Raw genomic sequence first — 57,671 nt, 5'->3', positions numbered from 1 at the left:
TAAGCTTTGTTCCCACATTCTTTTCACTTTTAATATCAAACTTATCTGTACATCGTGCCATATTAGGCAACCCCATACCGGCACCAAAACCCATTTCACGAATATGGTCGGGAGCCGTCGAAAACCCTTCTTGCATCGCAAGCCCAATATCAGCAATTCCCGGACCTTCATCTTCCACGACCAATTCGGTACGATCAGAATGAATCCCCGCTTTGATCACACCGCGAGATGCATGAATAATCACATTCATCTCAGCCTCATAGGCACTTATGGCGATTCTTCTTATAATATCAGGGCGTACTCCGAGTTGCTGCAAGGTACGCTTGATTTTGCTCGAAGCTTCCCCTGCGCCGTTAAAATCTGCAGATTCTAATACAAATTCTAATTCAATTCCGGATTCTGCCGACAAAAGTGTTCCTCCTTTAGCGAACAACCCGCCAGACCATCTCGGTATAACAAACCACAAGCTTCATACATTTGTTTCTTAGTTGACAGCAAAGGAATTTCCATGTTCTTTGCCATTTCAACAACCTCCGGCCCTGGCCGTTTACCGCGTACAAACAATATAGCAACTAAGTCACTCATTTCAGCGGTACGAATGACTTGAATGTTTGTCAGACCTGTTAACAACAGCCCTTGTTCTTTAGTAAAGGCCAAAACATCACTCATTAGGTCTGCGCCACAAGCGCTTTTAACTTCTCTGTCAAGCCATTCTCTTCCGCAAAGTACCTCAGCATCCAGCATAATTCTTACTTGTGCCAGTTTCAATACGGCACCTCCATGAGCCAAAATTAACGCTTGTTCGAAATTTCACTAAATTCCGCATAAAAAAGTAAGGGACTACTCCCCCCTACTAGTATAATTTACTGAATATCACTAATAATTGTGTATATTCGCGTTATGTCTTATAAATCCTGCTGCTAGTTGTAAAATAATTAGGTTTTTTCCCAAAAAAATACATGGCAATTCTATACAGCAGGAATGACACGCTTATGAACACAACTATCTTCTTGCTTACTGCAACAAGTGCTCAATGTTATTAGTGGTAGCGGCAGTTTCCTTGCCATACGGCAATAATTACCGCATTCAGAAGCCAAAACAACATCGACAGTTGCACATTAAACATAATATAGTCAGTAAATCCATTAACAGCCAGACCTAAAACGGCAGACATGATGCCAAGCATAAGCCCTGCTACCCAACGGTTATTAGTCTGTCGCAAAATATCTATAGCTTTCTTAGTATGTCCATAAATAACAGCTAAAAAAACAAGTAGCCCCGGTATCCCAATTTCTGCCGCAATGTGTAAATACATATTATGAGCGTGAACGATCCGGGCAGCTGGGTTATTTAGAAAAAAATCATATTCAGGATACACCAGCCAGTAGGCTCCCCAACCAATCCCAAACAGTGGATTATCCAAAATCATGGCAATCGTGCTTTCCCACAAGGCTATTCGCAGTGTTGAGGAAGTATCTGTAGGATTAAAAATAGACATTATACGTTCCATTACTGCATCATGACAAAAAAACGCGACCACCGGGATTATTACAAACAACCACAACACTTTGCGATTATAGAATCGCCCGCAAATAGCTGCAACTACCACTATGCTCAACCATGCACCACGCGAATAAGTAAGTACCAGACATATTCCTAGTACAGTAACCAGCATAAACATCAATATTTTATCGGCAATTCTTTCGTCATATAAGCCCTGACCAACAGCTAAAGACATAACCACCACTAAAAAACCGGCTAGCAAATTCGGATTTTGCAAAGTGGAAAAAATCCGGACTTTAAGGTCAGGAAACTGTTCACCATCCACCCACTGAAAATTCGATATATCCACACCATGTACATATTGATAAAACCCATAACAAGCTACCAATAGGGCCGAAACCATCACCGACCATACTAGTCGCTGCACTTGTGGCAGCGAATTTATATTATTAATAACAAGATAATAAAGTAATATATATCGGCCCATAAGATGATAATAATTATAAAAACTAAAGCCCCTGTCTGGGGAAACAGCAATAGAAGCAGCTGACAAAATAACCAAAAGAGCAATAAGCTCATCAAATGGTGTCCGTTTTAACAGCAGTTGCTTTGCTGCCGTCATCTTAACTGTCCATAAAACGGTTCCCACACCGAGAAATAAAGTAGAGACATCCAGCGACATTGGCAAAAAAAAGGCTACAGCCAAAATACAATGTTCTATGAGATAATCAAGACGATATTGGGTTTGACTGTTAAACGAATATGCAATATACACACTTTCACCTACGGTTCAAAAAATTCCCGGTTCTACTACAGTTTCTCTTAGTATGGCATTTTTAAGAATATGCTTTTTTAATATAGTAAAAACAATACTGGCGCTTGCATTATGCTCCAAGCGCCAGTATTTATTATATACAATTATAATTAATTTGTCTACTTATTAAAGATAATATAGCGTGCTTCACCGATTAAGTATAACGAACCTGCGACACAAACAATTCCATCAGAGCCTGCCAGTTGCTTGGCACGCTCAATACCACCTTCAATTGTGCTCGCGGCCTCTACATGACGCGCCTCTATTTCCCGGGCAATTTCTTCCGGAGTTGCTGCCCGGTAGGAAAGTGGCTGAACAGTAACAACTGTGTCGGTTGTGCGAATAAGCGCACGAATAATTCCTGCTACATCTTTGTCGCGGAGAATACCTAACGCAAAGGTTATTTCTCGTCCTGGAAACACCAGATCAAGGTTTTGCCGCAACACTCTGGCCCCATCCGGGTTATGCGCACCATCAATAATAATAACCGGACTGCCGGGAACAATCTCAAACCGTCCTGGCCAGCGTACCGTATTAAGGGCACTCTTAATTGTCTGCAAAGTAATTCGTGGTTCCTTGGTTCCTAGAAGCAGTGCAGTCGCAACAGCAACTGATCCATTCTCCACTTGGTGACAACCAATAATATTTAGGGCAATTTCAGCTTGACCTAAATCACCAGCATCAACAAACATTTGCTGCTTTCCATTGGCTAACCCTTGAAATTCACTGGAAAACTGCTCGTCTTTTACATAGACTTTAGCACCTTTATCCGCTGCCGTCTGCTTAATAATATCAAGTGGCTCACCTTTTGCAGCCGTTACCACTGGTACGCCATCTTTAATTATACCAGCCTTATGACGGGCAACATCAGCAATTGTAGAACCGCAACGATCCGTGTGTTCCAGTGTAACATTGGTAATTACCGAAATTTCCGGAATAATAACATTCGTAGAATCCAGAAGCCCGCCCAGTCCAACTTCAATAACAGCATACTCTACACCTACGGCAGCAAAATAGTAGAAGGCGGCCGCAGTAATTACTTCAAATTCTGTGGGTTGCTCAAAACCTTCTGCTAACATCTGTTCCACAAATTTATTGGTGTAAGTAATTGCCTGAGCAAATTCATCTCTGGTTATTTCCTGTCCATTGACAACCATCCGTTCTGGATAGTCATGAAGATGGGGCGAAGTATACATGCCGTTTTTGACACCGCTGGCAGTCAAGATAGCTGACAACATCGCTGTTGTTGAACCCTTGCCATTTGTGCCGGTAACATGAATGGATTTAAACCGCCGTTCCGGATGCTGCATAAGCTCTAACAGGCGTTCAATGCGAGCCATTCCAAGGTTAATACCAAATTTACTCAAATTTTCAAGGTATGCTAACGTTTGATCATAATTCATCTGTTGCACCTCCATTTTTTAGGCATCGACTAATTATAGCTGAGCCAAATAGGCCAAGCGTTCTTTAATAGCCGTTTGCTTTTCTACGAATTCGGTTTGTTTGGCTTTTTCCTTTTCAATGACATCAGCAGGAGCCTTGGCCGTAAAGCCAGGGTTACCCAGTTTGCCGCTAATACGTGATAGTTCTTTGTCCAGATTGCTGATTTCTTTGTTCAGCCGAGCTGTTTCTTTCTCGACATCGATAAGTCCTTTGAGTGGCAAATAAATTTCGACACCATTAACCACCGCTGTCATCGCATTTTCTGGATTGGCATCACTAGCAGCAAGGATAGTGATTGGCTCAGCAGCTGCTAATGTTTTAATATAGCTAGTATTGGCCTCCATCTTAGCTTTGAACTCACCAGAAGCCATTTTCAAAATTACTTGGCTCTTTTTACCAGGGTGTACGTTGACTTCAGCCCGCATATTACGAATTGACTTAATTGTCTCCATAAGAACGCCCATTAGTTGTTCGTCTTCATGGTTAGTAAGTTCCTGGTCTTCAGCCGGCCAGCCAGCTGTCATTATGCTAATTCCCTGGTGTGGCAGACTCTGCCAAATAGCTTCGGTAATAAACGGCATAAATGGATGCAATAGCTTTAACGTATTGCTCAGAACATAACTTAACAGGTATTGCGCCACTTTGCGGCTCTCGGCATCTTCTTTGTTATAAAGGCGGCCTTTAGCCAATTCAATATACCAATCACAGAACTCATCCCAGATAAATTCATAAACCATGCGGGCGGCTTCCCCTAGTTCAAAACGCTCAAGATTGCGCGTTACATCAGCCACAGTGGCATTATAGCGGCTCAAAATCCAGCGGTCCGCAAGTGTAAACGTCTTAGCATCAGGCACAAACTCCGGATCAAACCCTTCCAGATTCATCAATACAAAGCGTGAGGCATTCCAGATTTTGTTGGCAAAGTTACGGCTGGACTCGACACGTTCCCAATAAAAGCGCATGTCATTACCAGGAGTGTTACCAGTTATCAACATAAATCGTAGTGTATCTGCACCGTATTTATCAATTACCTCTAGCGGGTCAATGCCATTACCTAGTGACTTACTCATCTTCCGTCCCTGGTTATCGCGCACCAAGCCATGAATAAACACATGCTTAAAGGGAATATTCTCTTGAAACTTCAGCCCCATCATGATCATTCTGGCTACCCAGAAGAAAATAATGTCATAGCCGGTTACTAGTACACTTGTGGGGTAAAATTGTTTAAGTTCAGCCGTATCCTTAGGCCAACCCATGGTGGAAAACGGCCATAACCCGGAACTAAACCAAGTATCAAGCACATCAGGGTCTTGTTCAACCTTCCCGCCGCACTTAGGGCAAACTGTAATATCTTCCCGGGATACAGTAACCTCGCCACATTCACAATACCAAGCCGGGATGCGATGCCCCCACCAGATTTGACGGGAAATGCACCAATCCCGAATGTTTTCCAGCCAATTAGTATAGATTTTGGTAAACCGCTCAGGCACAAATTCAATTTGGCCTGAAGTTACAGCCTCAATAGCTGGTTTAGCTAGTGGCTCCATTTTAACAAACCACTGCTTAGAAACTAATGGTTCCACTACTGTGCTGCAACGCTGACAATGACCAACAGCATGACTGTGTTCATCAATTTTCACAAGATATCCTTGGTCTTTCAAGTCATTTACCAAAGCCTTGCGACATTCATAGCGATCCATACCCGCATACTTACCGGTATTGGCTGCCATTGTACCATCAGGATTTATAACAACTATTTCCTCTAACTTATGTCTAAGCCCCATATCAAAGTCATTCGGGTCGTGAGCGGGAGTAACTTTTACCGCTCCGGTTCCAAACGAAGGATCAACATATTCATCAGTAAAAAGTGGCAGACGGCGGCCAATAAGGGGCAGGATTAAATACTTGCCAACAAGGTGTTTGTAACGTCCATCTTCAGGATGAACCGCTACACCACTATCACCTAAGATTGTCTCAGGACGTGTGGTTGCTACCGTAACATACTCCCCATCAGTACCTTCCACTAAGTACCGGACATGGTAGAGATGACCTGGCGTTTCTTCATGCTCAACTTCAATATCACTTAAGGCAGTGTTGCAACGCGGACACCAGTTGGTAATACGATGTCCCTGATAGATAAGGCCCTGTTCATACAGGCTGACAAAGACCTCGCGTACAGCCTTAGAGCAACCCTCATCCATCGTAAAGCGCTCCCGTTCCCAGTCACAGGAAGCACCTAAGCGCTTGAGCTGATTAATTATCCGACTACCATACTGCCCTTTCCACTCCCATACCCGGTCAATAAAAGGTTCACGCCCTAGATCATAGCGGGTCTTTCCCTCTTGGGCCAGCACTTCCTCAACTTTGATCTGTGTAGCAATCCCGGCGTGGTCGGAACCTGGCATCCACAAAGTATTATAGCCCTGCTGGCGTTTAAAACGAATAAGAATATCCTGCAAGGTGTTATCCAGAGCATGCCCCATATGGAGTTGCCCTGTCACATTAGGCGGCGGTATTACAATGCTAAAAGCTTGCTTTTCAGGGTCTACCTCAGCATGAAATAAACTATTATCTTCCCAGAATTTGTACCACTTAGCTTCTACCGTCTGTGGGTCATACACAGTTGAGATATTGTTAGTCTGCTCTTGTTCCATAGTGCCTCCTTGAATAAATATAAAAAAGCTCTTTCGTCCTCCAAGGACGAAAGAGCTTTTGTTTCTTCCGTGGTACCACCTTTATTTCTGGCATAAATTACTACCAGACACTCCCTATGCCTTTACGTGGCACAAACCCGGCTGCATCTACTTAATGGTTCAATACAGCAGCTCCCGGATGACCTGCAGCTTGCGTACTGAGAAACCTTGCAGCCAAGGGTTTCCTCTCTGAACAGTCGCGTTAGCGTACTCTTCCATTCATCGCTATTCATCATATACAATTGACTTTATTATACCTATCCTGCTGGACAGTGTCAAGTTCGGGCATTTCATTTTGTGATTTTTCAGCCTTACTTAAATCATCTATAGTATTCTCATTTAAAAAATAACAATCTATCAATCAAATCAGCTCCATATCAGATAAATATTTTGCTTAATTATAATAAATGGTTATAATAATATCAATATTTTGTATACTCCGGCTTTTCATGACTCGCCTTCCAAAAATAATTCAGTGAAACTATTCACTAATTCCTTTTATTTACAGCTCGCAAGCTGTCCTGCTCGTTTGAGTATAATATTCTTGCCATTCAGAATAATGAATTAGCACTTACAGCGATCAGTTTCTACAATATATATAATGAGAGGTATTAGCCACTACTTAGTTACCCTTAACCCCTCTATTCTATTCTAAAAAAGGAGGAAAGCCAAAGGCAACGTCGAACTATTATTGTAAGGAGGAATGGATGTTAGCTTTAGGCTAATGTGAGTATCTTATGCGACGGAAAAACAGAAACAAACTAAGCCTAACTACCTGCCACAAAACCTATAATCGAAGTGTAAACAAACAAGTTTATTGTCCTTATACTGAAAAATCACTATATTTTAGCAGAACAAAATTCACCCCCTATTCAGTCTGCACATAAAATTTTTAATAATCCATAAGTCGTTTTAAGTTTCCTTTCGATATTATCTATACTACCACAAGGAGTGTGAACACAGTTAATGATCAAACTAACTATTGACGGGCAAGTCATCGAGACCGCCGCAGGAAGTACGCTCTTAGAAGCCGCCCAACAAGCAGGAGTAACAATCCCTACGTTATGCCATCTCGCTGATTTAACCCCCGAAGGAGCCTGCCGTGTCTGTGTCGTGGAAGTAGAAGGTGCCCGCGGACTCGTTACCGCCTGCACTTACCCAGCTTCTGAAGGGTTGGTTGTACGCACCAACTCTGCAGTTATCCGGGAAGCACGCAAAAGCGTCGTGGAACTCATTTTGGCTAACCACCCGCAGGATTGTTTATCTTGTCAGCGCAACCTGGATTGTGAGTTGCAGTCGCTGGCAAACCAACTCGGTATCCGCGAGATTCGCTTCAATGGCGATCGCCGCCAATTTGCCGTAGACGACAGCAACCCCTTTATTATTCGGGATAATAACAAATGTATTCTTTGCGGACGTTGTGTCCGAGTTTGCCGGGAAGTGCAATGCTGCGATACCCTTGAATGGACAAACAGAGGATTTGATACCAAAGTAGCACCTGCTTTTGACGAGCCCCTGATCGATTCGTCCAGTTGTTTATTTTGCGGAACCTGTGTATCGGCTTGCCCAGTAGGCGCTTTGACCGAAAAGCCTATGCACTATGCTGGTTTGCCTGATAAAAAAGTCAAAACAACCTGCCCCTTCTGCGGTGTAGGCTGCAACTTCGATCTAAATGTAAAAGACGATAAGGTCATTGGTGTTACCTCTAATCTAACCAGTCCAGTTAACGGCCGTTTAACCTGCGTTAAAGGACGTTTTGGTACTGACTATATTCACAGCCCTGAGCGTCTTACCACACCGTTGATTAAGAAAAACGGTGAATTTGTTGAGGCAAGCTGGGACGAGGCTTATGATCTAATTGCCAGCAAATTTGGCGAAATAAAAACCACCTATGGCGGCGACGCTATTGCGGCACTCAGTTCTGCCAGGTGCGTCAATGAAGATAATTACCTAATGCAAAAATTTATGCGCGCAGCGATCGGCACCAACAATGTTGATCATTGCGCACGTACTTGACACGCTCCCACTGTGGCCGGTCTGGCCACTTCATTCGGCTCTGGAGCAATGACCAACTCTATAAACGAAATTCCCCAAAGTAAAGTTCTGTTTGTAATTGGGGCTAACCCAACTGAAGCCCATCCTGTCATCGGTGCAAAAATGCGGCAAGCCCTCCGCAACGGTGCTACACTCGTAGTAGCTGATCCGCGAAAAACCGAATTGGCTGGCAAAGCCCATGTTTGGCTGCGCTTAAAACCGGGCACTGACATTGCGTTAATCAACGGCCTTATGCGCATCATTATTAAGTCCGGCTGGCATGATAAAACCTTTATTGAATCCTGCACCAGCGGGTATGAGCAGGTTGCTGAAACAGTAGAAAAATATACCCCGGAATATGTAGAAAACATCACCGGCGTACCAAAACATTTACTGTTTGAAGCAGCTAAAATCTATGGTACTGCTGAAGCAGCACAGATTTTTTATACATTGGGAATCACTGAACACGTATGCGGCACAGATAATGTTATGAGTTTAGCCAATCTTACCTTACTGACTGGTAACATCGGCAAACCAAATGCTGGTCTGAACCCAATGCGTGGACAAAACAACGTGCAGGGTGCCTGTGATATGGGTGCTTTACCTAATGTTTATCCAGGCTATCAAAAAGTCGATTTCCCAATGGTTCAAGAAAAATTTGAAAAGGCATGGAACGTAAAACTATCAAACAAAGTAGGACTCATGATTCCAGATATGTTCGATAAAGCCATTAGTGGTGAACTCAAAGCCCTGTATGTTATGGGCGAAGATCCAGTGCTAACTGACGGCGACGCCAATCATGTACGCAAAGGACTCAAGCATCTTGATTTCCTTGTTGTGCAAAATCTGTTCCTAACCGAAACGGCCAAATTAGCTGATGTTGTTTTACCAGGAGCATCCTTTGCTGAAAAGGATGGCACCTTTACTAATACAGAACGCCGCATTCAACTGGTTCGGCAAGCCATCAATCCCATCGGCAACAGCCGCCCAGACTGGCGTATTTTGATGGATTTATCCAATCGCATGGGTTACCCGATGTCATATAGTCATCCAAGTGAGATTATGGATGAAATGGCCTCACTCAGCCCAATCTATGGCGGCGTTACATTTGACCGCCTTGAAGCAAGCGGCCTACAATGGCCAGTTCCGGATAAAAACCATCCCGGTACTCAATATCTGCATGACAAAGGCAAGTTCACCTGTGGAATTGCCAGGTTCATAGCCATTGACCACCAAGCTCCTGGCGAAGAGCCGGATACCGAGTATCCGTTCTTGCTTAGTACAGGCCGTATTCTCTATCACTACAACATAACTACCCCAGGCTACTCAAAAACGCTGACAGACTTCCGTTCTGAGGAGCAAGCTATGATACATCCTGATGATGCCAAACGGCTAGGTATCCAAAATCAAGAAATCATTAGTGTGTCCTCACGGCGCGGCAAAGTTCAAACCAAAGCATGGATTACAGACCGTGTACAGCCGGGAGTTATCTGGATGTCCTTCCATTATCTCGCAACCCCGACCAATGAACTTACCAGTGGAAACTTAGACAAAACAACCAAGACCTATGAATATAAGGTATGTGGGGTTAAAATCGAAAAGCTTTAATTAGTAGCTAAAAAAATAAAAAATCAGTGGCACTCTGCAGAGTGCCACTGATTTTTTCAACTTATAAAAGCCGAATTATAACAAGCTTCTATGCATTCCTTACAGCATTTGTACGTTTATCCTTAATACTAGCTTCGATAGTTTCCGGCAACAGTACCGACAATGCTTTTGTCGGACACTTTTTAACACATTGTGGCCCGTCAGCAACTTCAGCACACAAATCACATTTGTAAGCTGTTTTTTGACAAGCGCCTTCGCCTTCGCGTGTTAAATAAACAGCACCTATTGGGCAGGCCATCAAACAGTTTTTGCAACCAACACATTTTTCAGCAAGCACATAAATGGCCTGACCACGGTGCACAATGGCTTTTTCCGGGCAAGCCTCCGCACAAGGGGCATCTTCACATTGACGGCACTGTACTGGCACACTGATATCCTCAGTTTTTACAACAGACAGCCGGGGCAAAAATGGTACACTCTTAATTTCCTCAGTACCTAATTGTTTTTTTGTATGGGCTAACACACAAGCAAGTTCACAAGTACGACAGCCGATGCATAAATCGGGGTCTCCGATAACAAAAGCAGTATCAAGCATACTTTTAGCCCCTCCTCACATAATGGGTGTGCAGTAATTCATGCGATTTGTGACCAAGTGGTTTGCCCAAAAAGTCTTTGTACAGCTTAGCAACTTCGGGATTGTCATGCGACTTTCTTAACGGCAATTCCTCATCATGCTTATACATTGAATCCCTGCGGCTGGTATAGACCGCTTTGCGTTCATTTTCCAAAAGAACTTTTGGCTGACCGCCGCCACTGATGCAGCCTTGCGGACAAGCCATAACTTCGACAAAATGGAAATCAGCAGTACCATTTTTCACTTCTTCTAGAATAGGCGCTGCATTGGCAAGGCCGGCTACTACTACTGTTTTAATCGCCAAATCGCCAACTTGAATGGTTGCGCGTTTTACGCCTTCGCTATACCGTACATCCAGTATATTGATATCGTCAAGCGCCTTACCAGTAATCAATTCATAGCCTGTCCGGAGTGCGGCTTCCATAACTCCGCCTGTAACCCCAAAAATATGTCCGGCACCAGTATAAGCTCCTAATACGGAATCCGGCTGGCTTGGTTCAAGATTTTTAAAATCAATGCCAGCGTATTTGATTAGATTAGCCAATTCTCTTGTTGTCAAAACAATATCCACGTCTTGGCTGCCACTTGACTTCATTTCCGGACGAGCAGCTTCAAATTTTTTGGCCGTACAGGGCATAACAGATACACTGACTATTTTCTTGGGATCGACCTTCTCTACCTGTGCGCCATAGGTCTTGAACAAGGCGCCTGCCATCTGCTGTGGAGATTTACATGTTGATAGATTTGCTTGCAAATCAAAGTACTCTTGCTCAACATATTTAACCCACGCCGGGCAACAGGAAGTAAACATGGGCAATGTACCATTTTCCTGTATCCGTTTAATTAACTCGCTGCCTTCCTCCATAATTGTTAGGTCAGCAGTAAAGTTGGTATCATATACTTTGTCAAAGCCAAGTTTTCTAAGAGCAGTAATCATTTTACCGGCAACTAATTCGCCTGACTCCATACCAAAGTCTTCAGCCAGCCCAACCCGGACAGCTGGTGCACATTGAACCATGGTCACTACATCAGGATTGTTGATTGCTTGCCAGACCTGCTGTGCATGCCCCATATTATGGGCGGCAAATAACGGTTCCTTTACACTCGCTAATAAACCGCGCTCCTGCATCTTGGTTTCACGTGGTTTACTAGTATCTGACTTGTATTCCTGGTATGCGCTGCACATCTGCACACACTGCCCGCAGAAACAACATTTATCATAATTAATATCTACTGGCATTCCTTCTGGCCCACCAATAGCTCCAACAGGACAAACATCGGTACACCGGTGACATCCGGTACATAATTCCTGATCAATCTCAATTGTATATTGCATAATACTCACCTCCTATTTTTTAAACATGCCGGCAATCGTAGCGACAGCTTTTTTATTTTTTTCTTTTTTTTCCTTATGAGGTTCCACCAAGCGTAATGCTTGTTGCGGACAAGTTTCAACACAGATAGGACCTTTTTCCCGGGTATAGCATAAGTCACATTTATTGCCATACAATACGGGCTTGCCTAAATTTTCCTGGATAACCTCTTTACCCTTAACAAAACGTGGCACAAGTTCTACTGCCCCAAACGGACAGGCCACCAGACAATCTTTACAGCCTTTGCACTTTTCCGTCTGAATGAGTACTTTATCGCCTTCAAAGTAAATCGCTTTTTCAAGACAAGCCTGCGCGCAGGGAGCATCTTCACAATGGTGACACTGCACTGGCATAGTCACCTCTTCCACGCGGGTAACAAACAATTTAGGGAACACAGGGGTATCAATGTTGCCTGCCGTAATACCCTCGACATTATGGGATACATGGCAAGCGACTTCACAGGCTTTACAGCCAATACATTTTTCCCCGTCTCCAACAACAAACGGGCTCAACTTTTCCATAGTTACCTCCCTTTCAAGAAGTTTAACTTCTTGCATTATTTTATGTTTGACACTTCAGCACCCATTTTACGTTTCATATTGTCATATAGTGTAACAAGCTGTTGCTCGGCTTGCGACTGATCCTCAATTGCCTCCAGTTTTACTGCACAATATTTATACTCAGGCGTTTTAGAAATTGGATCAAGGTTATCAATAGTAAGTTCATTACAAGCGCCAATCCACCATTGATAGGTCATGTACACAGCTCCCGCTTTTACCCGGTCACTAACCTTAGCACGGGACATTACAGAACCACGCCGCGAAGTAACTCGCATCAGCTCTTCATCTTCAATTCCCAGGCGTGCAGCATCCTCTTCGCTAATCTGAACATAGCCAGGTTCGTCGGCTAGTTTGGACAATCCCCAACAATTGCCAGTCATTGTCCGGGACGAGTAATGGCCAACTTCACGCACAGTGCAAAGCACTGTCGGATATTCTTCATCAGGCACTTCTGCTGGCGCTCGCCATTCAGTGGCAAAGAAAATTCCCTTCTTGCTGGCTGTTTGAAATACATTCCCTTTGAATAAATAGTCCGTACCTGTGTCTTCCTTCGTACGGCAAGGCCATAGCACACTACCCTGGCGCTCCATTTTCTCATAAGTTGCGCCAGCGTAACTTGGACATAAGCTAATTAATTCGTTCCAGATTTCTTCGGTGTCTTTATAGGTCAGTTCATAGCCAAATCGCTTAGCTAATTCACCAATAATAGCCCAATCGTCCTTAACATCACCTTTGGCATCAACTGCTTTCCTGAAGCGTTGAAACCGACGGTCAGCCCCGCTGAATACCCCGCCATGCTCACCCCAGGAAGTGGCCGGCAGTATGACATCGGCAAAGTGTGCTGTTTTGTTCATGAAAATGTCCTGGAATACCACAAATTCTAAATCAGTAAGCGCTTTTCTCAAACCAGCAGAATCAGGATCGCTTTGCGCCGGATCTTCACCAATAATATAGAAGGCTTTCAGTTTACCTGCAGCAACCGCATGGGGAACCTCAGTAATGGTAAAACCAACTTTATCTGGCAACTGGTCTACACCCCAGGCCTTAGCAAATTTTTTGCGGTTAGCCGCATCAGTGACTGCCTGATAGCCAGGGTAGACATTAGGTAATGCACCCATATCGCAGGCTCCCTGCACATTATTTTGACCACGCACCGGCCCTACCCCAGAACTTGGCTTGCCAATTTGTCCTGTCAAAAGACATAGCGAACCAAGACCTTTTACAACATCAACTGCCTGACCAAATTGGGTGACACCCATCCCCCACAAGATAAAGGAGTTCTTAGAATGAGTGTATATTTTCATTGCCTCTTCTACTAATTTGGGGTCAATACCAGTAATAGACTGAGCATATTCCGGCGTATAGTGCTCTACCGTTTTATGATAGTCGGCAAAACCCTCTGTAAAGTTAGCAATAAATTTGTCATTTTGCCAGCCCTTAGCCAAAATAAGATTAGCAAAGCTATTGACCAAGGCCATATTCGAACCATTTTTTAGTTGGAGCCATAAATCCGAAATACGCGCAGCCTCAGTTCTCCGGGGATCTACAACAATCAGCTTTGCACCTTTTTGTTTGGCACGCACAATTCGTTTGGCCACCAGAGGATGCGCATCGGCTGCATTATAGCCAAAAATTAACAAGCAATCCGCGTTTTCAATCTCAGGTATTGAGTTTGACATCGCCCCGCTGCCAAAAATTGTTGTCAAGCCGGCAACAGAGGGTCCATGGCACACCCGCGCGCAGTGGTCAACATTATTCGTCCCGATAACTGCCCGCATGAATTTCTGCATGACATAGTTGGTTTCGTTACCTGTCCCTCGGGCTGATCCAGTACCCATAATCGAATCAGGACCATATTTCTCTTTAATGGCTTTAAGCCTGTCAGCTACATAATCCAAGGCTTCGTCCCATTCAACTTCATGTAAAGATTCATTACGGTTATAGCGGAGCATAGGTTTAGTAAGACGTTTACTCAAGATTTTCGTATCATTTAAAAAATCCCAACCATAGTAACCTTTCAAACATAATTCGCCTTCATTGATTGGCCCATTTGCCGGTTCAGCCCCAACAACCCTGTTGTTTTCAACACAAAGGTACAGTTGGCAGCCTGACCCACAATAGGGACATACTGTTAATACTTTTTCCAACTCACTTCTCCCCCTTTATAATGCACTTGTAATTTATATAAAGCGCTGGGAGAATTATTTAGTGAAATAAGCAAACACGATGCTACCATGTACGAGAAGTGCCCACCTATTAGTTCACCATAAGAGCACTTCTAATCATTTTAGAAAGGCTAATTTCCTTGCAAGTCCATACTATGACCGTGCGGTTCAGTTAAAGCAGCATACACCATCTTACTATAATAACCCAGCTCACTTACGAAGTTGCTATGCCCGCATGTTCCCCCAAAATCAAAATTTCACTATTGAGAAACACTGCCGCCTAATTTACGTTTAAGCTCATTATATTCTGCAGTAAGATCTTCTTCTGCCTGTTTCTGATCACTGATCGCTTCTACTTTGACCGCACAGTACTTATATTCAGGTGTTTTAGAAATAGGATCAACTACATGGATGGTCAATTCGTTACAAGCCCCCACCCACCATTGATATGTCATATATACAACACCTGCACGCACCCGGTCTGTTACCAGCGCTCTGGTCATAACCGAACCGCGTCGTGTAGTCACACGCACAAGCTCTTCGTCAACAATCCCAAGTTTATCAGCATCATCTGGATGAATTTGGAGATAGCCTGGTTCATCAGCCAGTTTAGCAAGACCCCAACAGTTACCAGTCATGGTGCGGGAGGAATAATGACCTACTTCGCGCACCGTAGATAGTACCAGCGGATAGTCCGCATCAGGTTGTTCAACCGGTGGACGCCATTCTGTTGCAAAGAAATTTCCTTTCTTGCTCGGAGTTTGGAAGATGTTTCCTTTAAACAAATAGGGCGTTCCCGTCTCCTCTACCGTACGGCATGGCCACTGAATGCTGCCCAGTTGTTCCAGCCTTGCATATGTTGCCCCAGCAAAGCTTGGGGTTAGGCTAATCATCTCATTCCAAATTTCCTCGGTATTTTTATAATTCATTTCATAACCGAATCGTTTTGCCAGTTCACAAATAATTACCCAGTCGTCCTTAACGTCGCCTTGAGCATCTACCGCTTTACGGAAGCGTTGGAATCTACGGTCTGCACCACTAAATACACCACCATGCTCACCCCAGGAGGTCGCAGGCAAAATGACATCAGCATGCAAAGCCGTTTTATTCATAAAAATATCCTGAAGAACTACTAATTCTAATTGATCCAAGGCCTTTCTTACACCAGCGGCGTCCGGATCACTCTGGACAGGATCTTCGCCAATAATATAAAAAGCTTTTAATTTGCCGTCTTCGGCACAATGAGGAACATCGGTAAGTGCATAACCCACTTTTTCCGGCAGGCTTGCCACACCCCATGCCTCAGCGAATTTTTTGCGATTGACCGGATCGGTGACCGATTGATAGCCAGAATAGACATTAGGAAGTGCACCCATATCGCAGGCACCCTGCACGTTGTTTTGTCCGCGCACAGGCCCAATGCCTGAGCTAGGCTTCGCAATTTGGCCGGTTAACAGGCACAAACTGCCCAATCCTTTGACAACATCGACTGCTTGATTGTACTGGCATACACCCATGCCATAGAGAATGAATGATCTTTCTGATTTCGCATAAATTTCCACAGCCTGTTCCACAAGCTTAGGATCAAGTCCTGTGATTTTTTGCGCGTACTCAAGCGTATATTTAGCTACATTTTTCTTGTATTCGTCGAAACCTTCCGTATATTTTTCAATATACTCTTTATTCTCCCAGCCTTTTGCCAGAATAAGGTTGGCAAAGCTGTTGACAGCTGCCATATTGGAACCATTTTTTATTGGCAGCCAGATATCGGCAATCCTGGCCGATTCTGTTTTACGAGGGTCAATAACAATAATTTTGGCACCTTTTTCCTTGGCTTTCACAATACGCCGGGCCACCAGCGGGTGAGAATCTGCCCCGTTATATCCAAAGATAAATAAACAGGTAGCATCTTCAATTTCCGGAATAGAGTTTGTCATTGCTCCACTGCCAAATGATGCAGCCAGACCGGCTACAGAGGGAGCGTGTCAAACACGGGCGCAATGGTCGACATTATTGGTGCCGATCACCGCGCGCATAAATTTTTGCATAAGATAATTAGGCTCGTTGCCCATACCCCGGGCTGACCCGGTACCCATAATGGCATCAGATCCATATTTCTCTTTTATATCCTTCAGTTTGTCAGCTACAAAATCCAGTGCTTCATCCCATTCAACTTCTTTAAAATCATCACTTCTGTTGTACCTAAGTAATGGTTTAGTCAGACGTTTGCTCAAAATTTTAGTATCGTTTAAAAAATCCCAGCCATAGTGGCCCTTCAAACAGAGCTCACCTTCGTTAATATGTCCATTTGCCGGCTCCGCGCCAACTACTCTGCCATTTTCTACCATTAAATACATTTGGCAGCCAGCGCCACAATACGGACATACTGTTAGAACTTTCTCCAAGGTTCTCCCCCCTAATCAAAATTGTTTTAACACTTGAGTAGGCTTTTCTTGCAGTTCAGACGATATTTATTGCTTTTTAATGACAAATTGTCAATCTTCTGACTTTATTCCATCTTTGTATAAAAACTCCTGCCTGTATACGAAAAAAATTTCACAAAGTTTTTAATTTTACAAAATCAATCCATAATAATGCTGCAAATTAAATTAACCACGGCCTATTTACTATAGCGCCGTGGTTAATTGTAATTATTTTCGTAATTGGGGTCTTCATTTTAAGCATCTGCCAGTAAAATAACCTCAACCTCGGTACCTACCACCAGTGGCGGCGAATCCTCAGGAATAACAATCAACGCATTTGCACCCATAGCCGATTTTAACATACCATTGCCTAGGGCGCGTGATGGTTCAACTAACATATCAGCCTCAGCCTGCCAGCACCGTGCCCAGACAAAACGTTTGGCGCCTGTCTTTTTCTTAAAAGGTGACGCTAATATGCCCTTAATTCTAGGTCGCCACCACACCTTACGCCCGGCCATTTTCATTAACACAGGACGCACCAATTGTTCAAACGACATCGCTGCAGCTGCCGGATTACCCGATAAACCTAGATAAAGTTTACCATCACGAGTTCCTGCTAACACAGGCATTCCTGGCTTCATACTCACTCTATCGAATAGTAACGTAATGCCTAATTTTTTGTATACCTCGCCAATGAGATCATAGTCTCCCACCGAAGCACCGCCTGTAGTTACAAATAAGTCACAATCAGAAGCACTTTCTAATAAATGTGCAATTTCTTCAATATTATCTGAGGCATTCCCCATTAGTACGGTCTGCCCGCCTGCTTCAGTCACTTGTGCACTAAGCATATAACTATTTGAGTTGCGAATTTTCCCTGGCGCTAAGGGAAAATCAACAGGTACAATTTCGCTGCCTGTGGCAATAAGGGCTACACGTGGTTTACGAAAAACGTAGGGCCGACTTTTGCCAAGGACAGCTAACATTCCCATTACTCCAAAGTTTATGATCGTCCCCTGTGAAACAACCTCTTCACCTAGGAAAATTTCTTCTCCCTGTAAACATATATTTTTTTCTGCGCCGCTTCCATCCACAATGCTGACACTATCACCATTTACAATCGTGTCCTCTAAACGAATTACGCCAGTAGCATTAGGTGGTATCGGCGCACCTGTCATAATGCGGCTAGCTGTGCCAGCGCTAATCGTTTTGCTAGGATTGCCTCCTGCCGGAATATAGTCAATTTGCTCAAGAATTACTGGATTTTCCGGAGTTGCAGTAGCCACTTCCTCTGCAATCAGCGCATACCCATCAAGCGGTGAGCGAGTAAATGGTGGAAAATCCATATCAGATGTTACTGTTTCTCCTAAGATACGTCGCCAACACTCCTGTAACGCCACGCGTTCCTTGGGCATTACATTTACTAAATTCAATAAAATTTCCTGAGCAATCTCCAGTTTAACTGACACTAGATTATGTCCCCCTTTACTTTCCAAATGGACAACACGGGTACGAACATTCCTTACAGCCCATACATAAGCCGCCATAGCCCATTTCCGCAAAATCCTGCTTACTCAGCCTTTCGCCTGCAAGGATTCGCGGAAATACTAAATCAAGCACCGTTATTTTGGAAAACATGCCACAGGCAGGCAACCCCAATATCGCAATGTTATCCAAATAAGCCAACATAAACATGGCTCCCGGCAACACTGGCGTCCCGTACGTAATAACTTGTGCACCTGTTGCCCTGATAGCATCTGGGGTTACATCATCAGGATCAACTGACATGCCCCCGGTAACAATGATCACTTCAGCTCCCGCTTTAGCATGATCTAAAATAGCTTGCATAATTGCCTCAGCATTGTCAGGCTGAAAAGTAGTGCCGCTGTAAGTTGCTTGATATGTTTCTATCTTTTCCTGCAGTACAGGCCCAAACTTGTCTTGGATTCGCCCGTAAAAAACCTCATTACCTGTGGTAATTATCCCTGTCTTTAGGGGCTGTAGCGGTTTTACGGCTATAATATCCTGATACTTTCCCGCTATCTGCTCAACAGTCTCGACTGTCTGAATATCGGCTATTAATGGTACCACCTTCACTCCGGCCAACGTTTCTCCAGCCTTTACCAGTCTATTGCCATGTAAAGTCGATAACACAGTATAATTGACCGAATTTATTTTAGTTACAGCGTCACGATTTACTTTCAGCAGACCAGCCTGTTCGGCAACAATATGCACCTTACCCTCTGAAGGCCCTGCAAAACAAGTATTTGTTCCCCCTACCGCAGCAGCCAGCCGCTGCGCCGCCTCATTTTCGTGGATTTGCTCCACACCAAGTTCAAGCAGATAAATATGTTCTTTCCCAATATTGAGTAAATGTGGTATATCTTCTTCCCGAATAATATGACCTTTCTTAAAAGCAGGTCCCCGATATTCGCCGGGAACAATTTTGGTCATATCATGCCCTAGTACCATGCCAACAGCTTCATTTATCCGTACTTTTTTTAGTGCCACCGATATATTTCCCCCTGCTTCTCAGTTTTCTACTTAGAGTCCAGCTATTCGTTCCGAATGGGTATATATGTTTAAACGCTCACCCCGCGCAAAGCCAATAACCGTAACCCCAAGTTCTTCAGCCATATCAAGAGCCAACGTAGTCGGAGCTGAACGTGCAATAATAATCGGGATATTCATTTTGCTAACTTTCAGCACAATTTCCGAAGATACCCGTCCTGAAAAAACCAACACTTTATTATGGGTGCTAATTCCGTCCAGCAGACAGCGTCCATACAACTTATCGAAAACATTATGGCGCCCAACATCCTGACTCCAATAAATTAGCTTTCCTTCTGCCGCCATTGCACCACCGTGCACGCCGCCAGTCAGCCGGAAGGTTTCAGACATAGCGTCAAGTAATTCAGAATAACGAATAATCTCCCCTGGAGTAATCCTCAAATCAGTATTCACAATCTTAGCTGTTAATACATCATTTGCAAAATAGAAAGCAGAGCGTCCTTTACCACAACAGGCTGTCAGGTAGCGCTTTAAAAACATTTTTTCAGCTGCTACTTCACCAGAAACTGTGGTAACATGGATTACCCCCTGTGCTATGTTGATATCAATGCTTTTGATATCATCCATCTTCTGGATAATGCCTTCTGTTGCTAAAAAACCGATCACAAGATAATTTTCTTCACCAGCAGCGGCTAACATGGTCACAAGTTCCTTACCATTCAAATATATCGTAAGCGGTATTTCCTCAATTACCGGTTCTTCGGTTTTTTCAATCTCCTGTCCACGAACTTTAATAACTGGATAATTGGCCGTGCCTTTAAGTGCATCCATATCCTCACCCCGCTACAATCTCTCGATATAATTCTCTAAGCTTCGCGGTAATTACCCCTGGAGTTTCCACGTCATTGCCAACAGTACGACCATTGATCATCCTAACAGGAATAACCTCCATAATCGAGCTAGTCAAAAATATTTCATCAGCTTCATCCAGTTCTTCTTCCTTAACCCTTCTAATCTCAATTGGTATATTTTCTGCTTGAGCCAACTCAATAACCGTACTTCTGGTGATACCTGGTAAAATACCGCTATTTTCATCTGGAGTAATCAACCTGCCTGCCTTGACAAGAAATATATTACTCATGGAACCTTCGGCTACAAAACCATCGGTATTAAGCATAACAGCCTCCTGCGCCCCGAGTATTTTGGCCTCAGCTTTGGCCAAAATATTATCAAGATAATTGGCTGACTTTATCCTGACCAATGGCGAAGACAGGTTGCGCCGCAAATTGACTGTAGCAATACTCCACCCTGTGGGCGGTAGCGGCGGTGGCAAGGGGGCTGCAAATACGGCTATAGTAAGGGACCCGCAACTAGCTGGATCAGGCCGAGCTGCCCCCCCTCCCCGTGATAAGGTCAACCGTATGGAAGCATCTTGGAGATTATTGTGCTGAAGAACACTATTTATAGCAGCAGTGAATTCGGCTTGACACGGAAGCTCCGGCCAGCCAAGTATAGCTGCAGCCGCTGCAAGACGTTTAAAATGAACCTCGCCTTTAAATAAATTTCCATTATAGGTGCGCATCGTTTCAAATAGACCATGGCCATAAAGAAACCCATGGTCTAGGGGGGAAACAACAAGATCGTCGGCTGAAATAAGCCGACCATTAAAATAAATAATCATCCTGCCAGCCGCCTTTCACTTTAGATCTGGTAACCTAATGCCTGCATCAGTGCTCGTGCCTTATCCAGACTTTCCTCATACTCAAGTTCAGGTACCGAATCAGCTATTATACCGCCACCGACCTGATAGTAAGCCTGGTCGCCTTTAATAACAAAAGTCCGAATAACAATATTTAAATCGGCATCACCGTTAAAATCAATATAACCGATTGAGCCAGTGTAAATATTACGACGTACTGTCTCAAGTTCATCAATAATCTCCATAGCGCGTACTTTGGGAGCGCCGGTAATGGAACCTCCCGGGAATGAGGCAGTAATTAAATCAATAATATCTTTGCCTGGCGACAGTTTACCAACAACAGTTGACACCAGATGAAACACAGTCGCATACTCTTCCAGCCGGATTAAATCAGGCACACGGACACTGCCAAATTCACACACTCTCCCCAAATCATTGCGCTCAAGATCAATAATCATAACTAATTCGGCCCGGTCTTTTTCACTGGCAAGCAGTTCTTCACGAAGTAACTGGTCAGATTCAGGATCTGCACCACGCGGGTTTGTTCCTTTTATTGGCCTGGTCTCTACCCTGTCACCGGTAACTAGCATATAGCGTTCCGGCGAAGCACTGGCCACGGTTACTTCGCCAAAATTCAAATATGATGCAAACGGTGCAGGGTTTATATGACGAAGGTAACGATATAGCTCATACGGCGGCACTGTCACCTTGGCATTAAAGCGCTGAGTCAGGTTAACCTGAAAAATATCCCCTGCAGCAATATAGTCGATACCCTTTTGTACCATCGCGCAATGGCCCTCGTGAGTAAAGTTGGATTGATAATCGCCATTAGGTACTTGTGGCTTAGGCACAGGTAAAGGTTTAGCCTGAGCCACCAAAGCCGCTAACTCTTCCATGCGGCTTTCAGCCCGCTTCTGCCTGAGTAATTCGTCTTGTTCCGGAAAACCATTGGCAGCAACATAAGCCTTGTTCGTATGGTGGTCAAAAATCAACACAGTATCATAAAATCCTAACATACAATCAGGATTATTTAGATCGTCGATACTATGCTCCGGTATAACTTCTAATAAATAGCCCATATCATAGCCCAAATAACCGATAACTCCACCTGTTAAAGGTGGTAGCCCGGGGACCTTTTGGGTTTTATATATTGCCAGCAACTGCTTTAACTCAGCAAATGGATTACCCGCAAAAGTCCGAATGCTCCCCTTTTCTTCAATATGGATTGTCTGACCTTTGCTTGAAAATACCAGAAACGGGTCACGGGCAATAAAAGAATATCGGCCCATATCATTATTATCTTTACCGCTGTCTAAAAATACACTATAGGGCTGCTGGGCAAACAGCGCAAAAATCTCAGCAGGTGGCAAAGTAAGAGTTATTTCGCGAATCATCGGTGTCGGATACATTACCGGCTGACCCCTTTCAGCTTGCTTATCCAGTTAGGATTCAAAGCAAGAAAGTTTTTTAGCATAGCATGTCCGTCTTGTGTGAGAATGGATTCAGGATGAAATTGTACTCCCTCAATGGCATACTCCTTATGACGAATACCCATAATTTCACCTAGATCGGTTTGGGCACTAATCTCGAAACAATCAGGCAGCGTTTCTTTTTTTACAATAAGCGAATGATACCTGGTAGCCGTAAGTGGACTCGCGAGGCCAGCAAAAACGCCTTTACCATCATGATACATCAGTGAAGTTTTGCCATGCATCAGACGATTTGCCCGTACAACATCACCGCCAAAGGCCTGTCCAATCGCCTGATGTCCAAGACAAACGCCCAACATGGGTACTTTCCCCTTAAAATGCTGAATAACGTCCAGACTGATCCCTGCTTCATTAGGTGTACAAGGTCCAGGTGAAATAATAATATGTTCCGGACTGAGCTCTTCAATTTGAGCAATTGTTACTTTATTATTACGATAAACGCGGATATCTTCTCCCATTTCGCCAAGGTATTGGACAAGATTATACACAAATGAATCGTAGTTATCAATCATTACTATCATGGTCATACCTCCTCGGCACTATTTTAACACAGCCTGTCCTTGCTCACAAACTGCTGATTATATTCTATTTAAAAAATGAGGACGGCTATATTAAAAGCCGTCCTCATTACTGTTACAAAACCTTACTTATTACGGGGTTGATAATGAGTATGCAGAAGTTCATGGGATTTGTGACCAAGTGGTTTGCCCAGGAACTCGTCATATAATGCTTTAACTGCCGGATTCTTATGCGACTGGCGAATTGCTTTGTCGCTGTCTACCTGATAAAGCCCAGCCATCCGGGCTTCTTTGGTAGCTGTGGTAGTACCCCAAGGTTGACCACCACCACCAATACAGCCGCCAGGACAGCACATAATTTCTACAAATTGATAGTCACACTCGCCTGCTTTGATTTTATCAAGGATAACACGCGCATTCTTCAGGCCATTAGCAATAGCAACTTTGACTTTTGTACCATCAAGGTCTACTTCTGCTTCTTTTATGCCTGTTAAGCCGCGGATATCTTTAAACTCAACATTGGCAAGTTCTTTGCCTGTAACAACTTCGTACACAGTACGCAGGGCAGCTTCCATTACGCCACCGGACGTTCCGAAGATTACAGCTGCACCGGTGGAAATACCCATCGGGTCATCAAACTCTTCATTATCAAGCTTAGTAAAATCAAAACCTGATTGTTTTATCATCCGCGCCAATTCGCGAGTAGTCAACACAACGTCAACATCGCGATAGCCGCTGTCATTCATTTCTGGACGGGCGCTCTCCCGTTTTTTGGCCACACATGGCATGATCGACACCGAAACTATTTTACTCGCATCAATGCCAGCTTTTTCTGGATAGTAGGTTTTGACTAATGCACCAAACATTTGCTGCGGTGATTTGCAGGTCGATACATTTGGCAACAGTTCAGGGTAGAAGCCTTCAACAAAGTTAACCCACCCTGGGCTGCAGGAGGTAATGAGTGGCAAGACACCACCCTGGCTCATTCTCTCTAACAGTTCGCTGCCTTCTTCCATAATGGTTACGTCTGCAGAGAAGTCAGTATCAAATACCTTGTCAAATCCTAACCGCCGAAGAGCGGCTACCATTTTCCCGGTAGTAATACTGCCAGGGTCCATACCAAACTCTTCGCCCAAAGCTACTCTTACGGCCGGAGCTACTTGAACAACTACATGCTTCTCCTGATTACCAAGAGCTTGCCATACTTTTTCTGTTTCATCTTTCTCATATAATGCGCCTACTGGGCAAACAGAAATACATTGTCCGCAATATACACAAGTGGTATCTTGCAATGGCCGATTAAACGCAGTAGTTACTTCATATTCAATGGAACGGTGGGCTGTATTAATAGCACCAACTGTCTGTACCTCTTGGCACATTTCTACACAACGCCCGCATTTTACACACTTAGACATGTCACGAACAATTGCGCCGTTGGAATCTTCAATTGGTAACGCTTTAGGCTCATTCTTAAACAGTGGTTTACTAATGCCAAAATCGCGAGCTAATTTTTGCAATTCGCAGTTTGTACTTCTTACGCATTGTAAGCAATCCTGCGGATGCTCAGCCAGGATAAGCTCAAGTACATCTTTTCTGGCTTGACGGACAGCTGGGCTATTGGTGATAAATTCGGCACCGTCCCACACTTCATTACCGCAAGCGGTCTTAAGTTTTCTCTGACCCTTAACTTCAACTACGCATACCCGACAGGTAGCGCGTACTTTAAGGTCAGGATGGTAGCATAGAACTGGGATGTCTATGCCAATCAGCTTTGCGGCATCCAGGATAAGGGTGGTTTCAGGGCATGATACAGGAATGCCGTCAATGGTTACATTTACTATTTTATTAGGATCTGATGCATGATGACCCATCACTACTCACCTCTTTCCTGTTCAGTAAAGCAGACTTTCGCCGGACATTTTTTGTTCAGGTGATCTGCAAATTCATCTTTGAAGAGTTTCCAGCAGGTATTTAATGCCACTGCCGCCGATTGTCCCAGACCGCAGAAAGAAGCATTGGTCATAGTACTAATCAGGCGCTTAAGGACAACCATATCGTCCTGGGTGGCTTCTCCTGTTGAAAGTTTGCATAAAATCGCATAGATCTGCTTGTTGCCTTCCCGGCAGGGAGTGCATTTACCGCAGGATTCATGGATAAAGAACTCAGTTACACCTTTTAGGTAATCAATCACACAGACATCTTCGTCCATAACTACTACTGCGCCTGAGCCAACGGTCAAACCAGCGTTTCTAAGCGTTTTGTAGCAATACGGCGTGTCCAGTTGTGCTTCATTGCCAATAGGCCCAGACTGCCCGCCTAAATGGTAGAATTTAAGCTTCTTGCCATTAGGAATACCGCCGCCCAGTTCAGGGTCATATATGCAATCTTTCAGGCTTACACCAAAGGGAATTTCATATACGCCACGGTTAACCACATTACCAGACAAGCAAATTAGCTTAGTACCGCCGCTGTCGTTAGTGCCATAGCTTAGATACTTTTCGCCGCCCTCTAAAACAATGGTTGGAATGGTCGCAATGGTCTCAACATTGTTAACTAATGTTGGCAGTAAGAACAAGCCAACTTCTGCTAAATGAGGTGGTTTAATACGAGGACGACCAGCTTTGCCTTCAATCGAATTCAAAAGAGCTGAGTTTTCACCGCATACATAAGCACCAGCACCGGTCATAATATGAATATTGAATTCAAAATTGGTGCCCTGAATATTTTTGCCAAGATAGCCTGCTTTTACAGCATTATCAATGGCGCTTTGGAACACCTTTTGAATGGCTCGATACTCACCCCGGATATAAATGTAGCCGTCATGGGAGTTAAACACATAACCAGCAATGGCCATGCCTTCAATTACTCTGAGCGGGTCTTGGCCTAACAGGATTTTATCTTTAAAAGTACCAGGTTCGCCTTCGTCAGCATTAATTACAATATATTTAGGAAACTCAGGAATTTCCAAGAGTTGTTCCCATTTAGAACCAGCCGGATAGGCAGCACCGCCGCGACCTAACAGCTTAGCTTTCTTAACTTCACCAATGATTTCTTCCGGTTTCATAGTAAACGCTTTTTTGAGACCTTGGAAGCCGCCTGCTTTCACATATTCTTCAACAGAATCAGGACTAATTACGCCACAATTAGTCGAAACTAGTTTCTTTATTTTTGACATGAGGACACCCCCCGGTAACTATTAACAATTTCAGCTACCTTGGCTGCTGTCAGGTTACCATAGACCTCTTCGCCAATTTTGGCTACCGGGCCAATGTCGCAAGCGCCAACGCAATTCGTGTGCATCAACGTGAAGAGGTTGTCTGGTGTAGTCTGGCCGAGGCCAATACCTAATACATCCTCAAACATTTTAACAACTGCATCCGCTTTTGTTACATGGCAGGGCGTACTCTTACAAATTTCAATAACATACTTTCCTTGTGGTTCAATACTAAACATAGCGTAGAAAGTTAATACATCATGGACTTTGCTTATTGGTAATTCTAACTCACGAGCTACCACTTCAGCCCATTCTTCGGCTACATAATTTTCGCCGGAGGCGCATTGAATATCCAATAAAATCGATAACAACTGTTCTTTTTGCTTATTATATTTATTGATAATTTCCATGACTTGCTCATACTGTTTAACAATTCCTAATGCCTGATCTTTTGTGACTTTTGAACAACACATTCTTGTTATCTCACCCTTTCTTTTGCTATCTTGTATTATCAAGATAAGCCAGCACGTTAAGGATAGCAACAATAATTATATCATATCTATGAGTTATTTACTTTGTGAAAATTTGCTCAATTTCGATTGTATTGGTTCTTATATTACAATAATGTATAGAATGCAGGGTCAACCACTTTTCCTGTGGGTTGACCCTACAGTTCTCCCTGAGCTTATCCTTTTCAACCATTGTTTAACCAGATAATGGGCATGTCTTATTGCTATTAAACTTTGGGACGCGGCAGGAAACCTGCACCCTTCACAATTTCTGGCAAGGCTGCTTCCCAGCCAACAGGCATGATATGAATACCAGCTACTCCTGGAATTTTCTTGAGCTGGTTACACAGTTCAATTGCCACTTGGATACCCTCTTTTTTCGGGTCTTCGGCTTTCTTCATGCGCTCAATCAAGCTGTCGGGGATTTCCATCCCAGCAACATCCTTCTTCATGTACTGCAGCGCTTTTACCGAACGTACAGGTAGAATACCTGCGGTAATCTTTGTTCTTTCATGAATACCACGAGCTACGACCATTTCCATGAAACGGGCAAATTTTTCAATATCAAATATTGCTTGCGTTTGAATGAAGTCAGCACCTGCGTTTACTTTCTTTTCAAGACGAATGGCCCGGAATTCAAACGGATCACCAAACGGGTTTTCTACGGCGCCGATAAAAAACCGTGGTTCATTGGTCTTAATAGCAGCATCAGACAGAAGTTTCTTCTCGTCACGCATTTTTTTGACCATGGCAATTAATTGCACAGAGTCAACATCATATACATTTTTACAGGTCGGATGGTTACCAAACGATTGATGGTCACCGCTTAGGCACAAAACATCACGAATTCCTAAGCTATAGGCACCAAGTAAATCGCTTTGCATTGCAATGCGATTACGATCCCGGCAAGTCATCTGAATAATCGGTACTCCGCCGCCCTTCAAAACATGAACACCAGCAGCAATACTGGACAACCGTACAATAGCAGTCTGATTGTCAGTAAGGTTAAAACCATCAACAATGTCTTTAAGCTCACTGGCATGATGCACTAATTCATGACCCTCAGAATGTTGGGGTGGCCCAAGCTCACCTGTCACCACAAAATGACCCAGAGAGTACAGTTTTTCTAGTTTACTGTCTGTTTTCAAGACAGCTTCTTTATCAATAGCTACTTCGCTCATAACCGTACATCCTCCCTCACAATTTTGCGAGGACCGCCGTCTCTGTTTTTCGACCAGTCTTTAGCCGGTAATACTTCTGTCATCATGTCCAGACGTCCTTGGCCTTTTAGGCGGTCATAGATAAGCTGCCATGCACAAGGAGTATCTTTGCTTATTTCGCAAACCCCACCTTGTGAACCGCCGCAGGGTCCATTCATAAGACTCTTTGAGCAGCGGATAACCGGGCATACGCCACCAGTTTTGGCAAGCACACACTCCCCACACAGCATACAACGTTCTTCCCAAATACCATGTTCAACAGCAGCACCAGCAAATTTAGTATTTTGACCAGGTACAAAGATGATCTCAGGATAGTTTTCTGCCATGAACTGCACGCCAACACCGCAGGCCATGGACACAACAACATCAACATCCTTAAGCTGCTCTTTAAACCTGACCACATATTCAGGATCACATTGACGCTCATAGGTAGCCGTTTCAATTTGCACAGGCTGACCGTCAACTTCCATTTTCATTCGAAGGGCACTGGCCATAATATCAGTTTCTTTTTGGCCGCCGGACAGACATACAGTAACACAGCCACCGCAACCGGCAACCAGTACTTTTTTCGCGCCTTTTATGGCTTTTAGGGAATCAGCAATTTCTTCAATTGGCTTGATTTCTGCAACTATCATATCGCTTGACTCGTCTCCTTTCTAGGCCTTCCGGGCCTTAAGCGGACTCGGACCTAACTTTTCAAGCAGTCCGGCCATATCCCGGGCGATCTGGGCGAAACGCGGACCGTGAGTTCCAGATACGTTATACATAACCAAACGTTCTCCGCCAACTCCTACTTGATCCAGTATTTCTTTGATGTGCTCCAAACGTTTCCGGGCACGAGAGCTACCTTTCACGTTCATGCACTCATGCTCAGGACAGCCAGCGACAAATACAGCGTCAGCGCCTTTTTCAAACGCTTCTAACAGCAGTCTGCCGTCAACTTTACCAGCGCAAGGTAACTCGACGGTCTCGATGGTAACATTAACATCGGCTGGTGGGCCAAGATCAGAGGTAATTAATGCGCACATACGGCAAACAAATCCTACTACTTTAACATCACTCATAATTAACCCACCTCCGTCAACGCGGTCTTAACCCGAGCCAGTACCTCATCATCTGCATAATGATGTACAAAAATGGCTTTATTCGGGCATTCTGATGCACACATGCCACAACCGCGACAATCAGCAGGTGGAATATAGGCAGCGCCCATTTCTTTTTTCTCACGGGTAATTTGCGGAATTGTGTAAGGACATGTCCGCACACAAGTTAAGCAAGCGGCACATTTTTCCCATTCTACTTCAGCTACCATACCACCCATCATCAGCGCAGGCTGAGCTAAGACACGAGCAGCACGACCAGCTACCCCTTTAGCCTGAGTCAGACATTCGACAACTGATTTAGGCCCATGAGCTGCACCGGTAATAAAGATACCGCCACCAGGGAAGGCAATTGAACCAAAGTTAGAATGAGTTTCTGACAAGAAACCATCATCATTCACCTGGATTTTAAAGATGTCGGCAATCTGCGCAGCATCTGGAGATGATGTTTGCGCAACAGCCAAAATGACTTGGTCAGGCTTAATATCTAACTCAAGACCTGATTGCGGATCATTGACTTTCATTGCAAGATTACCAGCACTATCTTTTAATAACACAGGCTTATTGGCTTCTTCGTAGTGAACAAACACTACACCAGCTTTTCGCGCTTCACGGTATTTCAGTTCAAGATAGCCAGGTGTCCGGATATCACGTGACAAAACATATACTTTGGCAGCAGGATTTTGCTCTTTAATCTTAGTGGCCGCATATACTGTTTCCCCGCAACAAGTACGGCTACAGTATTTATGCTCCTCATTACGGGAGCCCACACATTGCACAAAGACATAAGTAGCTTCACCTTTAGCCGGTAAACGTCCGTCTGCCAAACGATGCATAGCCTCAACACCGGTAATTACTCGCTGATCCTGACCATACAAATATTCGGACGGAACATAGGTGGTAGTACCTGTAGCCATAATGACTACCCCATGCTCAATTTTTTTAGTTGTTTTACCTTGGCCGATTACCACTGTGGTAATAAAGTGACCTTGGCGACCACTAAACTCAACCGCTTCAGAATTGAGTAAAACCTCAATTTTGTCATTCTTCTGAACTTGCTTTTCCAGATTATCAATGGTTTTTTTGAGATCTTCTGTCTCTAAACTACCGGTAAGATCGCGGACATATCCACCAAGCACCGAAGCTTTTTCAACAATAGTACAGCCATAACCTCGATCAGCTAAGGCAACCGCAGCTGCCATACCAGAAGCTCCGCCACCTAAAATCAGTGCATGAGGTATCACTGGCTCTGCATGCCATTTAAGCGGCTTATATGTTTTGACATCACTTACCGCACGATTAGTAATTTGAGCAGCAGCACTGGTAGCTTTATCTGCATTATTTTTCCAATCTTTAACTGGCACTGCCGCCATTTCCACAAGCATCCGATTTAAACCAGCAGCCTGTGCTGTTTCTTGGAATAGATTTAAGTTATGCTTTAATACACAAGGTGCAACAACAATACGATTCAGACCCTGTGTAGCAATCAATTTCTGCATCTTGGCAATTGCCTCAGGCTGACAAACTGCTTGTTCACATTCCACAACAGTTACATCTGCCTCTTTTTTAGCAGCATCGATCACAGCATTGACATCAGCCCCCATGGCAGCTAGGCCGCCTTTGCACAGGAACACACCAACCCTAACAGGTTCCTTACTAATATCACGTTCTGGTACTGGTTTACGGGCCGGACGACCTTCCGATTTACCAAGAGCTTGGGTTGTAGCAGCAGCTGCTGCACTTGCCAAGGCCATGGTTTCGGGAACATCAAGCGGTCCTTGCGTGCCACCAACTGAAAAAATGCCAGGACGCTTAGTTACCATTGGATCAAGTGGATCTGCCTGAACAAAACCGAACTCATTGAGTGGTACTTGCAAAATTCCAGCAGTTTCTTTTAACCGGGTGGACGGACGTATACCTGCAGCCAATACTACCATATCAAATTCTTCTTTAACCGGTTTACTAGCCGCAGCATAATTAATTGATAATTTTTCAGTTACCGGATCTTCTTTGACCTCAGAAATCATACTACGCACATATTTAGTACCTAACTCCTGTGCGCGTGATAAAAAGGTATCAAAGTTTTTGCCGCATGCCCGTAAGTCAAGATAATAGACGGTAACGTCAGTTTTAGGAGCAAATTCTTTAGCCAATATGGCTTCTTTAGCGGTAAACATACAGCAAATAGCTGAACAGTATTCACCCTTAGACACTACATCCCGGGAACCTACACACTGTATAAAAGCAATTTTTTCCGCACATTTGCCGTCTGACGGGCGCCTGATACAGTCTGAGCGATAACGGCTTTCGGATAAGAGATGTTCAAACTCTAAGCTGGTAACAACATTTTTGTAATACCCGTATCCTAACTCGCCTTTTTGGGAGACGTCATACATGCTGAAACCGGCTGCCAGAATAACCGCTCCAACGACAAGTTTTTGGGTGAGCTTGCCGGCTTGGGCATCGCTGATGGTAGCCTGGAAGTGACCTACATCCCCTTGTAACTCAACTAGCTTACTGTTGGTATAAATACGTACAAGTGGATTATTAGCGGCGCGGGTAATAAGTGAACCCAACACCGTACTGGATGCATGAAGATTGCCACCTAAATACAAAGCGGAAATATTTACCTGATCGCCCCATACACAAGCAGACTGCTTGTCTTTATCTGAAGAATCAACTAATTTTCCACCAAGATTTGCTTCATCTGTTACCAAATGAACGGGGTATCCTGCCCCAGCTAATTCCAGAGCCGCCTGCAGACCGGCAATGCCACCGCCAATAACGAGCACATCCTTTTGCATGGCTCTCACTGCCTTTCGCTAAAATATCATATTTTGCCATCATCACACAGCTGATATAACCACAGAGAAACCGGACATCGCTATATACTAGTTCTGCCGGTTTCTCTGATAATGGTTACAACAGGTGCAATGATGTCAAGAGCGGTATAGGATCAATAATATGTTTTTTCATCCATTTTTTTGCTTGAGGATGACCAAAACTAATCCCCAGCAATTCAGTGAAGAAAAATACTGGTATAGGATTTTTGATTTCTTTCTGCCGAGTTTCCAATGTCATCTGGCATAGAGGGCACGCAGTCACAATCGCGTCAGCACCTGCTCGTTGCGCCTCAGTTACCAAATTTTTGGTTATCTCATAAACAACATCAGTACGAGGCACAGTCAAGCTGCCACCGCAACAGTCAGTTTTATATGACCACCGCTTTACGTCGGCTCCAGCTAAATTCATTAGCTGATCCATCGCTTGCGGCTGCTCAACATCATCAAAGGCTACGTAAGTAGGCCTTGTGAGCAGACAACCATAATAAGGAACAATTTTGAGGCCCTTGAGAGGGTTTTTAACCTGGGGCTTAACTTTACCGACAATTTCTTTCCTCATGATAACTTCCAGCGGATGTGTAACATGGACTGTACCATTGTAGGATGATCCCATTATGTTTTTCAGTTCTTCGTTAGCATCGTTAGCTTCCGGAGTACCTTCACGCACATAATGATCAGCAGCCTTTACAAGGTTATAGCAAGCAGCACAAGGCAAAACTAACTCCTTTTGCTGTTCGGCTTCAGCAATGACAAGATTTCTGAGCGGCAAAGCAAGCGCGAGAAAACGATCTGTAGAGTGACCTGCGGTAGCTCCACAGCAATTCCATTCTGGAAGTTCAGCTAATTCAAGATCCAGGGCATCAAATACAGCCTCAGTGGCCATATTATATTCTGCCGCAGTTGAATGAAGCGAACATCCCGGATAATAGCCTAATTTCATGGCGCCTTTTTCTCCTTTGCTCTCTGGAATATTTTCTTGATTTCACCCTTCCGCCGTTTGAGGGCATTATGAGGTAAAAATGGCATCTTACCGCGTTTTGTCATTTCCTTGCCCAGATCCATATCCGTAAAAAAGTCTCCAGTACAGAATTTGTAAAGTCCCATGAGACCAACTTCATAACCCCGGCCTTCGCCACCGATTATCGGAAACCCTTTCATGGAATCAAGAAACAATTCATAAAATAATTTTATGTTGTAATGGCTGGCCGGAATTTTATCTTCAGCCATGGTTTCCATTTTAATGGTATCCATAACCTTAGAAGTGTCAATACCGTTCGGACACCTTACGGCGCAAGTCTTACAGCCAACGCAGAGCCAAGGAGTATTGGATTTATAAACCTTATCCTTTTCTCCTAGCTGAATCATACGTAATATCTCATAATTGTTATGTTCCATGACAAAGTTTATCGGGCAGCCACCAGCACATTTCATGCAATGATAGCATGAACTGATCGGCTGATGAGACTTCTCCTCGATTTCCTGGCAGAAAGAAGCTTTATCTTTAGTAGGTTGTTTCACCGTTGACATCATTGACCTCCTTTCCTGGCGTAAACCCAGCGGTATTACCGCTGTCTGAACACCTTAGCGTAGGAGTCGCAGTAAATATCTTGATTAAGGATTAAGCGAGCAGTAGCAATCGCATCTACTAACGCTTCATCATTAGCATCGCAAATAGCCGAATCCAAACCAGCAGTCATAGCCATTACAGCAAAGGTGCGGTTAATAAGCGGACGAAACGGGCTTTTTTGTGAAATGTTGGAAAGACCAACAGTAGTTTTCGGAGGAGGATTGGAAATCATTTTAATTTGGCGAATAGTTTCTAAAGCTTCAACACCATGTTCTTGAGCCACGTTAACTGGCAAAATAATCGGGTCAATAAACAGATTATCCGGTTGCAAGCCATATGCTTCAGCATTGGCAACAAACTCCATAGCCATAGCAACACGGTCTTCAGCACTCTTAGGAATACCTACTTTATTGATGCACAGGCATACAACATCGGCTTGATATTTAGCAGCCATTGGGAAAACGCGATCAATTTTTTCTTGCTCGCAGCCAATGGAGTTAATTAATGCACCTGGTTTGCCGTAAGCTATAAGCGCGGCTTCCATAGCATCATAGTTGGTAGTATCAATAGCCAGCGGCAGGTCACTAACTTCTTTTACAACATTAATCATCCAAGGAAGATCGATTGTTTGATCTTCGGAGTTAGGTCCAGTGTTTACGTCAAGGTAGCTAGCGCCGCCTTCTTTTTGTTTAACAGCCCATTCTTGTAGAGGTTTCGGGTCATGCTCCCGGATAGCCAGACCGATGTCTTTGAACATACCATTAATTCTTTCGCCAATGATAAGCATTAATAAAATCCCCCTCAATAATATTATTTTTTTTGGGAACCTTTAGTTTAGCATTAAGATGTTTTACTGGAATCCTAGCAAGCTGTTGAGACTTAGATTTCAGGTTTAATCATTAATTGTTCAGCATTTTTCTTAAAGAGGCGAACAGCTTCCGGATGACGGAGTACCATGATATGAGCGCCGCCTTGTAAAAGACCAGCAGCAGTCATAGCTTCCCACAGGATAGCGCGTTCTGCTTGGTTGCCCCAGTTGGGGAAATCTTCTTCAGTAGCACAAGCTTCTTTAGCACGCCATGCTTCATAACCAACTTGGCAAATTACAGGCATTGACAACATTTTATCGCCTTGAAGAGCGCCCAGACGGCCGCGTTCAAGGATGGAATAGGTATATTCAATACCATAGCCAAGAGCAGCAGTAGCCGGGTCGATGATAATATTTTCCGGAGCTAAGCCAAGTTCAGAAATAAGAATGTTAAGCTGTTTGCAGATGTTGATGTCAAGCGGGCTTTGAGCCAACAATTTATGCTTATGAACCATAGCAGCAGCAGCAATTGATTTGTAGCTGTCTTGTTTAGCCAAACCAATTAACAGGTTTTCGCCAGCAGCGGCTTCAGCAACTACAGGCAGAAGAGCGTTGTCTTTTTCTTCATCGCCACAACCGATAACGATAACAGGCACGCCTACTGCAGCCAGTACATCTTTAACTATTTTGGCGCAATCTTCTGGGCTCTTATTCCCATTATCAGGATGAGCACCGGCCAGTTTGATATAAATCAGGTCAGCACCGAATTCTACGCATTTTTTAGCCCAAGCTACCGGATTATCAATAACTTCGGCATACACATCATTCAATACTGGATGCCAATTAGGATTGATATCCTGAATCTCCATTGCTACAACTGGTTTTAAAGGCATTTCACCTTCAAATTGGAGGAATGGCATTGTGGAATCGCCACCAACGGTTACTGTGCTAGTACGAGTGCCACCCTGTTCTTTGGTTGCACCAATGGTAACGGTATTAATTTTACCGGAATATCTTTCTTTCAACATATTAGTTGCCATAGTTACGCTCCTTCCAAACATTTAGATTTGTGCTTCTTTACAAATGGCGTTTACCGCCTGTACAGCCACCGAATCCTCTGGTAAATCAAACAGTGGCTGACTCAATAAGTCGAATTTAGCTACCTGGGGATCATAAGGAATTACCCCGATTAGATTAAGACCGGTTTTATCAATCTCGCCTTTCAAAGCAGCAAGATCTTCGTCATTTTGCGTCTTAGTAACAATCAAATAAATGTTTTTTACATCTGATTTGAGTGTGTCCACAAGTTGACGTACGCGGCCTGCAGACCGAATACTACGAGCCGAAGCATCGCTGACTACAAACATATAATCAATATCCTGAGTTACCCGGCGACTGATGTGTTCCATGCCGGCCTCATTATCCATGAGTACATAGCCATAGTTTTTGCCAAGTTTGTCCATATAACCTTTAAGCAGATTATTAGGGAAACAATAACATCCAGGACCTTCAGGACCGCCCATCACCAGCATATCCACATAATCTGATTCAACCAATGACGATTGGAGTTTATATTCAATATATGTCTCCTGGGTCATACCGGCAGGAATATTCTTGGGATTCTTGGTACTGGTTATCAACTCAGAGATTGTTTGCTCAACCTCCATCCCTAGGGCTTCATTCAGATTGGCATTGGCATCCGCGTCAACTGCCAAAATGGAACCCTTATTGTTTTTAACCAGATACCGGATAAGTAACGCGGTAAATGTAGTTTTACCTGTACCGCCTTTTCCTGCCACTGCTATTTGTTTTGCCATGTCTTAAAACTCCTTTCATTACTCCCAAACCCAGCTAGATTGTAGTTAAAGACTGACATTTGGGAATAAAGTCAAATCAGTATGAGGTATAAACAGGGATGAGATGAATTCATCCATAAATAGATTTCCGACCGACAACTCAATGTAAGTCATTTTACCTGCCAGATTATTGGCTTCCTGCCATGCCTCCTGGGATAATAGTGCCATACAGGCACCTTTAGCCGAGGTATTACCGACATACTTGTATTTTTCAACAGGTATATCAGGTAATAGTCCAATAGCGATAGCGTCAGGAATGTTGAGATAGTTGCCAAATCCGCCAGCTACATAAATGTTTTCGATACTGTCAAGCTCGAAACCGACTACATTTAAGAGTGTGCGAATCCCAGCAAACACCGCGCCTTTAGCTCTAAGCAGGTTTTTAACATCCGCTTCACAGATAACGACATCACGATTAATATCGGTGTCTTCCCGCCAAGCAAGCACAAACTCGGGTCCTGTCTCCCCAATTCGCATCCGTTCAGTCGACAGGCTGGTTTGAAACTTACCAGCACGATCAATAACACCCGTGCTTCTCAGCTTTGCCAGGCAGTCGATAAGACCAGAACCGCAAATGCCAATTGCCTTACCATTGTTAATTGTGGTATATGCCACTTCATAGGTTTGAGGATCTATTTGCATACGCTCAATGGCACCATGCATGGCCCTCATACCGAACATTATTCCTGACCCTTCAAATGCTGGGCCAGCCGAACAAGAACAAGTTACCAACCAATCACCGGCACCTAATACCATTTCGCCGTTTGTACCAATATCAATCAGGAGTGATATTGGCGCATCCTCATTACCCATGCCTGTAAACAAAGTACCGGAAACGATATCACCGCCAACATAACTAGCAACTGACGCATAAGTAAACACGAGAGCGTCCTGACTAATTCTTAGTCCTAATTCCCGTGCCTTAACAACTGGATAGATGTTGGCTGTTGGAATATAGGGCTCCAAGCGGATGAATTTTGGGGGAATCCCCAAAAACAAATGCGCCATGGTTGTGTTGCCAGCTGTCATCATAACGCGTATATCAGTTTCTTTAACATGTCTCTGTTTCACCAACAAATCCATAATGAGCGTATTTATAGTGTCAATGATACTTTGATGAACGGTTTTAAGCCCATCCTTTTCTTCGACAGCATATACGATGCGACTAATGACATCATCGCCAAAACGAGCTTGACGATTATGTGTTCCTGCGGTATCAACGACTCTACCTTTTTCGAGATCAAGCAGGTAGGCTACTACAGTAGTAGTGCCAATATCAACAGCTATACCATATAATGGCTGATGGCCATGACCAGGCTCTACATCAATTACTTCCGCCTTACCGCCGATCTCAGATAGCAGTACAGTTACTTTAAACTGATCAACCCTGAGAATTTCTGCCAACTTCTGAATAATCGAAAGAGGAACATGAATGTCCGTACACTTAGTTTCTTTCTTAAGAGCCATGGTCAGGCGGTTAAGGTCATCACGGTTATCCTGCAGGTTAGCAACAGGCAAAGTTAGCCGGATACGACGACAAAGCGGATTGAGTGGATAACCATTAAGAGGGCTTTCTTGCTTTTCCAGTAGTAATTCTTTAAGCTGCCATACGTGTAATAAATAGTTACTTAAAGCATCTGACATACCAACGCCTGCTGAAGTAGTTTCGCCTAGCACCTGATGTTTGCTCATAGCCGAGGTTTTAGGTATTTCTACTACTAAATCTTCGTCCTGAACTAAGGTCTGGCAAGCTAGATTGAGTCCTTTCTCAGCAATTCTTGCTGCTAAATGGCTGTCTCTTCTGGCTTTGGCACTGCCGCTCTTAATTTGAACTACACACTTGCCGCACGTACCGTCACCACCACAAGGGGCTTTTATCTCAATATCAGCCTGACCTGCGGCAGTAAGCAGGTCAGTGCCTGACTCTACTTCCACTTGTACTCCTGCGGGAAGAAATGTTACGAACCGTTTGCTCATCCTTAAATTACCCTCCTGATTAGTTGGACCAAGGTTGCTGTGATCTTTCTTCAGATACAAAAAAGGGGAAAGAAGTTATTACTTCAAAAGTTGGGGATAACGAGCTTTTGCAAATGCAGGAATACCAACAGCTTCTTGTGGTCCAACAATTACGTCTAACCCAGATATTTCTGTCAGTTTACCCATGATAATCGCAACATAGCCAGGGATAACAATGCTATTATGGTTAACTTTATCCATAATGCCGAATGATTTAATAGTCTCATTAATAGGCTCAGCAACGAATTTACCTGCAGCCCAAGCGGTAAGAACCGAAGCACCGTCAGTATCAACAGCTACAATGTAGCCTGGAATTTTACTGCCCACAACTTCGCCTTCAACAGCAAAGTAAGTAAGAGCAAAGTTAGTGCAAACATATACCGGGGAATCAGGAGTAACTTCACCGATTTCGTAAACCTTAGCCTCAACAGCCATTGGTTTTTGTGGATCAGTGTAGATGTTCATGCGCCATGCCATTAAAGGTAACAGATGATGCTTTTCGTCAGCTTTCATGCAAATGATGCTGGCATATTTAGCAACATAAGTAGCAGCTTCAATTACTTCTTCTTTCGGATCAGTAGCTAAAGTGCAAGCAATCATCGGATAGCCAAACGGACGGAATTTCTTTTTGATTGCCAGACGACGGGCATTAACCATTTCACCAAGAGTTTTGGCTGGTGCAGTATTGCCAAAATCAATGACAATTTCTTTATATTCTTTAGCTACTTTTTCTACTAAAGCAGCAGTATCATCAAGACCATTGCCTTTTACTACTACTGGGCAGTTATTGGCTTTTGCAAGAGCGACAACTTTTTCCCAGTTTTCAGCAGTAGCAGCATGAATAAGAGGTTTCTTAGCAGCTACGGCAGGAACAGCAGCTTCAAGAGCAGCCGCATCGCCAGCTAACAATAAAGCAAAATTAGCTTTAGCAGCTACAGCCTCAACAGCAGCCTTAAATTTGGCAGCATCGCCAGAGCAGTTAGTAATAGCAACAAATTGAACTGCAACTGTTTGACCAACACGTTCCAGTACCAGTTCATTGATTTTGGCAATTTTGGCGTCAAGTTCTGCGCCAGACAAAGTATCCGAAATTTGAATTGCTAAAGCAGTAGGATGATAGAAAGTTTTATCATGGCGGAAGAGGACGGTTTCGTCACCTAATACAACTTCTTGCTCACCAACACCAACTTTTACAGTTTTTACTGGTGGTGCAGTAGCCGCACCTAAAGTTTCTTTTGCGGCCTCAGTTGCATGAGGGCACATATCAAGAGATGCTTTACCATTAGCCATTGCCATTGCAAAAGCCAAGCAGGTAGGTGAACCACAGTCTTTACAGTTTGTTTTGGGCAGTTGTTTGAAAATATCCAAACCTGTTAATGCCATTTTCTCTTCTCCTTTCGAATATCCGAACTTTAAATAATATATGAGAATCGGGACACATCTGAATGTTATTAAATTCCCTATCATAATGTGCCCCGAGTTCTGCCTTAAAATAAGATTTGTGGTGAAATTATTACATCATCGGATCTAATTTCAGAGCCGGATGTTGTTTTTCTTCCAAGAATGGGAGGATTTCGTCTTCGCTAATACCAACAGTTTCATCAGCAATCTTATCTACAAAATCAGCACCCAGACCTGCTTCTACTGCAGCGTCAATGAGATCTTGGCCTAAGAATTCTTTGAGTTCTTTCGGCATCCAGACAAGACGGGCAAGACCACCGTCTGCTTTGATAAACTTTTTACTGGTAATGTACCGACGACCAAGACCCATGAAACCAGGAGTTTGCATACCGCCGCCGCAAGTACCAGCCAAAGCGGAGAAGGTCATGCCGCAAGGAGTTTCGCCACCATGTTCACGAGTAGTAATCATGACACCATTACACATCGGCAATATCGCCATAATAGCTTCGAAGCACCCGCAAGACGTCATCGGGCTTTCCATAAGAGTATAGAAGTTTACGGCATCGACCGTGCTGTGGGAATTAGCATAAATGAAGTCATTAAGGTTCTTCCACTGACCTTTTTCAGCATCAAGGCATTCGCCTTTTTCAATCGGCTGATTTGGGCCAAGTGGATTGATTTCATTGGATGCTTTTGCATCAAGCCAGCTAACAGCACCGCATAAGCCTAAGCGTTCCGGCGACACAACGCATACATGATTTGGCGCGAATGATTGACAGAGCAAACAAGAATAATATGTTTCAACATCATCAGTAAGACCTTTAAGACGAGCATCACGGGTAGCATATTTATCAATAGCAATTTTAATTTTGTCTTCAATAACATCTTTATCGGTAATAATAGTAACTTGTGCGCGGTCAATGATAGCAGGGAAATCAGATTTGAATTTCGCAATCAGGATTTCACCAAAGTCTCTGATTTTGAAGCCAGCAGCTTTGGCATTCTTACCAATACGCACCCACATCATATTACGTTGTGCTACGTGCCACAAACCTTCGCCATAGTTCAGGTTGTAGTGAATGCGGCGTTCAAGTACGCCTTCGAAGTCTTCTTGCATTTTACGGCCATAGATATCAACCATAAAGGCTAGCGGGAATACGCTGCCTTCTGGCATTTCATCAATTTCTGGTCCAATAACTTCAATTTTACCATCTTCAACTTCATCAACACCACACATCCGAACAAGCTCAAAGCTAGTAGAACGGCCACCACCGAACTCAACAGCGGCATCTTTCTTACGGATGGTTTCGCCTTCGAAAGCAGGTCCAATAGTGATAGGTACCGGGATATCAACAATTTTGATTTTAATGCCGCGCATTTCAAGACCAAGCTTGCCGATTTTTTCATAGTCTGGTTCGGATTGATACCAGTCAGGAATTTCTTCGGCTACCGGCTGATCGGTAACTGTCGGGAAGCCCATGAACATAGCGCCGAATTCAGCAGCAAATTTAACAACATCATTAGGTCCAAGCTGGATAACAAAAGCAAATACGCGTTTTGCCTGATATTCGATAGCCCGTTGCCGCTGACCAGCAGGAATACCACCGAAAGCAAGACCAGCACGAAAAGCAAAGTTAACCGCATGAATGACCTGGGTGAAGTTACCAACCGGGAAGGTAATGAATTCAGAACCGATTTTAACGTTTTCTTCAATACACTGCTCGATTACTTCGTTAGCCAAGAAAATCATGATGCCTTTGGACTGGAGTTCTTTTACCAGTTTGGCAGTTGATTTGCTATCTTTACCTTTACCAACAATAACAGCAACACCAGGAATAGTTTGGTCAACCAAAGGTACGCCGAATTTACGAAGAATAGGGTCAGTAACGAAGCCGCAGTACGGAAATACATCAGGTTTTGCGCCCTTGAGATAGCGCAAAGCTTCAATAATTTCAGCAGCATAAAGCGTAGCTTCACCATTTAGCTTAGCATTTTCCAAAGTTAGTTCTTCACGGATATTAGTAGTACGAATTCTATTAAGAATTGGGGCAAGATCACCAATAGTATTAACTTCTTCACCACTCAGAGCAGTAATTACCGGCAGTCTGTAGGCAGTATCAGGATATTTAACCGGGCAGTCAGCACCGTGTACCTTAATGGCTTTTGTCAGAAGAATTTCCGCATAACTGGTAGCTGTGACAGCACCTTCATAGGCGCCTTTAAAAAGCTCCATAGACATATTATTTTTCGTCCTCCTTCATAGAGTCAATTCTTATTATCTATTGAGTAGCTGATAACATAGTCCGAAACGCTGATTAGTTAGAGTCAGCATTAGCCTCTTTTGCATCACGGGCTTTTTTACGCATAGCATTTTTCCAATTACGTTCTTCCAGAATGTCAACCATTCGAGCTGAAGCTTTATTTGCATCAGGTTCCCAGAAGAAGAAACCGCCAAATACATCCTCCGCAATTTTGGTAACAACATCATTAACAAGTTGGCTACCAACAGTTGGGGCAATAACACCAACATGAGTCGGGTTACCGTAAGCAACGTTCCAAGCACCGATAGCAACAGCTTTTTCAGACATAGCTTCCGGAGCACTAACAACAAACGGAATATCAGCGTTATCCACGCCCATTTCGTTAGCCATAGCTGTAGCGAAATCTTGAACACGGCTGTTATCAACACAAGATCCCATGTGGAACATCAACGGCAATTCGACAGTTAAACCAGCTGCCGCATTTAAACGCGCATAGAATTTTTTCAGACCTTCGCCGGCATATTTTTTCACAGCTTCGCCATTCATTAAACCTGCTAAAGCGTGAGCCTGAGCAGAACAACCAGTGGCAAGCAGGAATACATCGTTTTTAGCCAATTCCTGAGCAATAACAGTGTGGTTTTGGTCATGCGTGCCTTTGAGGTTATTACAGCCGATAAGAGCAGCGACACCTTTAATTTCACCAGCTTTAATAGCATCAATTACAACTTGCATAGGGTTTTCAGGGTTAATTTTTCTGAATATGTTGTACATGGCTTCCATACTGAAACCAGCCACAACGGTATTCTTAATATTAGGAATGCAAACTTTCGCTGCATCACGATTTTTATAGGCATCAATTGCCAGACGAATGATTTCTTTGGCACTATCCATAGCGTGAAGTTCATCAAATGCCATGTGATAAGAACCAGGAATCTTCATAATTGGCATGGTAGTAACAATCTTAGTATGATAACATTCAGCTGCTGTGCGAATACTTGGCATAATGCACTGAACGTCAACAACCATTGCATCCATAGCGCCTGTCATGATAGCTAATTCTTGAGTAGCAAAGTTAGTAGCGATAGGAACACCTTCACGCATAAGCACTTCGTTACCAGTACAGCAGATACCAACTAGGTTAATACCAGTAGCACCAGCAGCTTTAGCTTCATCTTGCATTTCCTTAGCAGCATTAACCACTATTTGGCTTAAGAGTGGGTTATGACCATGGAGTGCAATATTAACTTTATCTGCTTTAATAGCACCTAGGTTGGCTTCCGTAACAACTGGAACACCAGTCCCAAACATAATATCAGATAAGTCGGTAGCAAGATGTTCACCAGCCACGTCACTAAGTGCAGCCTTCAGACCACCAAAAATAATATTAACTGGGTCAGCATCAACACCAATATGAGTTTGGTGCAGCAATTTGGCCAAGCTAAGATTGATACCTGCAGGCATAATAGTAGTATCACGGAACTTTTGATTTCTGGTTTCATTAGAGTACTTAGTAATCCATGTAAGTTCTTTAGATTCATCTACTTCAGCAAATTCTTGCAATGCAAGCAAGGCAATATCTTTAGCAATTGCCATTACATCGCGGCCTTCGGTTTCAACACCAACATTCTTAGCAACCTGCATAAGTTTATTAGTATCAGTTATCTTGTAATCTTTAACTTTGCCTTCAGCAACATGCAAGAAAGTTTCAGCAATTTCGCGACCATGGTCGGAGTGAGCAGCAGCGCCGCCGGCAATATAACGTACAGTATTACGGGCTACGATAGTGTAATCACGTGCACCGCAGATACCTTTGTTGCCACCTGGTTTTTTAGGCAGTATACGGCAAGGGCCTTGCAAACAAATACGGCAACAAATACCGGTATTACCGAAAGTACAGCGAGGCTCTTGAGCTTTGGCACGATCAAATGTTGATAAAAAGCCGATTTCTTTGGCTTTGTCGAGCATTTGGGTGGCTGCCACGTCGATTGTGTTGTATTCGGACATTCTTCTTTTCCTCCCTATGTTCATCATAGATGTTTTTCATTTGAATCCACTTACTAGGAGCTTAGCTACCAGAGCTTTAATAATATGAGGGTTTTTTCACAAACTCTATTTACAGGTATTCGCCCTTAGGTGGGCGAATACCTGCAAGCTTAGAAAAAATTTAACGCAGTAATCAGACTTTTTTTATTTTATTAGAACAAGCCGCTAACTTTACCAGTCTTAACGTCAACATCAATACGACGATAAGCAGGGTCAGAGCTAGTTCCTGGCATCAAGCTGATTTGGCCGGCCATCGGACAAAGGAATTTAGCACCGCCATAGACAAGAACGTCACGGATAGGCAGTCTCCAACCTTTAGGAACACCTTTCCAAGTCGGCTCATGGGAAAGTGACAAATGACTCTTAACCATCATTGTGCTAAAGTCGGCATATTTAGAATCAGCTTCAAATCTCTTAGCTTTTTCTTCGGCCAACGGAGCCCAGTCAACGCCATCAGCGCCATAGACTTCAGTAGCAATTTTCTCAACACGCTGACGCAAAGGCATTTCCAGCGGGTAGAGGAATTTAATGTCTACTTTTTCTTTACAAGCATCAATAACGGCATCGGCCAAGTCAAGAGCACCGTCGCCGCCACTCATCCAATGTTGGGAAACAGCAGCGCGGGCGCCAGCTTGTTCAGCAATACGTTTAACAAGGGCGTGTTCAGCAGGAGTATCAGTATAGAAGGCATTTATGCAGACAACTGGTTTGATACCGGATTTTTTGATAACATTGATAAGGTGAACCATGTTCTCGCAGCCTTTTTCCAAGAGACCAAGGTTTTCTTTGGTGTACTCGTCAGGCAACGGACGACCTGGTACAACAGTTGGGCCGCCACCATGCATTTTGAGGGCGCGAACAGTTGCAACAAGGATGGAAACGTTCGGGGTCAAGCCGCTGAGGCGGGCTTTAACATTCCAGAACTTCTCAAATCCGATATCAGCTGCGAAACCGGACTCGGTAACATGGTAATCAAAGCATTTAAGACCAATACGGTCGGCAATAATCGAGGACTGACCAATAGCAATATTAGCAAATGGACCAGCATGAACAAAGCAAGGCTGACCTTCAACAGTAGAGCAGAGTGTCGGATTAATGGTATTACGCATCCAGGCAGCCATAGCGCCATCAACTTCAAGATCACCAGTGGTAACTGGATCACCTTGTCTGTTGTAGCCAACAATAACGTGCTTGAAGCGTTCTCTCATATCAGCCAAATCTTTAGCAACAGCCAAGATAGCCATCAACTCGGAACCAACGGCGATACCAAATTTAGAATGCATCATGAAACCGTCTTTTTTGCCGCCAAGTCCCATGATGATGTTGCGCAGACCCTGAGCTGCGAAGTCAAGAACCCAGCCCATTTCAATGTTTTTCGGATCGATGTCAAGTCTTTTTAGGCCTCTTTTAGCCAACTCATCATCGGTGTAATTTGCTTCATGCTGCATTCTGGCATTCATAGCAACCATTGCCAGGTTATGAGCATTCATAATATCGTTGATATCGCCAGTTAAACCAAGTGAGAACTCGGTCATTGGAATTAACAGAGCATTACCGCCGCCAGCAGCAGTACCTTTAACGTTCATAGTCGGGCCACCAGAAGGCTGCCGCAGAGCGCCGCCAACATTCATGCCGCGTTTGCCCAGACCTTCCATGATACCGATGGAAGTAGTTGATTTACCTTCGCCAAGTGGGGTAGGAGTAATGGCTGTTACCTCAATGTATTTGCCGTCTGGTTTATCTTTCAGACGATCAATTACCTTTAAGAAGTCAATTTTCGGAGTTTTGCCGTAAGGAATGATTTCATCTTTTTGCAGACCCATCATTTCTTGATACTGTTCGACAGATGGAATATTTCCCTCTGCTGCTTCGGCTATTTGCCAATCTTTCATTACTGTAGGATCCCATGCCATAATCTAAATCCCCCTTTTTTTAATTGCTTCAAGACTTCGCATTAGTTGCTGGTCTTTCCACTACTTGATAACACGTTGATAAATTTCTTCCATGCTCGCTTTGAAGGCTCCGGTAAGTATGTCAGCTTCGTTTCCGAGAGCAACATCCAGCAGTTCATCATCAAAACGAATGACACCTAACAGTTCTTCAGCAGTAAACTGTGCTTGGATGAATGCTTCTTCTTTGGGAGCGCGTATTTTGTTGGCAATTACTTTTGTTACTTCAATACCTAAATCTTTAGCTAACTGCATTACCACTCGTGCTGTCTGAACACTAGTCTTACTTGCTTCAGTAACCACAATCATAAGATCCATGCCTTTAGACGTGCCACGAGTTAAATGTTCAATTCCTGCACCCATGTCAAGGATAACGACATCATCTTTGTCAAGAATCAAGGAATCGACCACCGAAAACAAAAAAGCATTTTCACGACAATAGCATGCTGAGCCACCTGGTTTAATGGCTCCCATTCTCAAGAATCTGATGTTACCCACGCTAATGGAATACTCGTCTAATATGTCATCGACCTCTGGATTAAGGCTATAAAGCAAACCACCACCAGCATTCTTTTCCTTAATCACATCTTCCATGTCAATTAGCGGAATTACTTTAGCCAAGATATCATCAGGAATTCCCAAAGCAAGACCTAAGCTTGCATCAGGGTCAGCATCTACCGCGTATACACGACGGCCTTCACGAGCGAATAATTTAGCCAAACTGGCAGAGACAGACGTTTTACCGACGCCGCCTTTGCCGGAGACTGCGATTTTCAAGTTCTCACCTCCTTAAATAGATATTGTATGAAAATTAAATATTGTGTACTATTTATATAATTATCTGTCAGTTTTAGACAGATGGGACAACCATGTTAGCTAAGTGTCCGCGATGTTTTATTAAGCAAACTGGCACCAGCCGCTGCGGCTACTACCAAATCTTCAGTAGGCAGGTAATACTGGGCTGTGGCATCAAATAAGGCAGTAGCATTTGCGGGAAACTCTTCATCTCCCTCCCAAATGACATACGTCACTGGAACTCGGGGAAGAATGTCCAAGGTAACAGCCGCATCACCAAATTTAACAATACGGCCACCAATTTTTTCGCCTGCTTTGCTTAAAAGACTGGCATTTTTACCGAAAAAGAATTTAAACCCGCCAAGAACCCGGCCATTAAAAGGCTGTAGATAAATCATGCCACCAGGTATCTCTTTAAAAGATATCCATTGGCCGGCCAAAGGCTGCCCAGTTGCAGCAAGCAAATAGTGCAACAATAAAACTTTAACCGTCAGTGGAACTGAGTCTTGCTTGCTAGCAAAATTTACCTCGCCGTTTGGATAACTGACCGTATATTCTTCATTGATGTATTTAAGAGTAAACAAACCCTTATCCTCAGCAAAATCAGCACCGCTGTATGCGGCCATTTCTGCCGGGTTTCTGGTAGCCAAGCCAGCGCAAGCTTTTTCATATGCCAGCTGATAGCCGTCCTGCAGATGTTGGGGAATAATGTTATCAGTTTGCATGGAATGTGCCTCCTAGTGCGATAAAGCAAAAATTACAGATACTCAAAGATTGCTGGTATGCTACGCTTTGCTTTAAACTAAACCGTTTTGCTGCTCGCAAGCTTGAATCGTCTGTTTACAAAGCACAACTGTTGTGACAGAACCAACGCCACCGGGAACCGGGGTGATTTTTGCAACAATCGGTTCAACTTCTGCGTAGTCGACATCGCCGCAGTATTTCCCAGGATTTTCAGGATCTTCGTTGATACCTACGTCAATAATGACTTGGCCTGGCTTAACAAAATTAGCTTTAACCATTTTGGCTCGGCCTACGGCTGCAATAAGCACATCAGCATCAGCACAAACACCTGGCAAATCATCTGTCCGGGAATGGCAGATGGTTACAGTAGCATGTTCCCGTAAAAGCAACATAGCAACCGGTTTGCCGACTACTTGAGAACGGCCAAGTACAACAGCCTTCTTGCCCTTTAATGGAATATTGTAAAACTTAAGAATATCCATGCAGGCAGTCGGAGTGCAGGGAGGAAAACCGGTAGGATCATCAGTATAAACCTTAGCGGCGCTACCGATAGTCATGCAATCCACGTCTTTTTCTACTGGGATAAGATTACGAATTTTCTTTTCATCCAATTGTTTGGGCAAAGGTGCAAACATTAAGATACCATTTATTTCTTTATTAGCCCCAACACTAATTACGGCTTGTTCAAAAGCAGCTTGCTCAATATCGGCTGGATACTCAAAAACTTGGTAAGCCATTCCGACCGAATCACAGGTTTTTTTGGCTCCGCCTTCATAAAAAAGATCATCAGGACGGGCACCGACCCGGATAATTCCTAATTTGGGAGTAATTCCTTTGGCTTTAATAGCAGTCACCTTTTGGGAGAGTTCCGCTTTCATGGCGTCTGCAACTGCTTTTCCGGCTAATCTTTCGGCCATTGTCCAAATTCCTCCTATTTCTTTATTTTACCAAGAACAAGTGCTAAGGTAGCATCAGCAATTTCAGAGCCATCAGCTAATAATTTTTCCATTTCCGCCCGATTTTTGCTGACATATTCTTGGTCTTTAATTGTATTTAGATTAATTACTACATTTAACATACCGCTAATAAGTGCTGATTTTAGAAACACAACCCCACAACCTACATCAGAAATCGCCAGGTTTGTTCCTATCTGGCCCATGCGTTCATGAATCTTAATGCCTGCATAACAGGTACGCATAATCTTCATAGGTCCTTCACAAGCATCTTTAGAGCATTTTTCCATTACTTGCTCTTTATAGGCAATCTGCTCTGGAGTATCTTTCGGCAAACCATATGCTTTGGAAAGAGGTTCAAAAACAGCGGCATCTTCATCTACCAGTTCTTTTAGTTCGCTAATTATCTGTTCGCCTTTAGCAATTAGTTCTTTGACTTCCCCTTCTACTTCAGCATATTTCTTTTTGCCTACAGTTAAATTACCAACCATATTGGAAAGAGCCATCCCAATGGCACCGCCCAGGGCTGCTGCACCGCCGCCGCCTGGTACTGGAGCTTTGGAAGCCAGCACTTCCAGAAAATCGGAGCAAGACTTATCAAGCATACTCATACTCATTTTTCCTCCCATTTCTTCTTGAATTTAACTAAATATAGAACTACTTATATTGTTACATTCACTGCCAAAAAAATTCGTTTGTTATTTCACATACATTCTACTGAGAAAATTTCGCTTAATATTTTGAAATTCCTGCTAGTTTTTCATTATTCAAAAAAAATATTATTGTCAACTTTTGTCGAAGAATATTTCATGCAAAAATGTGCCTCTTCACAAACAGTAAAGAGGCACAAAATATGTACAACAAGCTTAACGATTGTCGTATAATAAAGCAATAATTGTAAATAAAAATAACAGGATTCCTACTAGTCCATTACGCATAAAATACCGTTGCGTAACATTACTTAAGTCAGCAGCACTAACAAGGGCATGCTGGTAGATAAGCACTATTCCCGCCAATAGTACGCCAAAATAATAAATTAAATGCAGCTGCAAAAGCACGCCGACAACCACAAACCCCGCAATACTAATGATATGCATGATTTTTGATAACTGCAATGCGCCGCAGAGACCAAAGCGCACCGGTATAGAGTTTAGGTTATTTGCTTTATCAAATTCTACATCCTGACAGGCATAAATAACATCAAAGCCAGCAATCCATACCCCTACTGCCAGACCCAAAAACAAAACGGCAAACGATATGTCTCCTTTGACAGCGATCCACGCACCAACCGGTGCTGTTGCCAATGCTAATCCCAAAACCAAATGACATATCCAGGAAAAGCGTTTCATGTAAGGATACATAATCAGGGGGATCAGCGCAAGCGGCCACAGCAGTAAGCACAGTGGTTGCAATTGAGCTGCGGCTACTAAGAACAGCACCAAGCAGACAATAATGAGGGCAATGGCTTCCCATGGTTTTACGCTGCCTGTGACCATCGGCCTTTCGGTAAAACGAGGATGCAGCTTGTCATATTTTAGATCAATATAATTATTTAGTGCCAAGGCTGCACTCCGGGCCCCAATCATAGCTACAGTAATCCATACAAGGTCATGTCCGTTAGGAACAGTTCCCGCAGCCAAAAAGGCCCCCATATAAGCAAATGGCAGAGCAAAAACGGAGTGGGACAAAGCAATATTATCAAGATGGGCTTTTAGCTTACTCAAGGCCCAATTCCATCCATTTGGCATCAACCATTTTTTTTATATCTGCCGACATAACGATTTCATCAGGCCACTCGCGCGTTTGACCCTCCTGCGGCCAAGTTTTAGTCGCATCAATACCAACTTTTGTCCCCCAGTTAGGCATTGGCGATGAATGATCGAGAACATCCAGCGGCCCGTCTACCATGACGATATCCCGCTTGGCATCAATATTATTAAATACCCGCCACCAAACCTCATTCATATCTTGCACGTTAACATGAGCGTCAACGACAATAATCATTTTGGTAAACATCATTTGTCCCATACCCCAGATAGCATGCATTACTTTCTTGGCCTGCTGAGGATAGCTTTTTTTTATGGCAACAACAGCACAATTATGAAAAACGCCTTCCAGTGGCAAATTAATATCGAGAATTTCTGGCAACTGACTTTGTAGCAATGGTAAGAAAATACGTTCAGTCGCTTTGGCTAAGAAACAATCTTCCATCGGCGGTTTACCTACAATGGTTGCCGGATATATAGGATTTTTACGGTGGGTTATACAGGTTATATGAAAAACTGGATAGTTATCAGCCAGCGAATAGTAACCGGTATGGTCGCCAAACGGACCCTCTACCCTAAGCTCATCCATATTTACATAGCCTTCAAGTATAATCTCCGAACCTGCTGGCACCTCAACATCGACAGTTTCACATTTGATCATTTCTACTGCTTTTTTACGCAAAAAACCAGCAAACACCATTTCATCAATATCGCGCGGCAAAGGTGCAGTAGCCGCGTAAGTTATCGCAGGATCGCCGCCAATAGCTACAGCTACTTCAATTTTATCTTTGCCCAGTTCTTTGTGTGCCTGGTAATTTTCAGCTCCATTTTTGTGAATATGCCAATGCATCCCTGTTGTCTGCTGGTCAAATACCTGGAGACGATACATGCCTACATTGCGCTTGCCTGTAAGAGGGTTCTTTGTAAAAACCAATGGCAAGGTAATGAACCGTCCGGCATCTCCCGGCCAGCATTTCAATATTGGAAATTTGTCAAGTGAGGGCCTGTCTTTAATAATAACCTCTTTACAAGGAGCATTTTTTACGTATTTCGGAAAATTAATCGCCCGTTTGGCTGTTGGAATAATTTTAACCAAATCAAACTTGTTCTGCAGCGAAATATACGGCAATTTCAAAATTTGCCGTATTTCCTGGGCAATATCGTCAATCTTCTCTACTCCAAAAGCTAACGCCATCCGTTCCATGCTGCCAAAGGCATTCATGAGCACAGGCATATCATAACCGATAACATTTTCAAACAATAAAGCTACATTCTTTTCTCCTTGCATTTTGGAGACCCTGTCAGTAATTTCAGTAATTTCCAGTTCACAACTAACCGGCTGCGTAATCCGCTTTAGCCAGCCCCGTGACTCAAGTGCGCTAATAAACTCCCGCATATCATTATAGGCCAAAACAATACTCCTTTCAGCAGAGAAGTAGTATATCTATTTCCGCAATATGTATTTTACAATTATGATGCTAATTTCGTATAACAGAATCATCGGTACTGCCACCATCGTTTGCGAAAAAACATCAGGTGTTGGTGATATAAAAGCACCAATAACAAAGGACAGAAACAATACCATTTTGCGTTTGGCCACCAAAAATTTCGAATCAATAATCCCCAGCCTAGCCATAACGAATATAAATAATGGCAATTCAAAAATAAAGCCAAAAGGTACTAAAAAAGAAATCACAAAAGAAAGGTATTGTCCGATAGAAAACATAGGCTGCAGATTATCTGTAGCAAACCCCATAAAGAATTTAATCCCTGCTGGCAAAACAAAGTAATAAGAAAAAAACAAGCCGACAAGAAATAGTATAATAGATGACGGAACCAAGAACACACCAGCCGTGCGTTCCTTGTTGGTCATAGCCGGTACAATGAAAGCCCATAGTTGATACATGACTATTGGCAGTGCTAACAAAAATCCCGCAAAAAAAGAAACCTTCAGATAAGTAAAGAAAGCCTCTGACGGGTTCATATAATACAGTTTTCCTGCTGGCGCCGTTATGAAGGCGGATATTTCAGCAGCATAAAAATAACAAAGTGTGCTGCCAATAGCAATAGCAGCAATCACTACAATTAGCCGGCGGCGGAGTTCTTCTAAATGGTCAAGTAAGGACATCGCCCTTTCCGGCTGCACATCCTCAACTGACTCACTTTGAATCGCTTCTTCTTCAATCGATTCAGCTACTGGTACTGGCGCTGAGTCTTCCCGTATCACTTTATCGCTATAGATTACGCCTGTGTTTTCTGCAGGTTCGGGCATAGTTGTCTTATTATTTTCATCATGATCTGGCATCAAGCAACCTCACTTTTTCTCTTCAGGTTGCTTGATTTCAGTCGTTGCCTTGGCCTCAATATTTATTGGTTCTTCTTTTGGGTTCATAACATCATTGCTGGCCCGACGAAATTCCTGAATGCCTTTACCAATGGCCTTGCCAACTTCCGGCAGTTTACCCGGTCCAAATACAATTAGCGCAATGACCAATATTACAACTAATTCCGGCATACTAAAACTAAACATGCTTCCATCTCCTTTTATGTTTGTATACTTATTCTATTATACCTGTCCGTTACCCAAAAAACAATGCAACAAAATAATCACAAAAAAACGACCACCTGATAGCTATATTCGCACAAAGATATTATCAGGAAAGCCGTAATTTTCATTACTGTTACTTAATATTTGCGCAACCCCACAAAATCGGTTACTGCTATCAGGGCCTGGCGCACAGGACCATTAAGCGTTTTTGGCAAACTATTGCGTGCATGCTGCAAATAATTGTTCACTTGGGTATAGCTATATTCTACAGCATCTGTTTCATGAAGAATTTCCAGACCACGACTAACCTCTTCATCAGACATATTTTGGTTCACAACAATACTCCTGAGTTCGTCACGACGAGGACTTGTTTTTAACGCATAAATTGCGGGCAAAGTAACAATCCCCTGGCGCAAATCATTACCTACCGGCTTACCCAATTGTTCAGCAGAAGCAGTAATATCCAAGATGTCATCTGTAATTTGGAAAGCCATACCAATTGCATAGCCATATTCCCGAACTTGCACGACATCCCTTTCATCCAAACCACCATACAACGCACCAATTTCACAGCTAGCAGCAATAAAGTCAGCTGTTTTTTGGGCCACCCGCAGACGGTAATCTGCCTCATCCTGATCAGCATTAAATGCTTCCCGGAGTTGCACGATTTCACCTTCGCACATATTGGAAATAACATCAGTCAAAATTTTAAGCATATTTTGTTTAGTTCCTACAGCAATGGCCGAGAACGCTTTAGCCCATAAATAGTCTCCAGTCAATACCGAGCTATGATTACCCCAACGTGCGTTGGCCGTGGGACGACCCCGCCTGGTAGCAGCATTATCAATTACATCATCATGCACCAAAGTAGCCATATGAATGAGTTCAAGAGCAACAGCCATGGGAAGTAATTCACTCTGGTTAGGATTACCGCCACGGGCACATAAAAGAAACAAAGCAGGCCGTAAACGTTTACCGCCCGCTTGTACCAAATGGACGCTAATATCATTGACCAAATCTACTGGTGATTGGATTATAGAATACAGTTCTTTTTCGACAGCCTTGATATCTTCTTGGACTATTCCAAATATTTTGTTCGGGAATTTATTCACTATTTAATCACCTACAAGACAAAATCTGATTCTATAATACACCATTTTACCAGTAATAGTCTACAATGTTAGTTGCTATTTATTTATTTTTTTCTACTCGAATGGCACAGTCCGGACAAACCATCTGACAAATACCACAAATAATGCACTTTTCCATATCAGCCTCCACTCGCGGTGTGCCATACACTCCAAGTTCTTCTGACCAGGTTATACACTTTACCGGACATTTTTCAATGCATAAGCCACACCCTTTACATAAGCCAGGGAAATTAGCCCAGAAGCCTTTTTCGCTGTCAAGGGTTATTGATTTCCAATCATCTTTAGCCATTTGTTCCCCTCCTTACATTGCACTTTTAATAAGTTGGTAGCCACGCTCGAGCGCTTTGAAATTCATATCACGAAGTTCCGGATTTTTCTTAAACTTGTCACCAAGTTTAGTTTCCAGCGCTTTCTTAATCGCGTCCATTGGCAATACTTCTGTTGCTGCAATTACCGCGCCGAGAATAATGATATTGAATACCCGGGGATGCAGTTCATTTTTAGCAATATCATTAGCCGGGATGGCCAAAACCTTTTTAACTTCTGGAATATCAGCAGGATTAACACCCGGACCTGGTTTGGTAAATGAGCAGGTCTTGGGTTCACCGGCAATCATATTCTGAGGTTGGTCATTATTGGGATGGTCGGCAGTTGGGCAAGGTGGAGTTACATCAAAATATTGTAATCCCACGATGTTATCATTGACTTCACCCTCTTGAATGAGCGAATTATCATAAATATATACCGTATCTTTGCCTGCATACATGCTAGTCCGCTGCACAGCCCGCGGACTTACCGGAATAAGAATATCCGCTTTAGTGAACTTAGGAAAACCAATTTCACCATCACTTATTTGTACAAAAGCGATAGATACTCCACCGCGCTGTTCTACACCAAAGTTAGGAATGTATAGTGCATTCTTACCTTCTTCGTTAGCGGCTTCGGCCAAAATTTCAGCAATAGACTGAACACCTTGACCACCTTCGCCGGCTATAGCCACTTTAACCACTTTTGCCATAATTTAGACCTCCTTTGCCTGCGGTACGCGAAGTTCGCCAATTTTAAAGTATTGAGTCATATCTTTTTCGACAAATTCCCAAGTTTGCTTAGCATTAGTACGCCAGTTAGTTGGGCAAGAGGATAAGCACTCTACAAACGAAATGCCGTTGCCTGCCATTTGATTTTCCAAAGCCTTTTTGATGAAACCTTTGAGCTGACGTGGATTAGCGATAGTGCCACGAGCAACATAAGAACCTTCTGGAGCAACGGCTGCAACCATTTCCGGGCCTTTGGTCGGAGGACCAGTTTCCTCGATATCACGACCATAGGGTGTTGTTTCAGTTTTCATACCAGGCAAGGTAGTTGGTGCCATTTGGCCACCAGTCATACCATAGTTGCCGTTATTACATAGAATTACTGTTATTTTTTCACCACGAACCGCTGCGTTGAAAAGGTGCTGAGAACCGATGGCATAACCACCGCCATCACCCATATATGCCACACCAATAATATCTGTGTTGGCACGTTTCATACCGGTAATTACCGGAGTTGTCCGCCCATGATGGGTTTGTACCGAATCAACATCAAAGAAGTCCCAGGCTAGTAGCGAACAGCCAATATCACAACCAAAGACCATTTTTCCTTTGATACCTAGTTCATCAATCGCCTCGCCTAGGCATTTAAGGATAATGCCATGACCACAGCCTGGACAAAATTTATGTGGTTTAGTAGCTTCATTCCAACTGGTAGGCATAGCTGGCTGAAGAATATTATTTTCTTTGAGCTCTTGCATGGTAGTCCTCCCTCCTGTTTCTATAGCTTGTTATACTCTTCTATAAGTTCTTCGGTAGTAATACCTACGCCAGGACGCAGCATGGGCACTATTTCTATTGTGCTACCAAAGATTTCGTGTTGAACCAGCTTCATAAGCTGACCATACGCAGACTCTGCAATAAGTAGTTTTTTAGCATTTTTACTTGCTTCTTGTAGCTGCTTACCTGGGAAAGGCCGAACTGTGATTGGGCGAAAATATCCAACCTTCTTGCCTTCGGCACGCAGCTGGTTGTAAGCCGATAAGGCAGCCCTGGATACGATACCATGGGTAAGAATAATTACATCCGCATCTTCACACCCCTTAGCGTCATATTCAACGACTTCTGCCGCCATTTTATCCCAGTCATGCTGATTCTTCATAACGACTTCGTAAAGCTCATCTTCCGTATTATACGTATTGCGAAGATGTGTACTTTCCCGCTGTGGTTTTTCAATATCACCAAGTAGCACTTTGGGTTTGACCAAGTTATCGCCTTTTACTTCAGGATCATAAATCGTTAGTGGCTCACGCATTTTAGCCTGATAGCCATCTCCTAATACAAAAGTAGGAAAATAGTATGTCCAGGCAGCGTTAAACGCTTTGATGGTGTAGTCGAATAATTCTTGGTGGCTGGCTGTTGAATATACAATTCGATGTCCTTCGCCATTACCGCCAAAGGTAGTGAGGGTTGTCTCTTGTTGTGCATAAATGACAGTAGCTGTCGACGGTCCACCCCGCTGCTGAATAATGTACACAATGGGAAGCCGCATCATTTCCGCCATGCCAGCCGATTCCTGCATTAACACGTTTCCCGGACCAGCAGTAGCCGTAAATGCCTTTCTGCCTGACATTACGCCGCCAAGAGTCGTAAAACCAGCAGATATTTCATCTTCTGTTTGCAAAAAGCGCTTACCGTGCTTAGGAGCAAGCCTTGTCCAATAATGCATGATCTCGTTTTGCGGTGTGATTGGATAGCCATACATAATATCGGCTTTAGCCGCTACCGCAGCCCAGGCACACACCTCGTTGCCTGTCATGAATACTCTTTGTTCACCTTGCAGTGAAACTTCGGCCATACGAACACCTCCTGAAATATGTATCCCATATATTCCACGCTAAAGTTTTGCAGAGACCTGCAAATTTCTTAAATGAAGAATATATAGATATAGTTTAAAGAAAATGCACGCAACTTATACAACAATAGGAAGGCAGGGCTAATTTCCCCACCTTCCTATCATACCCAGCACACTATAATTCTATATATCAACACAAGTTTCTGTTTCTTTGCGCTAACCCATTAATGTACCTATAGCAATTGACATAAGTTTTGCTTCATAGGTATCAGCCCGTGAGGTTACAACCACCGGTTTAGCAGCACCTACAATCAAGCCAGCCATCTTCCCTTTGGCAAGATACACCAATGACTTTCCTAGGATATTACCTGCTTCAATATCAGGTGTAACTAAAATGTCAGCAACCCCGGCAACAGGACTTATAATTCCTTTATGTTTGGCCGCTTCCAAGCTAATGGCATTATCAAAAGCTAACGGCCCATCGACAATAGCACCTCTAATTTGGCCGCGGTCGGCCATTTTAGTCAAAGCAGCAGCCTCAAGCGTTGCCGGCATATCGGGATTAACCACTTC

The 57,671-nt window shown here is 43.5% G+C and carries 48 protein-coding genes and 1 other annotated feature (2 of these 49 running past the window's edge); of the genes, 1 reads left to right on the top strand and 47 read right to left on the bottom strand.

Going from position 1 to position 57,671, the window contains the following annotated elements; genetic code table 11:
* The 5 genes from ACZ449_RS04285 to ACZ449_RS04265 all read right to left on the bottom strand — a co-directional run.
* Positions 1-409: the 5' portion of an ATP-binding protein gene (locus tag ACZ449_RS04285; RefSeq protein ID WP_464259829.1), read on the bottom strand. It extends 20 nt beyond the left edge of the window; 409 of the gene's 429 nt are visible here — the first part of the coding sequence; it begins with the start codon at positions 407-409; its stop codon lies beyond the left edge, outside the window.
* Complete coding sequence (locus tag ACZ449_RS04280) at positions 382-768, bottom strand: DRTGG domain-containing protein (RefSeq protein WP_464259828.1); 387 nt, start codon at positions 766-768, stop codon at positions 382-384. Before ACZ449_RS04280 ends, ACZ449_RS04285 begins: the two co-directional genes overlap by 28 nt.
* Before the next feature lie 271 nt (positions 769-1,039).
* Positions 1,040-2,278 (bottom strand): O-antigen ligase family protein, encoded by a 1,239-nt coding sequence (locus ACZ449_RS04275; RefSeq protein ID WP_464259827.1) that lies wholly within the window; start codon positions 2,276-2,278, stop codon positions 1,040-1,042.
* 158 nt (positions 2,279-2,436) lie between these two features.
* Complete coding sequence (locus ACZ449_RS04270; RefSeq protein WP_464259826.1) at positions 2,437-3,720, bottom strand: bifunctional folylpolyglutamate synthase/dihydrofolate synthase; 1,284 nt, start codon at positions 3,718-3,720, stop codon at positions 2,437-2,439.
* 33 nt (positions 3,721-3,753) lie between these two features.
* Positions 3,754-6,414, bottom strand: a complete 2,661-nt coding sequence (locus ACZ449_RS04265; protein ID WP_464259825.1) for a valine--tRNA ligase — start codon at positions 6,412-6,414, stop codon at positions 3,754-3,756.
* Positions 6,415-6,453: 39 nt separating this feature from the next.
* Positions 6,454-6,685, bottom strand: a binding site (T-box leader).
* A 734-nt stretch (positions 6,686-7,419) separates the two neighbouring features.
* On the opposite strand from ACZ449_RS04265, the gene fdhF (ACZ449_RS04260) reads away from it, so the two are divergent.
* Positions 7,420-10,095, top strand: a complete 2,676-nt coding sequence (gene fdhF / locus ACZ449_RS04260) for a formate dehydrogenase subunit alpha (RefSeq protein ID WP_464259824.1) — start codon at positions 7,420-7,422, stop codon at positions 10,093-10,095.
* 88 nt (positions 10,096-10,183) lie between these two features.
* On the opposite strand, the gene ACZ449_RS04255 is transcribed toward fdhF (ACZ449_RS04260), so the two are convergent.
* The 42 genes from ACZ449_RS04255 to ACZ449_RS04050 form a co-directional block, all read right to left on the bottom strand.
* Positions 10,184-10,690, bottom strand: coding sequence for a 4Fe-4S dicluster domain-containing protein (locus tag ACZ449_RS04255; protein WP_464259823.1), 507 nt, complete (start codon positions 10,688-10,690; stop codon positions 10,184-10,186).
* A gap of 4 nt (positions 10,691-10,694) precedes the next feature.
* Entirely contained in the window at positions 10,695-12,065 is a 1,371-nt protein-coding gene (locus tag ACZ449_RS04250; protein WP_464259822.1) for a [FeFe] hydrogenase, group A, read from the bottom strand.
* A gap of 12 nt (positions 12,066-12,077) precedes the next feature.
* Positions 12,078-12,623: a 4Fe-4S dicluster domain-containing protein gene (locus tag ACZ449_RS04245; protein WP_464259821.1), complete on the bottom strand. Its 546-nt coding sequence runs from the start codon at positions 12,621-12,623 to the stop codon at positions 12,078-12,080.
* 35 nt (positions 12,624-12,658) lie between these two features.
* Positions 12,659-14,809 carry a formate dehydrogenase subunit alpha gene (gene fdhF, locus ACZ449_RS04240; RefSeq protein WP_464259820.1) on the bottom strand — a complete coding sequence of 717 codons (2,151 nt, stop codon included), beginning with the start codon at positions 14,807-14,809 and terminating at the stop codon, positions 12,659-12,661.
* Positions 14,810-15,087: 278 nt separating this feature from the next.
* Positions 15,088-17,232, bottom strand: a complete 2,145-nt coding sequence (gene fdhF, locus ACZ449_RS04235) for a formate dehydrogenase subunit alpha (RefSeq protein WP_464261805.1) — start codon at positions 17,230-17,232, stop codon at positions 15,088-15,090.
* A 272-nt stretch (positions 17,233-17,504) separates the two neighbouring features.
* Positions 17,505-18,719, bottom strand: a complete 1,215-nt coding sequence (locus ACZ449_RS04230; RefSeq protein ID WP_464259819.1) for a molybdopterin molybdotransferase MoeA — start codon at positions 18,717-18,719, stop codon at positions 17,505-17,507.
* Between the two features lie 16 nt (positions 18,720-18,735).
* Positions 18,736-19,761, bottom strand: a complete 1,026-nt coding sequence (locus ACZ449_RS04225) for a molybdopterin-binding protein (protein WP_464259818.1) — start codon at positions 19,759-19,761, stop codon at positions 18,736-18,738.
* A gap of 33 nt (positions 19,762-19,794) precedes the next feature.
* Positions 19,795-20,592: a formate dehydrogenase accessory sulfurtransferase FdhD gene (gene fdhD / locus ACZ449_RS04220; protein WP_464259817.1), complete on the bottom strand. Its 798-nt coding sequence runs from the start codon at positions 20,590-20,592 to the stop codon at positions 19,795-19,797.
* A gap of 4 nt (positions 20,593-20,596) precedes the next feature.
* Entirely contained in the window at positions 20,597-21,442 is an 846-nt protein-coding gene (locus ACZ449_RS04215) for an aminotransferase class IV (RefSeq protein WP_464259816.1), read from the bottom strand.
* A gap of 20 nt (positions 21,443-21,462) precedes the next feature.
* Positions 21,463-22,869: an aminodeoxychorismate synthase component I gene (gene pabB / locus ACZ449_RS04210; RefSeq protein WP_464259815.1), complete on the bottom strand. Its 1,407-nt coding sequence runs from the start codon at positions 22,867-22,869 to the stop codon at positions 21,463-21,465.
* Positions 22,869-23,471 (bottom strand): aminodeoxychorismate/anthranilate synthase component II, encoded by a 603-nt coding sequence (pabA, locus tag ACZ449_RS04205; protein ID WP_464259814.1) that lies wholly within the window; start codon positions 23,469-23,471, stop codon positions 22,869-22,871. The genes pabB and pabA overlap by 1 nt, the downstream gene beginning before the upstream one ends.
* A 122-nt stretch (positions 23,472-23,593) precedes the next feature.
* On the bottom strand, positions 23,594-25,339 hold the full coding sequence (locus ACZ449_RS04200) for an NADH-dependent [FeFe] hydrogenase, group A6 (protein WP_464259813.1): 1,746 nt from the start codon (positions 25,337-25,339) through the stop codon (positions 23,594-23,596).
* A 2-nt stretch (positions 25,340-25,341) separates the two neighbouring features.
* Positions 25,342-26,643 (bottom strand): complex I 51 kDa subunit family protein, encoded by a 1,302-nt coding sequence (locus ACZ449_RS04195; protein WP_464259645.1) that lies wholly within the window; start codon positions 26,641-26,643, stop codon positions 25,342-25,344.
* Positions 26,631-27,155, bottom strand: a complete 525-nt coding sequence (locus tag ACZ449_RS04190; RefSeq protein ID WP_464259812.1) for an NADH-quinone oxidoreductase subunit NuoE family protein — start codon at positions 27,153-27,155, stop codon at positions 26,631-26,633. Before ACZ449_RS04190 ends, ACZ449_RS04195 begins: the two co-directional genes overlap by 13 nt.
* A gap of 263 nt (positions 27,156-27,418) precedes the next feature.
* Positions 27,419-28,372, bottom strand: a complete 954-nt coding sequence (locus ACZ449_RS04185) for a methylenetetrahydrofolate reductase (RefSeq protein ID WP_464259811.1) — start codon at positions 28,370-28,372, stop codon at positions 27,419-27,421.
* Positions 28,369-29,046 carry a methylenetetrahydrofolate reductase C-terminal domain-containing protein gene (locus tag ACZ449_RS04180; RefSeq protein ID WP_464259810.1) on the bottom strand — a complete coding sequence of 226 codons (678 nt, stop codon included), beginning with the start codon at positions 29,044-29,046 and terminating at the stop codon, positions 28,369-28,371. The genes ACZ449_RS04185 and ACZ449_RS04180 overlap by 4 nt, the downstream gene beginning before the upstream one ends.
* Before the next feature lie 21 nt (positions 29,047-29,067).
* Complete coding sequence (locus ACZ449_RS04175) at positions 29,068-29,475, bottom strand: hydrogenase iron-sulfur subunit (RefSeq protein WP_464259809.1); 408 nt, start codon at positions 29,473-29,475, stop codon at positions 29,068-29,070.
* A 2-nt stretch (positions 29,476-29,477) separates the two neighbouring features.
* Complete coding sequence (locus tag ACZ449_RS04170) at positions 29,478-32,315, bottom strand: FAD-dependent oxidoreductase (RefSeq protein WP_464259808.1); 2,838 nt, start codon at positions 32,313-32,315, stop codon at positions 29,478-29,480.
* A 115-nt stretch (positions 32,316-32,430) separates the two neighbouring features.
* Positions 32,431-33,294: a CoB--CoM heterodisulfide reductase iron-sulfur subunit B family protein gene (locus ACZ449_RS04165; RefSeq protein WP_464259807.1), complete on the bottom strand. Its 864-nt coding sequence runs from the start codon at positions 33,292-33,294 to the stop codon at positions 32,431-32,433.
* Positions 33,291-33,884: a 4Fe-4S dicluster domain-containing protein gene (locus ACZ449_RS04160; protein WP_464259806.1), complete on the bottom strand. Its 594-nt coding sequence runs from the start codon at positions 33,882-33,884 to the stop codon at positions 33,291-33,293. The genes ACZ449_RS04165 and ACZ449_RS04160 overlap by 4 nt, the downstream gene beginning before the upstream one ends.
* A 32-nt stretch (positions 33,885-33,916) precedes the next feature.
* A complete protein-coding gene (locus ACZ449_RS04155) occupies positions 33,917-34,708 on the bottom strand; it encodes a methyltetrahydrofolate cobalamin methyltransferase (protein ID WP_464259805.1) in 792 nt (263 codons plus the stop codon).
* A gap of 92 nt (positions 34,709-34,800) precedes the next feature.
* Complete coding sequence (cdhD, locus tag ACZ449_RS04150; protein WP_464259804.1) at positions 34,801-35,769, bottom strand: CO dehydrogenase/acetyl-CoA synthase subunit delta; 969 nt, start codon at positions 35,767-35,769, stop codon at positions 34,801-34,803.
* Between the two features lie 21 nt (positions 35,770-35,790).
* On the bottom strand, positions 35,791-36,546 hold the full coding sequence (locus ACZ449_RS04145; RefSeq protein ID WP_464259803.1) for an ATP-binding protein: 756 nt from the start codon (positions 36,544-36,546) through the stop codon (positions 35,791-35,793).
* Between the two features lie 45 nt (positions 36,547-36,591).
* Positions 36,592-38,562 (bottom strand): ASKHA domain-containing protein, encoded by a 1,971-nt coding sequence (locus ACZ449_RS04140; protein WP_464259802.1) that lies wholly within the window; start codon positions 38,560-38,562, stop codon positions 36,592-36,594.
* 78 nt (positions 38,563-38,640) lie between these two features.
* Positions 38,641-39,984 (bottom strand): acetyl-CoA decarbonylase/synthase complex subunit gamma, encoded by a 1,344-nt coding sequence (gene acsC, locus ACZ449_RS04135; RefSeq protein ID WP_464259801.1) that lies wholly within the window; start codon positions 39,982-39,984, stop codon positions 38,641-38,643.
* A 130-nt stretch (positions 39,985-40,114) separates the two neighbouring features.
* Positions 40,115-42,241 carry an acetyl-CoA decarbonylase/synthase complex subunit alpha/beta gene (gene acsB / locus ACZ449_RS04130; RefSeq protein ID WP_464259800.1) on the bottom strand — a complete coding sequence of 709 codons (2,127 nt, stop codon included), beginning with the start codon at positions 42,239-42,241 and terminating at the stop codon, positions 40,115-40,117.
* A gap of 76 nt (positions 42,242-42,317) precedes the next feature.
* Positions 42,318-44,267, bottom strand: coding sequence for an anaerobic carbon-monoxide dehydrogenase catalytic subunit (gene cooS, locus ACZ449_RS04125; RefSeq protein ID WP_464259799.1), 1,950 nt, complete (start codon positions 44,265-44,267; stop codon positions 42,318-42,320).
* Positions 44,268-44,458: 191 nt separating this feature from the next.
* Complete coding sequence (locus tag ACZ449_RS04120; RefSeq protein WP_464259798.1) at positions 44,459-46,219, bottom strand: formate--tetrahydrofolate ligase; 1,761 nt, start codon at positions 46,217-46,219, stop codon at positions 44,459-44,461.
* Between the two features lie 60 nt (positions 46,220-46,279).
* Positions 46,280-47,032 (bottom strand): ATP-binding protein, encoded by a 753-nt coding sequence (locus tag ACZ449_RS04115; protein WP_464259797.1) that lies wholly within the window; start codon positions 47,030-47,032, stop codon positions 46,280-46,282.
* 95 nt (positions 47,033-47,127) lie between these two features.
* Entirely contained in the window at positions 47,128-47,775 is a 648-nt protein-coding gene (locus ACZ449_RS04110; protein ID WP_464259796.1) for a DUF3786 domain-containing protein, read from the bottom strand.
* A gap of 72 nt (positions 47,776-47,847) precedes the next feature.
* Entirely contained in the window at positions 47,848-48,711 is an 864-nt protein-coding gene (locus ACZ449_RS04105; RefSeq protein WP_464259795.1) for a bifunctional 5,10-methylenetetrahydrofolate dehydrogenase/5,10-methenyltetrahydrofolate cyclohydrolase, read from the bottom strand.
* 14 nt (positions 48,712-48,725) lie between these two features.
* A complete protein-coding gene (locus tag ACZ449_RS04100; protein WP_464259794.1) occupies positions 48,726-49,358 on the bottom strand; it encodes a cyclodeaminase/cyclohydrolase family protein in 633 nt (210 codons plus the stop codon).
* A 255-nt stretch (positions 49,359-49,613) separates the two neighbouring features.
* The gene (locus tag ACZ449_RS04095; protein ID WP_464259793.1) at positions 49,614-50,471 is read right to left on the bottom strand and encodes a UbiA-like polyprenyltransferase; all 858 of its coding nucleotides are present in this window, start codon (positions 50,469-50,471) and stop codon (positions 49,614-49,616) included.
* Positions 50,464-51,924: a menaquinone biosynthesis decarboxylase gene (locus ACZ449_RS04090; protein ID WP_464259792.1), complete on the bottom strand. Its 1,461-nt coding sequence runs from the start codon at positions 51,922-51,924 to the stop codon at positions 50,464-50,466. The genes ACZ449_RS04095 and ACZ449_RS04090 overlap by 8 nt, the downstream gene beginning before the upstream one ends.
* A 33-nt stretch (positions 51,925-51,957) precedes the next feature.
* On the bottom strand, positions 51,958-52,818 hold the full coding sequence (gene tatC, locus ACZ449_RS04085; RefSeq protein ID WP_464259791.1) for a twin-arginine translocase subunit TatC: 861 nt from the start codon (positions 52,816-52,818) through the stop codon (positions 51,958-51,960).
* A gap of 9 nt (positions 52,819-52,827) precedes the next feature.
* Positions 52,828-53,043 (bottom strand): Sec-independent protein translocase subunit TatA/TatB, encoded by a 216-nt coding sequence (locus ACZ449_RS04080; protein WP_464259790.1) that lies wholly within the window; start codon positions 53,041-53,043, stop codon positions 52,828-52,830.
* A gap of 155 nt (positions 53,044-53,198) precedes the next feature.
* Positions 53,199-54,173, bottom strand: a complete 975-nt coding sequence (locus tag ACZ449_RS04075) for a polyprenyl synthetase family protein (RefSeq protein WP_464259789.1) — start codon at positions 54,171-54,173, stop codon at positions 53,199-53,201.
* Positions 54,174-54,252: 79 nt separating this feature from the next.
* Positions 54,253-54,501, bottom strand: a complete 249-nt coding sequence (locus tag ACZ449_RS04070) for a 4Fe-4S dicluster domain-containing protein (RefSeq protein WP_464259788.1) — start codon at positions 54,499-54,501, stop codon at positions 54,253-54,255.
* A 12-nt stretch (positions 54,502-54,513) separates the two neighbouring features.
* Positions 54,514-55,230 (bottom strand): 2-oxoacid:acceptor oxidoreductase family protein, encoded by a 717-nt coding sequence (locus ACZ449_RS04065; protein ID WP_464259787.1) that lies wholly within the window; start codon positions 55,228-55,230, stop codon positions 54,514-54,516.
* 3 nt (positions 55,231-55,233) lie between these two features.
* Positions 55,234-56,004: a thiamine pyrophosphate-dependent enzyme gene (locus ACZ449_RS04060; protein WP_464259786.1), complete on the bottom strand. Its 771-nt coding sequence runs from the start codon at positions 56,002-56,004 to the stop codon at positions 55,234-55,236.
* A 20-nt stretch (positions 56,005-56,024) separates the two neighbouring features.
* Positions 56,025-57,101, bottom strand: coding sequence for a ferredoxin oxidoreductase (locus ACZ449_RS04055; protein WP_464259785.1), 1,077 nt, complete (start codon positions 57,099-57,101; stop codon positions 56,025-56,027).
* A 213-nt stretch (positions 57,102-57,314) separates the two neighbouring features.
* A protein-coding gene (locus ACZ449_RS04050; protein WP_464259784.1) for a phosphate butyryltransferase crosses the window boundary here: on the bottom strand, positions 57,315-57,671 show its 3' portion. It continues 552 nt past the right edge of the window; 357 of the gene's 909 nt are visible here — the last part of the coding sequence; its start codon lies off the right edge, out of view; it ends in the stop codon at positions 57,315-57,317.

Source organism: Desulfosporomusa polytropa (assembly GCF_055380075.1).
Note: the sequence above shows the minus strand (reverse complement) of the source record. Positions and strands in the feature narration are given on the sequence as shown.

Excerpts from the sequence above, each read along its gene's own strand:
- ACZ449_RS04270 (WP_464259826.1), bottom strand. The coding sequence starts at position 3,720 with ATGAATTATGATCAAACGTTAGCATACCTTGAAAATTTGAGTAAATTT.
- ACZ449_RS04265 (WP_464259825.1), bottom strand. The coding sequence starts at position 6,414 with ATGGAACAAGAGCAGACTAACAATATCTCAACTGTGTATGACCCACAG.
- ACZ449_RS04255 (WP_464259823.1), bottom strand. The coding sequence starts at position 10,690 with ATGCTTGATACTGCTTTTGTTATCGGAGACCCCGATTTATGCATCGGC.
- ACZ449_RS04250 (WP_464259822.1), bottom strand. The coding sequence starts at position 12,065 with ATGCAATATACAATTGAGATTGATCAGGAATTATGTACCGGATGTCAC.
- ACZ449_RS04245 (WP_464259821.1), bottom strand. The coding sequence starts at position 12,623 with ATGGAAAAGTTGAGCCCGTTTGTTGTTGGAGACGGGGAAAAATGTATT.
- fdhD (WP_464259817.1), bottom strand. The coding sequence starts at position 20,592 with ATGGATGCACTTAAAGGCACGGCCAATTATCCAGTTATTAAAGTTCGT.
- ACZ449_RS04215 (WP_464259816.1), bottom strand. The coding sequence starts at position 21,442 with ATGATTATTTATTTTAATGGTCGGCTTATTTCAGCCGACGATCTTGTT.
- pabB (WP_464259815.1), bottom strand. The coding sequence starts at position 22,869 with ATGTATCCGACACCGATGATTCGCGAAATAACTCTTACTTTGCCACCT.
- pabA (WP_464259814.1), bottom strand. The coding sequence starts at position 23,471 with ATGATAGTAATGATTGATAACTACGATTCATTTGTGTATAATCTTGTC.
- ACZ449_RS04200 (WP_464259813.1), bottom strand. The coding sequence starts at position 25,339 with ATGGGTCATCATGCATCAGATCCTAATAAAATAGTAAATGTAACCATT.
- ACZ449_RS04195 (WP_464259645.1), bottom strand. The coding sequence starts at position 26,643 with ATGTCAAAAATAAAGAAACTAGTTTCGACTAATTGTGGCGTAATTAGT.
- ACZ449_RS04190 (WP_464259812.1), bottom strand. The coding sequence starts at position 27,155 with ATGTGTTGTTCAAAAGTCACAAAAGATCAGGCATTAGGAATTGTTAAA.
- ACZ449_RS04185 (WP_464259811.1), bottom strand. The coding sequence starts at position 28,372 with ATGAGCGAAGTAGCTATTGATAAAGAAGCTGTCTTGAAAACAGACAGT.
- ACZ449_RS04180 (WP_464259810.1), bottom strand. The coding sequence starts at position 29,046 with ATGATAGTTGCAGAAATCAAGCCAATTGAAGAAATTGCTGATTCCCTA.
- ACZ449_RS04175 (WP_464259809.1), bottom strand. The coding sequence starts at position 29,475 with ATGAGTGATGTTAAAGTAGTAGGATTTGTTTGCCGTATGTGCGCATTA.
- ACZ449_RS04170 (WP_464259808.1), bottom strand. The coding sequence starts at position 32,315 with ATGCAAAAGGATGTGCTCGTTATTGGCGGTGGCATTGCCGGTCTGCAG.
- ACZ449_RS04165 (WP_464259807.1), bottom strand. The coding sequence starts at position 33,294 with ATGAAATTAGGCTATTATCCGGGATGTTCGCTTCATTCAACTGCGGCA.
- ACZ449_RS04160 (WP_464259806.1), bottom strand. The coding sequence starts at position 33,884 with ATGATGTCAACGGTGAAACAACCTACTAAAGATAAAGCTTCTTTCTGC.
- ACZ449_RS04155 (WP_464259805.1), bottom strand. The coding sequence starts at position 34,708 with ATGCTTATCATTGGCGAAAGAATTAATGGTATGTTCAAAGACATCGGT.
- cdhD (WP_464259804.1), bottom strand. The coding sequence starts at position 35,769 with ATGGCAACTAATATGTTGAAAGAAAGATATTCCGGTAAAATTAATACC.
- ACZ449_RS04145 (WP_464259803.1), bottom strand. The coding sequence starts at position 36,546 with ATGGCAAAACAAATAGCAGTGGCAGGAAAAGGCGGTACAGGTAAAACT.
- ACZ449_RS04140 (WP_464259802.1), bottom strand. The coding sequence starts at position 38,562 with ATGAGCAAACGGTTCGTAACATTTCTTCCCGCAGGAGTACAAGTGGAA.
- acsC (WP_464259801.1), bottom strand. The coding sequence starts at position 39,984 with ATGGCATTAACAGGTTTGGATATTTTCAAACAACTGCCCAAAACAAAC.
- acsB (WP_464259800.1), bottom strand. The coding sequence starts at position 42,241 with ATGTCTATGGAGCTTTTTAAAGGCGCCTATGAAGGTGCTGTCACAGCT.
- cooS (WP_464259799.1), bottom strand. The coding sequence starts at position 44,267 with ATGTCCGAATACAACACAATCGACGTGGCAGCCACCCAAATGCTCGAC.
- ACZ449_RS04120 (WP_464259798.1), bottom strand. The coding sequence starts at position 46,219 with ATGGCATGGGATCCTACAGTAATGAAAGATTGGCAAATAGCCGAAGCA.
- ACZ449_RS04110 (WP_464259796.1), bottom strand. The coding sequence starts at position 47,775 with ATGCAAACTGATAACATTATTCCCCAACATCTGCAGGACGGCTATCAG.
- ACZ449_RS04105 (WP_464259795.1), bottom strand. The coding sequence starts at position 48,711 with ATGGCCGAAAGATTAGCCGGAAAAGCAGTTGCAGACGCCATGAAAGCG.
- ACZ449_RS04100 (WP_464259794.1), bottom strand. The coding sequence starts at position 49,358 with ATGAGTATGCTTGATAAGTCTTGCTCCGATTTTCTGGAAGTGCTGGCT.
- tatC (WP_464259791.1), bottom strand. The coding sequence starts at position 52,818 with ATGCCAGATCATGATGAAAATAATAAGACAACTATGCCCGAACCTGCA.
- ACZ449_RS04080 (WP_464259790.1), bottom strand. The coding sequence starts at position 53,043 with ATGTTTAGTTTTAGTATGCCGGAATTAGTTGTAATATTGGTCATTGCG.
- ACZ449_RS04070 (WP_464259788.1), bottom strand. The coding sequence starts at position 54,501 with ATGGCTAAAGATGATTGGAAATCAATAACCCTTGACAGCGAAAAAGGC.
- ACZ449_RS04065 (WP_464259787.1), bottom strand. The coding sequence starts at position 55,230 with ATGGCAAAAGTGGTTAAAGTGGCTATAGCCGGCGAAGGTGGTCAAGGT.
- ACZ449_RS04060 (WP_464259786.1), bottom strand. The coding sequence starts at position 56,004 with ATGCAAGAGCTCAAAGAAAATAATATTCTTCAGCCAGCTATGCCTACC.
- ACZ449_RS04055 (WP_464259785.1), bottom strand. The coding sequence starts at position 57,101 with ATGGCCGAAGTTTCACTGCAAGGTGAACAAAGAGTATTCATGACAGGC.